The following is a 57,671-nucleotide window of genomic DNA, read 5'->3' on the forward strand; positions in this document are numbered from 1 at the left end:
GCATCTCGCCTGCTGATGACTGATTAGTAATCCTGGTAAACACGCGAGATGCTTCGGCTCCGCCTCTGCATGACCGCCTGTTAGGTTGAAACGAAAAAAGCCCCCCGGCATACTACAAGAGTATGCCGGGGGGCTTTTTTGACTCCAATACTCATTAGTTTAGGCAAACATGCCCACTGCGTTCTTGCTTGGCAGAGAAGTTTTGCCGGTCAAAAACATATCAACGCGGCGCGCTGCTTCACGGCCTTCCGAAATGGCCCAGACCACCAACGACTGCCCGCGGCGCATGTCGCCGGCCACGAATACATTGGGTAGATTAGTTTGATAGGTATTTTCCGGGGCGCGCACGTTGCCGCGCTCGTCTAAGGCCACGTTCAACTGCTCCAGAAGGCCTTCATACTGTGGAGACGCAAATCCTAAGGCCAGCAGCACCATGTCGCAAGGGATTTCGCGCTCCGAACCTTCGATTTCCTGAAAGGCGATGCGGCGGCCGAGTACATCGGTTTCCCAGGTTACGTCGGTGACGAGTACGGCCCGTAATTGTCCCTGCTCATTACCCAGAAATGCCTTAGTATGGATGCCCCAGTAACGGTGGCAGCCTTCCTCGTGGGAGGTGCTGGTGCGGAAAATGGTGGGGTAGCTGGGCCAGGGCGCGTGCGCGGGTCGGTCGGTGGAAGGCTCGTGCATGAAGGCAAATTGCGTCACCGAGCTGGCCTGCTGCCGGTTGGCCGTACCCACGCAGTCGGAGCCTGTATCGCCACTGCCAATCACAATTACCCGACAGTCAGTGGCCAAAATAAGATCATTTGTGATGGGCAACTCACTCACCCGACGGTTGTGCTGGGTCAGGTAATCCATGGCGAAGTGAATGCCAGCCAAATCTCGACCCGGAATGGGCAGGTCGCGGGGCACGAGGGCGCCGCCCGCCAGCACTACGGCATCGAACGTGCGGGTAAGCTCCGTGGCGGGCAGGTCTTTGCCGATTTCGGTGTTGCAGCGGAACACGATGCCGTCTTCCTCCAGCAGTAGAATGCGGCGGTCAATTACCCATTTGTCCAGCTTGAAATCGGGGATTCCGTAGCGTAAAAGCCCCCCAGGCCGGTCGTCGCGCTCAAACACGGTTACGGAGTGACCCGCCTTGGCTAACTGCGCCGCCGCCGCCAAGCCCGCCGGACCCGAGCCAACCACCGCTACCGTCTTGCCTGACTTCAGAATGGGTGAAGTGGGCCGCACGTAGCCTTTGCTAAACGCAATTTCAATGATGTGCTTCTCAATTTCCTCAATGGCCACCGGCTCCCGGTTGATGCTTAACACGCACGCTGATTCGCAGGGCGCCGGGCAAATGCGGCCCGTAAACTCGGGGAAGTTATTGGTCGAAGACAGAATCTGATACGCCTGCTCCCAGTCGTGCTGGTACACCGCGTCGTTGAACTCGGGGATGATGTTGCCCAGCGGACAGCCCGCGTGGCAAAACGGAATGCCGCAGTCCATGCACCGCGCCGCCTGATGATTCAACTGCTCCTCAGAGTACTTGCCGACGAATTCCTGGTTGTGCGCCACCCGTTCCTGGGGCGCGGCCTTGGGGGGCAATTCTCGCTCAAATTCCTTGAATCCTGTGATGTGCGCCATCGGAAGAGAGTTATGTAGAGACGCGACACGTCGCGTCTCCTCGTTGAACGACTGGTTTTGAGCAGTTAATTAATTTCGCCCGTCATGCAGAGCGCAGCGAAGCATCTCGCGTGTTTGGTTGAGTTACTATTGCAACATCAGCACGCGAGATGCTTCGCTGCGCTCTGCATGACAGTTACGCGAGGAGACGCGACGTGTCGCGTCTCTACACCGTTGCGTACCGCGCCTTTTGCAGCACCTTTTTGTATTCGGAAGGAAAGACCTTGACAAACTTGCCCGCTTCTTCGGCCCAGCTATCCAGCAGATAAGCCGCAAGCTGACTTTGGGTAAGCTGGACGTGCTTGCGCAGGAGCGCCCGAATCTGATCCTCATCGTCCGAGTCCAGCGGGTCCAACTCTACCATTTCGGTGTTGCAGTTATCGGGGAAGCTGCCGTCGGGGTCGTATATCCAGGCTAGGCCACCGCTCATGCCAGCGGCGAAGTTGCGGCCGGTTTTGCCCAGAATAAGGGCGCGGCCGCCCGTCATGTACTCGCAGCCGTGGTCGCCTACGCCTTCCACTACGGCCGTAGCGCCAGAATTGCGCACCGCAAACCGCTCCCCGGCCTGGCCCCGCACAAACAGCTCACCAGAAGTCGCGCCATACAAGGCTACATTGCCGATGATGATATTTTGCTCGGGCACAAATTGGCTATTGGGCGAAGGAAAAATGACCAGTTGGGCCCCCGACAAGCCTTTACCGACATAGTCGTTGGCCTCGCCTTCCAGCGTAAGCGACAAGCCTTTGACGCTGAATGCGCCGAAGCTCTGCCCCGCCGAGCCACTAAACCGGAAGTTGATGGTATTGTGCGGCAGCCCCACCGCGTGGTAGCGCTTGGTTATCTCGTTAGAAAGCAGCGTGCCGATGGTACGGTCGATGTTACGCACCTTGAAGGAAGCAAAAACCGGTACGCCTTCTTCCAACGCGGGTTGAGCATGTTGAAGCAGCTGCCAGTCGAGAATCTCGTCCAGGCCGTGGTCCTGGGTTTCGCTGTTATATAAAGTGCCCCCGAGGGGTTGGCGGCTGGGTGAAGCAACCCACTGAGGTCCAGGGTGCGAGCCTTCCAGTGGGTTATTTCGCGCACCTTCAAAAACTGCGTCCGGCCAACCATCTCGTTCACGGTGCGGAAGCCCAACTCCGCCATGATTTCGCGCAACTCTTCGGCCAGGAAGCGGAATAGGTTCACAATGTGCTCCGGCTGACCTGTGAACAGCTTACGCAACTCTGGGTCTTGGGTAGCTACACCTACGGGGCAGGTATTAAGGTGGCATTTGCGCATCATCACGCAGCCGCCCGCAATGAGCGCAGCAGTGGCTACGCCCCATTCTTCGGCGCCGAGCAGGGCGGCAATGGCCAGGTCGCGCCCGGTTTTGAGCTGGCCATCGGCTTGCAGCACCACGCGGCTGCGGAGCTGGTTGCGCAGCAAAGTTTGGTGCGCTTCCGCTAGGCCCAGTTCCCAGGGTAAACCGGCGTGCTTAATGGAGCTCATGGGCGAAGCACCCGTGCCGCCGTCGTAGCCGGCAATGAGAATCACGTCGGCGTGCGCTTTGGCCACGCCCGCCGCAATGGTACCGACGCCCGCCTTCGACACCAGCTTCACGTTGATGCGGGCGGCGCGGTTGGCATTTTTTAGGTCGAAAATCAGCTGGGCTAAATCCTCGATGGAGTAAATGTCGTGGTGAGGTGGGGGCGAAATCAGGCCTACGCCGGGCGTGGCGTGGCGCACTCGTGCTATCCACTCATCGACCTTATGGCCAGGGAGTTGGCCGCCTTCGCCGGGTTTTGCCCCCTGGGCCATTTTGATTTGCAGCTCGTCGGCGTTGGTGAGGTAATGGGCCGTGACGCCGAAGCGAGCTGAGGCAATCTGCTTGATACCGGAGCGCATAGAGTCGCCATTGGGCAGGGCCTCGTAGCGCATCGGATCTTCGCCGCCCTCGCCCGTATTGCTCTTGGCCCCAATGCGGTTCATGGCAATAGCCAGGGTGCTGTGCGCCTCGTGCGAGATGGAGCCAAACGACATGGCTCCCGTCGCAAAGCGCCGCATGATGTCCTCGACGGGCTCCACCTCATTGAGGGAAATTGGCTCGCGGTGGTGGGCAAAATCCAGCAGGCTCCGGATGCTGAACAACCGATCAGTTTGCTCATTGAGCAGACGGGCATAGCGCTGATAGGTTGCGTAGTTGTTGGTGCGAGTGGCGTGCTGAAGCAGGTGCACCGTTTCAGGGTTAAACATGTGCGCCTCGCCCCGGCGCCGCCACTGGTACACGCCCCCGTCGGGTAGCAGTTGTTGCTCCTCGGGGGTAGTGCTTTTGAAGCCCTGAAAGTGCTTATACAGCGTCTCCCGGGCTATTTCATCGAAGCCTAACCCGCCAATGCGCGTAACGGCCCCAGTGAAACAGTGGTCTACAACTTCCTGGTTGAGGCCCAGAATCTCAAACACCTGCGCGCCGTGATACGATTGCAACGTTGAGATTCCCATTTTAGAGAAAATCTTGAGCAAGCCATCGCACACGGCCTTGACGTAGTTTTTGACCAGTTGCGGATGAGCTTCCGGCGAGTCAAATTGCCCCCCAGCCTGCATGGTTTGGATGGTAGACAGGGCCAGATACGGATTGATGGCCGTAGCTCCAAACGCCAGCAGACAAGCAAAGTGATGCACTTCCCACACGTCGCCGGCTTCGACCACCAGTCCCACCGACCCTCGATACCCCTTGCGGATAAGGTGGTGATGCACAGCCGATACCGCCAGCAGCGACGGAATAGGCGCATGCTCCGAATCCAAAGCGCGGTCGGAGAGAATAAGCACCTCAAACCCATCGCTCACCGCATCCTCCGCGTAGCGACACAGCCTGTCGACGCCATTTTGCAAAGAGCCAGGTTTGCCATCCGCCTTGAAGTAGCTCATCAATGTTTTTGCGTGAAACAGGCCAGTATCGATGCTGCGCAGCTTTTCCAACTCGTGGTTAGTCAGGATGGGCTGATGCAATGCCACGCAGTGACAGTGCATTTTGTCCTCGTCGAGGATGTTGCCGTTGTTGCCTATGAACGTGGCCAAACTCATCACCAGTCGCTCCCGAATCGGGTCGATGGGCGGGTTAGTGACCTGGGCAAAAAACTGCTTGAAGTAGCTGGAAAGGTGCTGGGGCTGGTCGGAGAGCACCGCTAGCGGCACATCTACGCCCATGGACCCAATGGGCTCTTTGCCCTCCACGGCCATGGGCGTGATGATGCTGTCAATATCCTCGCGGGTGTAGCCAAATACTTGGTGGTATTTGAACACCGATTCGGCCGATAAATCGGTGAACATCTGGCGTGGTTCGGGCAACTCTTCTAACCGAATCTGGTACTCGTTTAGCCACTGCCCGTACGGCTGCTGGCTGGCGGCTTGGGCTTTCAGCTCCTCATCGGTGATAATTTGCCCCCCAACAGTATCCACGAGCAGCATTTTGCCGGGCTGCAAGCGGCCTTTCTGCACAATCTTGGAATCGGGAATAGGTAAGACGCCCGCCTCCGAAGCCACCAGCACGCGCCCATCATTAGTAACCACGTAGCGCAGGGGCCGCAATCCATTGCGGTCGAGCATGGCCCCGATCATCTTGCCATCGGTAAAGAGCAAGGCCGCCGGACCGTCCCAGGGGCCCATAAATGTGGCGTGAAATTCGTAGAACGCCTTTTTCAGCGGGTCCATCTGGGTGTTGCCGTCCCAGGCTTCGGGCACGAGCATCATCATCACATGGGGCAAGGAGCGGCCCGAGTGCAGCAGAATCTCAGCAATGTTGTCGAGGCAAGCGGAGTCCGACTGATTGTTGTCGATTACGGGCAGCAGCATGTCCATTTCCTCGGCCGAGAAATAAGGAGAGACGTAGGAGCGAAGGCCGGCATAAAACCAGTTCAGATTGCCCCGCAGTGTGTTTATCTCGCCATTATGGGCCAGTAACCGGAACGGATGCGCCAGCTTCCAGGATGGAAACGTATTCGTGGAAAAGCGTGAATGCACCATCCCAAACCCCGACGTCACGCGCGAATCGGACAGGTCGGGGAAGTAATGGCGCACTTGATAGGTGGTCAGCTGGCCTTTGTACACAATAACACGGCAGGAAAGCGAGGCGAAGTAGAAATCATCTGCCGCTTCCGGCACCGCTTCTATAACCGTTTTCGTAATCAGCCGCCGCAGCACAAATAGCTTACGCTCAAAGTCTTCACTAGTGGTAATGCCGGTTGGCCGCGCCACAAACACTTGCTCCATGACGGGCTCCGCTGCTAAGGCCGTCTGCCCAATACCAGTTGGGTTCACCGGGACCGGCCGATACCCCAGCAGCTGGAAGCCCAGCTTTTCAGCAGCGGCATTAATAATAGAGCGGCAGGATTCGCGCTGGGGGGCATTTTTGGGCAAAAACACCATGCCCACCCCATAGCAGCCCGGCTCAGGCAACCGAATGTTGAGGGCCGTGCACTCTTCCAGAAAAAACCAGTGCGGCACTTGCAACAGCAAACCGGCTCCATCGCCCGAATCGGAGTCGCAGCCACAGGCGCCGCGATGCTCCATGTTTTCCAGCATGGTCAGCGCATCCGCAATCGTTTGGTGCGACTTATGGCCGGTGAGAGAAGTGATAAAACCGGTACCACATGCATCATGCTCAAATTCGGGGCGGTACAGGCCTTGCGGGTCAGTAGATTTCATCACCAGAAGTAGGGCGTTAGGGTTCTATCGTGCTGAGCATGGAGCAGCAGCACAGGGTTATAAGTGAGGCAGTACCAAAAAAGAAATAGGTACCGACTGAGGAAAAAACATCTTCAGTCGGTACCTATTCGGTTACCACAATCTGGTGTCGCTTACGCCAGGCGGCAGCGGCCGCAACTCGGTTAAGCCCAAGATGCACCAGCCAGCTTGCAGGCCAAAAGCGCCGCCCTGCAGCACGTAGCTGATCCAGCGGGCCGTGGAGCGGCCACTGTAGGTCTCGCTTTCTGGTTCGTATTCGCACAACTGCACGGCGTCGCCCACTTGATAATTGCGGTCGTTTTCGCGCACGTCAAACGTCTTGGCCCCCGACAATGTAGCTTCGAAGCAGGCGGGCCAGATTTTGAGCTCGTGGGTGCGGGTGTGCGACAGGGAAGTAGGTTGATCTAGGGTTGCTATATGGGTAATCATGCTGATGGTCATTAGAAGTTGATGTAGGGCCGGGCAGACAAGCACAGCCCATCACGCAGATGTGGGGTCGCAGACCTGCTAGCAGGTTGTCATTTTCAACAAATACAAGTGCCCACACCTGTCACCCGACGTATACCCCAGGCCTGGGTAAATGCCTGGAAGTCAAGGTTAAAAAATGGTTGCCTTTTAAATGGAAGGCTGAAAAAGAAAAATGATGGTACAGTTACCCAGCACCGTGGCAAAAGGCCGAGCCTTTCTGGTAAGCTGGTTCGCCTGCTCCCTGTTGCAGGCGGAATATTGAGCGGGCCGGGTGGGAGGGCGGCAGCAGCTCCAGAGCGTACGTTGGCTGAATATAAGAAATAAATGATTTAAAACTTCAATACTCTTACTTCAGTGCTGTTTAAATAATGAGTGAATTAAAAAACTAAAAGCCAACAACACAGACAAGTAGCAAAGCGTGCCATCAAATAACAGATACGCGGTCCAAAACAAAAAGAACGGGCCCTGGGGGCAAAACGAGCGCCACGGCCGAGTATTCGGCCGTGGCGCTCGTTTTGCCCCCCAGGGCGGTTTCTCTTACTTCAACCTTAAAAAAGGAGGTGCGAACATAGCAGTAACTATTTGGACTTGGAGCGCCTGTACAGTTGAAATCCGCCTTCCAGCACTAGCTGTTGCATCCTGCGCGTCAGAAAGGGGAACTCGCCGGGTGCGGGAAAAGACTGCTTATAAGGAGAGAGGCCCCACTCATACCGAACATTCAGATCCAGGCGGCCCAGCGTAACGCCCGCTCCGGCCTGCACTGAAGCCTGCCACCGCTTGGGGTTTGCGTCCAAGGCGCTCATAGCAGCCTGTAATTCCGGATCCGGGGAAGTAAAATTTCGCGAATTATAGAGATAGTAACCGATGCTAGGGCCCGCAAACAGGCGCAGCGGCCCAGATTGATAGCCTCCCAGCAGTCGGGCATCAAGGCGCCGGATGCGGCTATTAGAATAGGGAAGGCGCTGCTAGCGTTTGATAGTAAAATCGGAGTCTCTAGGGCCGACATATACCCCAACTCAGGTTGCAGATACCAGCCTGTTTGCCCAATCTTCCAGCGGCCAAACAACGTAATGCTGTTGCCTGTCTCGTCGTTTGATTGATCGGCCAGTGGATCAATCAGAATGGAATTGTACCGAAAGGCATAGCGATCTGCCTTCAAGCGTGCAATATTAAACCCTGCGCTAATGCCGGCAGCTTGTAGCTGTTGTGCGTAAGTGGGCGTTGCAAAGCAATACAAGCCTAGTGCTGCAAGGCTGCTAAATGCCATTCTTCTCATTGGAATGTGGGTATGGATAGATATCAAAAAATAATGGTCCTAAAAGCTAGCCTCGAAATAAGCCCCCCGGTGGCACTAGTTGAGCGAGTATACTGGGCGGTACCATAGTGAAGAGCTTACGTGGCGATGTAATGGTTGCAGCCTAATGGCAAAATCGTTATCATCTAACATACTGCTTGCCTTTGCGGTAATGACACAAAAAAGCCCATTCGATTACCGAATGGGCTTTTATAAGGCGATTAATCAGGCTTACTTACCCAACTTCGCTTTCAGATTTTCATCCAACGCTTCTAGGAACTCCTCGGTGTAGAGGTAATCCTTGCCGTGCGACACCTTATTGCCGTGAATACAAACGGCCAAGTCCTTCGTCATCTTACCACTTTCTACCGTTTCGATGCAAACGGCTTCCAATGTTTTGCAGAAGTCAATTAACTCCTGATTGTTGTCCAGAATTCCGCGGAACTCTAGGCCACGGGTCCAAGCAAAAATGGACGCGATAGGGTTCGTAGAAGTTGGCTTGCCCGCCTGATGGTCGCGGTAGTGACGCGTTACGGTGCCGTGCGCAGCTTCGGCCTCCATGACTGTGCCATCTGGGGTAACTAGGGTAGAAGTCATCAAACCCAGCGACCCAAAGCCCTGCGCTACGGTGTCGCTTTGCACATCGCCATCGTAGTTTTTGCAGGCCCACACAAAGTTGCCGTTCCACTTTAGAGCGGAGGCCACCATGTCATCAATCAGGCGATGCTCATAAGTGATGCCCGCCGCCGTGAACTTGGCGCTGTAATCCTGCTCGTAGATCTCCTGGAAAATGTCCTTGAAACGACCATCGTATTTTTTCAAAATGGTGTTTTTGGTCGACAAGTACAGCGGCCAGCCTTTCATCAGGGCTTGGTTGAAGCAGGCGTGAGCAAATCCCCGGATTGACTCATCCGTGTTGTACATGGCCAGCGCAACCCCATCGCTCTTGAAGTTGAATACCTCGAAAGACTGGGTCTCGCCGCCGTCTTCTGGGGTGAAGGTGATGGTAAGCTTGCCTTTTCCTTTGGTCACGAAATCAGTAGCCCGATACTGGTCGCCGAACGCGTGGCGGCCAATGCAGATGGGAGCCGTCCAGTTGGGAACCAGGCGGGGCACATTGCTCATCACAATGGGCTCACGAAAAACAGTACCGTCCAAGATGTTGCGGATTGTGCCGTTTGGCGACTTCCACATCTGCTTTAGGTTAAACTCTTTTACCCGCTCCTCATCGGGTGTGATGGTGGCGCACTTAATACCTACTCCGTACTGCCGGATGGCGTTGGCGGCATCGATGGTAACTTGGTCGCCGGTCGCATCGCGGTACTCAATGCCCAGGTCATAGTACTTAATGTCGAGGTCGAGATAAGGCGTGATCAACTTGTCCTTAATGAACTTCCAGATGATGCGCGTCATTTCGTCGCCATCAAGCTCCACTACCGGGTTTGCTACTTTGATTTTTGTCATTTCCTCAGGGAAAAGTTGGTTGATATTTTCCGCTTAATGTGTTGCCCGAAGATACGGGCCCAATCTTATCTTGTTCAAGAGGCGCTGACAAAATCAATTAATGCGAGTAGGAGTGTCTCATTCACTATGACTTAGTATTGCACCGATAACCCTCTCATTAGGATAAGTCGGCGTAAAAAAGCCCCCTAGCGGTTTTTGTGGCACAACTGGTCGTTGATTTCAGCAAAGAGTCAGCCTATAAATTCAACGCGCTGCTAACACCAGAGTCGGGTGGCTGATAGGGCTAAAATATGCTCTCACAACGCATAGAACTCTTTACTAGGGCGCAGTGTGGTTTCGAAGCCAATAGGTACCTAGCCAATTCAAATCTTTTCGAAAGCTCACTAAGGCCTGATTGCTAATAAAAAAGCCCCCTAGGTAGCCTGAGGTGAAAGTGGGTGTTGCTAGGATTTGTTGATATATCAACTATATTTGTGTCAAGCAAAAATGTATGATCGTCGATACCCCAACCCAAACTGTACTTTATACCCTCGAGCAAGCCATTAAGGTGTATCGAAAGCTTTGTCAGCAGAACATTGATAAAGTCATGGATAAGCTCACCGTGGATCAAGCCCTGATTCTGATTGTACTGGATAAGCACCCGGCCCTTAACCAGCAACAGATTGCCGATCTGGTATTTAAAGACAAAGCATCGCTGACTCGCATCATTGAGCTGTTGGTCCAAAAGGACTTACTCACGCGAGAGATTCACGCCACCGACCGTCGGAAATTTGAGCTGCACCTTACAGTTCAGGGGCGGCACACCTTGGCCCAGTTAACTGATACCATTCTGCTCAATCAAAGAACAGCGCTGGCGGGCCTGAGTGAAGCAGAACTCGCCCAGTTCCACACAACACTGCAGAAAATTATTGCTAACTGCACCACTCCAGCCCTATGCGCATAACACTTATTGCGTTCCTGTTTTGCCTGGGCATCATTAGCTCTAGTGTAGGTCAACTGCCCGTGCGGCAACAATTAGCGGCCTATATGCAGACGCAACACGATGTGAACCACTTCGCCGGAGTGGTGCTTATTACGCGTCACGATTCGGTGCTGCTGCGCCAAGCCTACGGGCTGGCTGATGCAGAATGGGCTGTGCCCAGCACCCCAGATACCAAGTTTGCCCTGGCTTCCATTACCAAGCACATTACGGCGCTGGCTATTCTGCAGCTAGCCGAACGCGGCCAACTCCGACTCACAGATAAGCTCAGCAAGTTCCTGCCAGGGTTTCCCAATGGCGACGCCATATCCTTGCACCAACTGCTGACCCACACGGCTGGCCTGTCACTTGACTTTGAAGAACTGTACCTGAATCACACGGCTATTTCAAAAGATTCCGCTTTGGCATTTATCAAAAAGCAACCTGTTCAATTTGCCCCCGGCACTCAGATGGGGTACAGCAACGTCGGGTACTTTTTGCTGGGCCAGATCATTGAGAAAGCTTCGGGAATGTCGTACGGCGAGTATCTGCAAAAATACATCTTCGATGTGGCTGGGATGACAAATACTGGCCTGCATAGCAACACCGCACTCGTGCCCAGACTGGCTCGCTCGTATTGCCGAGAAGGCGATTCATTCGTCAAAAATCCTTACATCAACTGGGACCTAAATGTGGGACACGACGGGCTATATTCCACGGCCGGCGACCTAGCCAAACTAGACCATGCAATGAAGGGCACCGCACTGCTTTCAAACGCCTCCAAAGCGCTCATGGCTACCCAGCACAATAAGCGGTTTCCGGGCAAAGGCTTTATCGACCATTACGGCTACGGTGTATTCGTGGATCCCTATTATAACCATGGCCACTACCTTTTAACCCACAGTGGGGGCTATTTCGGCGCCATGACGACCATGGACCGCTACCCTCAAGATGATATTTTTGTCACTGTATTGTCGAACAATCAAGCTGAATCGCACTGGATCAGCTATGGGCTTGCTGGCATCCTGTTCGGTAAAACTGTGGAAGTGCCATATATTCATCGTCCCGTAGCCGCCACGCCGTCCAAATTGCCCGACTATGCAGGACACTACGAGGAAATTCACATTCTCTATACCAACAGCCACCTGTATCTACAGGACGAGGAGGCGCCCTTAGTGCCGGAATCTGCCCGAAGGTTTTTCAACCGCAACAATCCTGACCGGACGGTAGAGTTTCTGACTACCAAAGCGGGACGCGTATATGCCCTGACTTTAACGAAAGGAGGTGTGAAAGACCCACCCCGCAAAAAAAGCGCATCTGCCAAGCGCTAGCAATACCTGTTGCCTAAGCATGTGCTTCATGTGCTATTATTTCCAAACTGTACTTCCAAGTGAAGACAGCCTAAATGCAAAAGGCCGCTCTACGAGGTGTAGAGCGGCCTTTTTTTGCTTAAAACAAGTGGCTTAGAGTAGTCCGTAGGGGAATCTAACCTATATGTTTAGGTGTGTAATCATATTACCGCAAAACCTCTTTAAGGCGTAATTACGGAATTTATCAGTCATCTACTTAAAAATAGGGTCAAAGTAGTGTCCCCTTTGATGTCCCCTTTAACAGGAGTTGTGTACCTTGTATGCGGCAACGCATCTACGGTATGGCAAAAATTACTCTCTATCTAAAGGAGCCTGGTGCCTTGACGCCTACCCCTCTATTCTTTATGGTCAGTTCGCACGGGACGCGGGCGAAAGTATATACTGGGGTTTCTGTCCTGCCTGCTCACTGGTTGCAAGGAGAGCAACGGCTAAGAACCAACTTTGCCCCGGCTGAGGTAAAGGATAAGCAGGAGCGGAAGCAGTTGAGCAGTGACAATGAGGCGAAGAACGTCCAGCTCTCTTCAATGCGCGAGCGCCTATCAGCTTATCATCGAGACCAGTTAGCCTTAGGAATACTGCCCACTGCTGAAGACTTAAGAACTATAGTTGAGCCGCAGGTTGCCCAGCCGCAAGCCGTGGATACTCCGTTGCCGTTATCGGATTTTGCTGCTTATATCGCTCGGATGCACCAGACAAAAGCGGCGGCCACGATCAAGTCATTGAAAACAACCTGTGGCCACCTGACTCACTTTTGGGAGCAATCGCCTGAAGGTCGCCGGGGAGCCCCATTACTATTTGATCACTTTACCGCTGATTTTAGCCACCTCTTCACGGGCTATTTGATAAATGTAGAAGGTTTACTTGATGGGAGTATTCACAAACATCTTTCTATTTTAAAACGGTTTTTAAATGACGCTACCCTACGTGGGCGTTCAGTAAACCAGGCTTACACTCGCTGGCGGTGGGAACATCGGGAGCCGGATGTTCTGGCCCTCACCACGGCAGAACTGCGCAGTATAGAAGCCTTGGATTTACCCAATGGGCACCACCTAAACAACGCCCGTGCCCTGTTCCTTATAGGGTGCTATACCGGCTTGCGATTCAGTGACGTTGCTGTCCTGAAACAGGAGCATGACAAAGGGGAATACCTTCGGCTGACGACCAAGAAGACTCGCGACACCTTAACGATTCCCATACACCCCAAAGCGCGGCCTCTATTGGATGCCATGTGGATTGGGGGAGTGCATCCAATCAGTAATCAGCGCCTTAACGCTTATATAAAGGAGCTGGCAAAGCGTGCAGGAGTAGATGAGCCTACTGAGCATATCCGCTATCAAGGTGGCAAACGACAAGCGGAAACGCTGCCTAAATACGAGTTAATAAGTTCGCACACTGCCCGCCGCACCTTCGTCAGTCTGTCACTTGAAGGAGGGCTGCCTTTCAATTTAATTATGAAAGCTACGGGTCACCGTGACATGAAGAGCTTTCAACGGTACGTTCAAACAACTGACACCCATCAGCTAGCGGGCTTTCGCAAGCTGTGGGATGGGGAAAATGAAGTAAACAATAAAACGAAATAACGCAGTTCAAGACATATAAAGATGCCACGGTATAAAGGAGCCACACAAGCTGAGCGCGAGGAATACGGCCGACGTCACTATGAGTTTATGGCACACAAATACGGCTGTAACGAGCCCTTCACATGGCAGGGAGAGCAAATACAGGTATTCGAGCAACAGGATTGTTATCCTAAATGGCATAGACAAATTACTAAAATCGATGCTACCGGTAAGTCATATACCTATTGGCATAGGGATTCCCCGACTCCCTATTGTGGTAAAAAGCTCGTTGAAATGCGCGAATTTTTAATACTGCTTAACTCGTGGCCTATGGATATTAAGGGCCGACTGGACTATGAATACTACGGCGATGCTTATGACAGAGAGCATATTAGAGGATTAATAAGGGTAGTAGATATTCATGATTATTTTGCAGATGGTGCCGCCATCATTATTCCTGGGGATGGCATGTTTATTCAATCGTTACCTCCACCACCGCCCAATACTAAATATGTAGTGGAAGATATGCTTCGTGATCACGGCCAAGAGAATATATTTTGGGGAGTGCCAAAAATCGAATAAGGGTTGATTTTGTTCAGGAATGGCTTAGAGATAAAGAGAAAGAAGAAGAAAAGGTAATTAACCTTTATAATGAAAGTCTATACTATGACGATACCGACGGCCAGCTTTTCAGCACCATTGATAACATAACAGAGGAAGATACTGGAAGCAATCATCCACTGCTAAGTTTTGCTTTTGGATACAGTCAGGAGGATTGTAATTTACTGTTTTTCAATTTGGGCCTTATTGATAATTCAGACAATCCAAAGCCTGGAGTTACCGCAGCTGCCTTTCATGGCGTGGTTGAGGTGTTGAAGTACTACGGTAAGTTGAAAATGGGGCGAGATAAGGCAGTGGTGGCTCTATCTCTTTTTTATGGATTTCCTTGGGCGAAGTCCGGCAGAATGAGCCTTGATCGCCTAGCTAATAAGCAGTATCCGCCCGAGTATTTTAGCAGCGCGGCCAGCGCTGAACTTGCACTATTAGGCGGTAAACGAGACACTTTAGGTGATGGCGGATACTTTAAACCTAATGGCTGGTGGTGGCAAAGTAAACGAAAGAGCTAAAAATGAGAAGGGCTATATTTAGACAAAGACAAGACAGTGTTTTTAGCATCTGTGAGTAAATATTAGGGTATAGCCGGACACTCACCGGACAACGATCCAACAGACAACAGACAAGGGATGAAGCGCCACCAGTAAAGCATAGAATTGTAGAGTTAGCCACAAGGCAACGCCACAACTCTATGCATGCTTACCCCTATTACCAAGCCCCGGCCCACAGCCCCGGTACCATTACGCCTCCTGACCTTGCTACCCTTCTGGCGTCAGCTTTACCTCCATTAAGAGAGGCCATAGCTCAATGGGTCGCTGAAGATCTACACAGGTGGAAGGCTATCCAGCAGGACGAACCGCGCCAGGATGAAACAATGACACGCAAGGCACTACAAGCCGAGTTTGCCATTTGCACGCAGACCGTGAGGAATTGGGAGCGTACTGGCCTCCTTAAGCCCTATACAGTGGGCCGCCGGGTATTCTACTACCGTCGGGAAGTATTGGAGGCTATGCAGGGCCAAACCAAGCCAGACGGTACGCGGTTGTACGCCCGCCGCAGGTCCACCACAAAAAAAACGGCCTAATCGTATGATGATTAGACCGTTAGATAATTTCGTTGCTGTTGCTGGGGAGCCACGTAACGAAGATACAAAAAGCTGGGCGCTTTTAACAGAGAAGCCCGCACTTTATTCTTTGCTGCAATCGGTGCCCGTGCTGGCGTTCAGCCAGACCGGAGTCGTCAACCTGTCACGCCGATTCCACATCACGGCAGCGGAGTTGGAAGGCTGCATTGTTGCCGTGCTAGGAGAGAACCTGCGGCAGTCCCGCCCGGAGTGGAACGCGCAGGATCTGGCACAAGTAACAAAGCCCACGCCTGAGCTGCTAGAAACCATTCGCAAGGCTGTTACACCAAAGCCGCGCCGCAAGTCCATCACAAAAGCCAAGAAAGCAGGGGAGGGCTATCAACGTGCATAGCCAACCACAAGGTATCCTTGCCGGGTTGCAGGCCCACGCTGCTCAACTGGTCGCGCAGGCTGTGCCGCCATCCCACGTTTCACCGTCTCAACCCCTAATAAATGAAATGGTGAAACGCCCTGTTGCTGAGCGTACATCCTACACCTTGACGGAGTTGTTATCCCGACCTGCGACTGAGATACCTCAACTGGTGGAAGGATTATTGCCAACTCAGGGAATGGCTATGTTGGCTGGGGCAAGTGATACCGGCAAATCATCGATCCTTCGCCAACTTGGCTTGGCCATAGCGTTAGGTGACTCTACTTTTCTCGGCTTCAAAATTAACGCCGTGCATCGTCGGGCTATCTGCGTCAGTACAGAGGATGGAGATGGCGCAGTGGGACCAATACTAAAGCGTCAGTTAGCTGGTCAGCATATTGCTCCTGAGTGTAGCGACCGCTTACGCTTTGAATTTGACCCAGAAGGGTTGACTACTCGACTTGATCAAATGCTGACTGAGCAGCCAGCCGATTTAGTCGTGATAGACGCTTTTGGCGACTTGTACGAGGGCAATCTGAATGCTTCCAATGAAGTTAGAGGGTTTTTAAATAAGTATCAGGCTTTAGCGGTTCGCCACAACTGTCTGATTCTATTCATGCACCATACAGGGAAGCGTACGGAGGAGCGAGAGCCATCCAAAAACAACCTACTAGGTAGCCAGGGCTTAGAAGCCAAGATGAGAGTGGTTTTTGAGTTACGGCCCGACCCAATAGACCCAGACCTGCGGCATTTGTGTATTCTCAAAGGAAACTACCTGCCCCGCGAGGCAAAGTCCCAGAGTTATGCCCTACACTTTGACGAAAACCTCCTCTTTCACAATACGGGAGCACGGGCAGCTTTCGGCGATCTAATCAAAGGTCCAGCCGAATCAGAGGAAGAGCGAGAAATGTGGGAGCAAGCCTTGCAGATGCAGCTTAATGGCTTCCCTCTTTCTAAAATTACTACGCAACTCAGCCCCATTGCTCAAGGCTTGGGCATGAAGCCTCCATCCCGTAGCACGGTCGATCGCCGCCTGAAAGTGATGCAGCGTACCGTTTCACCATCTCAAACTATAGGGGTTGAAACGGTGAAACGTGAAATGGCAGCTGCCTAAGCTGTTCGGAAGCCCTCCCAAAATCTTTCTTACCAAGGTCGGTCTACAAGTGGACCGGCCTTATGGTAGCCCACGCCCTCATAAATTCAGATGGCTCCCACCTCAGAATACCGCTACGCGCTAGAGCGCTACCAAGGGCGGAGAACTCGCTACACCTGCCCCGGCTGTGGCTCCCGACATTCCTTCACCCGTTTTACTGACGGCCGCACCAGTAAGCACTTACCCGAAGCCTTCGGTATCTGCAACAGAACCGATAAATGCGGCTATAAGCTTTCCCCTTACGATAAAGGCGCCAGTGGCCAAAGCTACGCTGACCAGATACGTTCGCAGGAGAGAGGTGGGGAGAGCTTCAATTCCTTGGTCGTTTCTTACAAGCCCCCGCCCCGCTCAATAGTTGATCAACCTATCTATGATCTACCTCAGGAGCTACGGCACCAGACATTAGGCCAGTACGACCGCAATCAGTTTGCTCGACTACTGCAAAGCCATTTCGGTGGGGGAGAGGCAGACGAGTTATTAGCTCAATTTCAGGTGGGCACTTCTTCCTATTGGCCTGGTGCAACGGTATTCTGGTTTGTTGATGAGCAAGGTCGCACTAGAGGGGGGCAGGTCGTGCTATTTGAGGCGGATGGTCACACAGCCAAGCGTCCCGGATGGGATGGGAGCATAGAACGCTGTACGCGGTGGGTGCATACTGCCCTATTGGAACGGTATCAACAGCAAGGCAAACCACGGCCCGAGTGGTTACTGCAGTATGCTCAAAAAGGTCAGAAAGCCCCTTGCCTATTTGGGCTACCCCAACTCAGGAATGTACCGTCAACAAAGCCCATAATGCTGGTAGAAGCTCCTAAAACAGCCATTCTTTGTTCGCATTATTTCCCTGGCTTCGTCTGCTTGGCCGTCGGAGCTAAGAGCTGGCTGAACGCAGAGCGACTAGCGCCCATCAAAGAGCGATCTATCACCGCATTTCCTGACGGTGGTGCTTGCGAAGAGTGGAGCAAGAAGGCGACTGAGCTTCAGGCTCAAGGATTTTGCATACAAGTATCAGATTTTCTAGAGTCTCACGCTACGGTTGAGCAATTGCAAGCTGGCTATGACTTAGCCGATGTGATCCTAAGTGGATGGGTGGGCTACCCACCAAGTTGGAATGCTACTTTTTAACTCCTCTACCCTCAACTTTTCTTCTATACTATGCCCCGAACCCCTTCTCTTAGCTGCTCCGCTCAGTTCGTAGATGATGCGTTATACACCCACTACAGGCAGTTGCTCCAGCAATACCGCGCTGCCCCGCCCGCTACTCGACAAGCCCTTCTACCTGCTATTGGGTGGGTGCAGGTATTAAGCGACGAAATAGCCCGCATCGTGATAGCGCTTGAGGAACTGGAAGACACAATCTGCTCCCGGCCCGACAAAGGGAAGGACGAGTACCAAGTGTTGGGTAAATCCTTGATTGAACGCTCTGAGGCACTGCGGGTAAGTCCAGAACTTGCCGCTTATCTGCAAGACTTACCCCAGCGAGAGAGGGAGCGCGGGTTATCGCAGGCTCAGGAGCTATGTCAACAGCCCAAGTTTCAAAAGAAGAAAGCCAACGTCCAACGGAGGGTACGAGAGTACCTGGAGAGTATCCCGGAACGCTACGAGGCGTCGTCCCGGCTTTCGCTGGCGCTCCTAACGCTCGAACACGCGGTGAGTACTGCACACCAAATTATTAAGCAACGCGGAAAGCTAGGCCAAATCAGCAATCTCTTTGGACTGCATGGGGAGGTGTTTTTCTATGACATTACCCCGCCTAGGATGAACCGGTCAGCAGATAAGCATGGCCGTGTACGTGTCGCCAAATAGGTCAGGTAGCCACTACGAGCGATACACTTTATACCCCACCCGGCCTGTTTTGGCGACCGGGTGGCCTTAAGTGGCGACCCCACCCCCAAGTGGATGATGGTTTAGCTGTGGGTCTGACCGAGGACTAAGTCCCCACCATCAAAATCAGTCTGCCCATCGTGGCTACCTGCTACCTATTCCTGCCAGTAGACTTGCCCAATAATGTACCAATACGTCCTTTAAACAAACTTTATTGCTTCTATGGCTTTTCTTTCTCCTACCGGTATTCCTTCGGCCATTTCCCTAGTTGTTCACCCCTTCGTCATGCGCAAAATAGGGCAGGAAGCGGGTATGGAATCGGCTAAGCTTGACCTGCTCTTGCTAATTGATGCCTTTTCACGCCAGGCCATTATCCCCACAGCAGCCAGTTTGAGTACTGGCTGGCTCAGTCCCAGCCTGCTACGCCGCTATGTGCGGGAACTGATTGCCAGTGGTCACATAACCCGCTACCAACCACGGGGCAAGTCAGGACGCCGCCTGCACCTTACCGCTAGCGGTCACGAGACTATAGCGCAAGTAAGCCGTGAGTTGCAGCAAGCAATTCGAGCATTGTGGCCTAGCACTAGGACTAGGTAAGGTAATAATTGGGGTAAGAGTATACAGCTATCGCAAAGAATTGATCGACTGTCAAAACATTGATTTAAATGTATCGTGAAATAGCTGGCAACTATTTATGCATAATTTCCTGATCTCGAAGCAAGCCGCAGGCGCTGAGGAGATTTTAATGAATTTATATTATATGACAAAATTTCTTAACTAAATATATCAAGCAAAAAAAGCTATTGTTTAACTGTAAAGAGAGAATAGTTTTAGCAGTACATGATTTAAGCGACCTATTGATGATTGAAGCAATAATGGCGTTAGCTACCTAGTGCGACGAATTGAATCAACAATAAATTCAAACCGATTTTGGTGCTTTATATAGCAATAACGGCATAGCCTTCTTGGATCATGTAAAATTAATTTATTATAAACATAATTTACCATTAATTTATCCGAATTGAATTCATATGGGGTAGTCTTTGATAGTATATCAAAAGCTTCATGGGCATCTTTGCCAAACTCTTTGTGAATCTTATCAGTATAGTAATCAGCTGTTTGAAGACATAATAAATTTTCTCTAATTAGATAGACTCTAGTCGAATCAGGTAATGTGATGCTTGAATAGAAATCCAAAACCTTTCTTTTTTCAACTTCTTTACTGAGCTCTTTACTAACAGCTAATACTGTTTGTTCTAGCTTACCTACTTCACGTTTGGCATAGAACAAAGTAATAGCAGTAGCTAAAGCAATTAGTATTGATGAAATTAATGAAATTGAATAAATCTTAGAAGTCATTTCGATTAATATATAAATTCATAGTCAATCGCTTTCTTGAACACCCTTATTTGTGGATTTAAAGGCTAAGGCGATTTGTCCCTCCAATGTTGCATTCTGAACTTGGATTTTCACAAGATCAGCGGTGATATTATCAGCTTTAGTGGATAATTTTTCAATGTCACCAATCAATTTTATATACCCACCGAATGCAATTCCTATGCTAAGTAAGAACATGCATATTCCCAAGAATTCTTTTATAGAGAATACCAGTCTTTGGTCGGAAGTATTTATGATTGTCGTTTGAACCTCGTGTTTATCTCCCGGCTGAGTTACCATATTATATCTAAATTAAAAGAGTTAAGATAATTAACGGAGTTACCCTCATTTATGAAGCTTATTAAAGATAAAGAGATTTAATATGAATGTAAAGCTCAACTGTTACTGCCCGTATGTTTAAATTTAATCATAGCAGCGTCGATCATTTGGTAATGCCTCTTAATATTGTATAATATACAGTTGCCTATAGATAAGATAGCGATTATGGTAGAATATTATAAAACTAATTGTGTTATCTTCTGATGGACTTATGGCTGTGTTGTAATGGGTAGTTGTGTGGATGGAACGAAAGACCAACCATGGTATTCTTCAAACAAGTGGTCAATCCAAAAATGCATTTAACTGTACCGGGTAGGATCAGAGCGCGACCCATACCCCAACTCGATAGCTTTTTCGATACCTCGCTCTTTGCTGGTGCTGATTGGAGGGGTAATTAATTTACCCAGAGTGGTTCTGAACTTTCTGATACTGCAGCCTAGCTGTTCGGTACTACAAAACCCGACTGTGTGGTAAAAGCTGTAATGCCAGAGACAGTTTCAAGTTACGTATCAATTCTGTAGACACCGATCTTTACTCAAACCAGTATTTTAAAAGTCCTGTGGCTCATTGCTTCAGAACTTTTTTACTTGCTTTATGAACGCGAATGCAGAGTCTGCAATGAGTCTTTTAAGAGAAGAGCATAGTTTGTTATCTCTAAGCTAATTAGCCTAGCTACCGAAGCAAATGGGAACGAAGCGAGTACATTTTTAAGAATAGGGGATAGGATAACACTCCACATATTGACCACCCTAGTTTGTGCTGGTGACCTTGTCAGTCTGAGCAGTATAAGCTTATTCCTGAAAATACACTTATAGGAAAACGACAACCGGTTTACAGGACGGTTTTGTTGAAATAACGCTTAAGGTAACACCTGATGTCCGTTACCAACTTGCCGCTCCCGGCACTAAGTTAAAGAGGCTCTGTAAAAAGGGAAGAGCAGAGATTTGCCGTTGCATTTCACGCCATACAGTAATATGTTGCTTTCGTAGTAACTCAGCACGCATGTGATTAAGTTGACTTAATGACCCATTATTTTGTTGAGCCATATAGTAACTTTTAAGACGTCCAGCAAAATCCTGAAATGCTTCCTTACGAGCTTGTTGTAATGGGTCCTTGTTTATACGTAATATTCGAATAGTGTAAAGTGCACGCTCCCTTTGTTGGGCATTTAGCGTTCGTCGAGGCTTAAATTCGAATGTATCTGTTAAGTCTAAAAAAAAGAACTCAGCAGGATTATCGTGTCGCGGATGTAATAATGCCTCTTGTCCGGCGGGGGGCGGAGTAGCTAAAGCATTCCTCAGGCGCTGAGCCTCATTTATTACACCAGATGTATCAACTACCGCATAATTATTGTGTTTAGGGCCATTACAGGGACCACAAGCGAAAAGGTAATTATTTGGGTCAAACGTTTGGTCAGGAAACCAACTTTTAGGGCGAATGTGCTCAACCTCATCAGCTAGCGAGTCTTCACAATAGCCACACCGACGAGCTCCTGGACAGGTGCTTTCAAGAGCACTTCGAACACGTGAAAAGAGTGTAGCAGACTTGCTATTCCATTTTTGATCTGCTAGGATAACTTGGCTGTGATAATTAGCACCATTATTCACTAGTTGTTGAAGGGCTGCTAATTGTAGTCGGTCGGATGAACTGAGGGGCAAGGGAATAGCCAGCCGAATCATAGGTTACCTAGCAACTTTTTGACAAATGCTTCGGAGTCACTAATAGGCAGAGTTGCGCGTAGTGTATTACGCTCCTGTTGCTCATCAGCAGTTAGTTCAGCACTTAGCGCTTGTTCATTCAAATCTGTTAAGCGAGATGTCTTTGCTTGACCTGCTTCGGATTGAGTGTGTACCAATCCAAAAACCTCAGTACCATAAGCTTCAAGCACATTGCCGTATATCAAACGATTAAGTTCGGTGCCTGCTACCATTCTTCCTAAACCTTCGGTTCCAGGACGTGGTAGGTGAAAGACAGAGCCGTGTTCAGCTGCTTGACAGACCAACGGACTATGAGTGGTGACGAAAAACTGAATATGGGGAAAATGTTTGGTCAGCCAGTAACCAATACGCTTTTGCCATATGGGGTGCAGATGTGCATCGATTTCATCGATTAAGACCACACCTGAAATACTGACTCTTATCACTCCACTTTGATCAACTTCTTCAAATATACCCTCTCCATACTGGTTTTCAAGTTGACGTAGCAGTTCAAAAGCTAGGCTTAAGACTGACCTGAAACCATCACTTAATTCATCAAGGTCAATTAAGTTATCACTACTATCACGAAAATAGATGCCTTCTGAGGATACTTCAGCTAAACGGGTACCGTGTGGTAAAAAATCAGGTTGATTTATAAAGCTTTTTAGGCGCAGTAAAAAGTCTAAGCCATGTGACTCTAAACTGCGGAACTTTAATTGTCTTAACCAATTTAGAGCTTCAGTTAAAGCTACATTCTCCTTAAATAAGGATAAGTGGGCTGCGAGCCGTTTATGTTGTGGTGCATCGAATAACTTATGATATTCTGGGTCTCCACCTGTAAAGCGACGGAAGGGGCCAAAACCTGCTGAAAACCAGCCCTTGGTCTCGCTCCATAATGCATTGTAAGAAGAGTTACGGCCATTTTCAGTCGCTCGTGTTGTTAGTTTTCCAGTCTTTTTATCAATGGAGAACCCTATTTTCAACTGGTAATGCTCGCTATTTGCGTATTGCTCTAAGTCATCAGATTCAAAACTTGATACAGAATTTAAATTTTCTGGAGTTATTAAAAATGAATCTTCAGAATAAGGTAAGATGCTCTGATTTTTCTCAGAGGATAGGCTCTCATTCTCTAACGGGACAAATTCCTCATTAGGAAACCCTGAAGCAATCAGTGTTAAACGAATGCCTTGACCTAATGTAGAGTCAATGCCATGACCAAATATAACTTCGGCATCCTGACCAACTTGATCCTGAAGGCGTTCCGTCATTTCTGTGAGTTCCTCCAGTTCTAATTCGGCCTGATTACCAGACATGACAGAAAGCAAAACCTTTTGGGCTCCAAGAAGACTAGTTCTACTTAGTAATGGGAGCATCAACGCTTCATCTACAGCACGGCGTGCTCTATCTTCACCTTCAGTATTACTCGACCCTATTACGGCCATACCAGAATCCCTTAGCACAGCTTTTATGTCTTCAAAGTCTATGTGAACTTCACCAGTAGTAGTAAGGATTTGTGTGATACTCTGAACAGCTAGAAGTATAATATCATCAGCTTGAGTGAATAGATCTCTGATGAACTTTCTTCCAGATATTTCACGCAAACTATCGTAGGGAATGACTACTGTTGCGTCACAGTTCTTTCTTAACTCATCAATTCCGCGTGTAGCCTGTTCAAGTCTCCTCTTCCCTTCAAAACGAAAGGGAACTGTAACAATACCTATTGTTAATATTCCTAACTCTTTAGCTATCTTAGCTATTACTGAGGCCGCTCCACTTCCGGTTCCACCGCCCATCCCGGCGGTTATAAATAGCATCTTAACCCCGTGTTTAAGTAATTCACGGATTTGCTCTTGGCTTTCAATAGCTGCCATCCTACCCTTCTGCATGCTAGAGCCAGTACTTAGCCCTTCTGTCAAAGCAGCCCCTAGTTGCAACTTATTAGGCACCATGTTACTATTCAATGCCTCCCTATCTGTGTTACAAACGACTAACTCAACATCCTTGAGACCTTGGCTTAACATATAGTTCACTGCATTAGAACCTCCGTTGCCTACGCCCATAGCCATTAGGGCTGTGTTACTGCCTTTTGTGGATAACTCGTCCCCGATTTCTGGTTGTATTGTAAGTGAAATACTTCCCTCACTAGTACCCTGACGAAGCCAGGTAGTGTAATCGACCCATAAGGCGGATGAGCGCTCTAACCCTAGTAGCCCAGCAGCTAGGGCTCGTAGTAGTGAGGACTTTCCCGACCCATTATCACCTAATATAACGTGCCATCCTGCTGGGTCCTGATTTTTGGGTAGCTGCCAGCAAAATGACTCAATGGCTCGAATATTCTCAAGTTTTACTCCAAGTAATTTCATCAATGTGGCTTCAGGAATGTTAACTTGTGAAAATGCTCAACGCCTAAATGGGGATAATTTGTAGATATATTAAGCATCTAACAAAGGTAGTATCATGAATATAGTGAGGCTTGCCTTCATTTAACTAACGGTGCATAATTTGAACACTGTTTCTAGAGACAAGTTGAAGTGAGCGGTGCTTGAAGCCTGATTCACTTTAATCTACCTAATGCTATCTGAGTTTCTAATATTTTAATTTACTCATTAAAAGAAAAGCCCCAGCAATGCCGGGGCCCCTTATCGCACTTTATTGCTTATTCTTTAATGTTTAGTTGTACATATTACTAGTAGTCCTCGTTAGGGTCAAGGCTTTCATGAAAGTTATACCCAAACCGAGACTTCTCTTTACCCCCCTCAATTCTCACATCATCGTTGTTAAAAGCGCCTGTCGGATACTCGTAAACTGAGTATTCAATGCTGATTTCATTCTCGCACTCATCGCACTCAATGGTTTCCTTCCATAAATAGCCATTTTCTTCACCCATTGATCTCTCGCTTCCTGATACAGAATCAAAATCCACATCCTCGGGACTAAAATTGTGGTGTTTACCACACGTTGAACAAGAAAACGAGAATATTCCAGTCACTATCATATAGCTACGTTATAAAGAGATGGTTTGAAGGCCCAACATTAATCAATACTTTCTAATAAATAATATGGACCATAGTTATGGACTGGAAGCCAATTTATTAGAATTGTATGGTAAGGGCCGCGCATAACACAGCCCTTTAGCACTAGAGCCAATGGGTGTTGCATGGTAAGCGGCAGCATTTTTAACCTATGCTTTTCAATAGGGCTCCATCCATGTTTATTCGCCAGAGTTCTTCCAAATTAGTAGTGTAAGCTGGCGTCCGCATCTCCTTTTTCCCTGCCCATGAGGTTCTGTTGCTACTCTTGTATCGTTGAGCAACTGCGAAGCCCACCGCCCCCGTGCCATAGCGGGTGTTAAGCTCGTCTAAGTCAGCCATGAGCCTCTTCCGTTGCGGGGTCTGGGTAGTAAGCTCAAACAAGCTAAGTTGCTGCTGACCGGCTGCTTCCAATCCGGCAAAGACTACTCCGGCCTTCTTGTACGTTGTGTTTGACTGCCACAATCTCTTCAGGGCTGCACGGGCATAACGAATCAGTTCTGCTGTGTCACTAGTAGCGACGGGAAGTGTCAGCGTGGCTGAAGCTGTGTAGGGTGGGGGCTCCGTACCATACCGATTCTTGCTGATAAACACTGTCAATAGCTGCACAGCGGAGTCTTGTCGCCGTAGCTTTTCTGCTGCCCGCGTGGTGAAGGCCGCGACCGCGCCCTGCACGTCTTGGTACGCGGTCAGGGGCTGGCCAAATGTGCGGGTGCAGGCAATACTTTGGCGGGATAGCGTGCCGTCCTCACTTGGGGCCATAGCCAAACACGGGACACCTTGTAGCTCGCGTACTAAGCGCGCCCCAACTACACCCCCTAGATGTTTACGTGCCCATGCATCCGAGACATTTGCCAGCCCAGCAGCTGTTGTAATACCGTGGGCTTGGAGCTTAGTGGCATACTGGTGACCAACGCCCCACACGTCCTCTACAGCGACCTGTTCCAACGCCCACTGTCTTTTCTGCTCAGAGTCCAGATACAGCACTCCCTCTAAGACTGGAGTCTTCTTGGCTATACGATTGGCTAACTTGGCTAGTGTTTTTGTGGGCGCAATACCTACGCAGGTAGGGATGTGGGTCCATTGCTTGACCTCACGGCGAATACGACGACCATAAGCTTCAAGCCCTCCCAGCCAGCGCTCCATACCCGTCAGGTTCAGAAAGGCTTCGTCAATGGAGTATATTTCTACCTCAGGCGCTTCGTTAGCCAAGTAACCCATCACGCGCCGCGACATATCCCCGTAGAGGGCATAGTTGCTGGATAGTACCCGAATGCCGTGCTGTGCCACTAAGGGCTTGATCTTGAAGTACGGTTCCCCCATGGGAATGCCAAGTGCTTTGGCCTCAGCTGAGCGTGATACCACACAGCCATCATTGTTGCTGAGTACCACGACGGGTACGCCCTCCAGTTGGGGCTGAAAGGCCCGCTCGCAACTCACGTAAAAGTTATTGCCATCAACTAACGCGAACATAGCGCGACAGCCTCCCGGGCCGGGTTTCAGTAAGTACGTGCGTCACGACGCCCCAGCAGTCAAACAAGTCCGGCTCCTCCCCAATCGGGATAGACGGATACATCGGATTGTCCGGCACCAGCCACCAAGAGCCCGGGCTACGCTCTACCAACCGCTTGACCGTATGTTGCCCTTCCACGACGGCAATGATCACGTCATTCGATCGAGGCTTGAGGCGACAATCTACTGCGAGTAACGCCCCGTCCCGGATGCCCGACTCGCCCCCTGTCATACTGTGCCCTTCTACCATCACTAGGTACGTCGCGTGGGGATGCGAGAGGAGCATGGCGTTTAAATCCAGTTTGACGCCCAAATGATCTTCGGCTGGAGAGGGAAACCCCGCCGGAACATAAGACTGAAAGAAGGGAAGCAGCAAAGGCTTCCGTAAAATGTCGAGAACAACGACGCGGCTCATAGCAACAACACAGGTGGGTTTGTCGCAATGATACGTATTACTAACTTAGTTAGTATAAAATATGCCAATAATTTTAGTTAAATCCCTTCTTGATCTAAGCTTAATTCTTTTAAATTGATGGAAACGGCGTAATCCTCTAAGCAATTGATACTGGTGAACGTGCGGGTGCGGACGAGGGTGTTGGCGAATTGATCGTAGTAGAGCTCCACGAAAAAGCCTCCGGAGAAGTGGTATAGGTTTATGGCATCCTCTTCTTCGTAGCGGCAGGCTAGAAACACCCCCTCCTGCCAGATAGCTGACAGTTGATCGGCAAAGGGCAAGGCCCGAAAGGAATAGTGGGTGTACTTCATGCGGTTGAGCTGCGCAGGTTGGTCGCAAGTTTGAGTTAGAGATATATGCCTGTATCACTACACCCTTACTCCGGCTCCATGATCCGATAACTACCCCAAGATATGAAAGTACTTCTCTTAGGCTTCCTGCTAGCCTTCCTACTGGCGGGGCTGCCCCTATCTCTACTTTATACTCCCTTCTTCGCCTCCAAGGCTTCCTTACTGGTGATTGTAGGCGTACTACTGCTCACGGTCTACCTGATTAGCAGTATCGTTGAGGGAGAGAAGAACCCCTAAGCTATACTAAGTATATGTTTTCCCTACGCCATTTCCTTTCTAGCTTCCTACTACTGGCGTTGCTGACCACTGCCTGTTCGGAGGAGGAAGCAACGCCCAAATCACCAGTAACCCCAGCCTTGGAGGGGCATCTAACGATGGGCAATCCCAGTGGGGCGGTAGCAGATGTAGCTTCTCCTACGAACTACCTGCTCAGCAAACCCCAGTATGTACTCTCATATCACCGCGATAAGGGCATTCCGAACTGGGTGAGCTGGCACCTGGCTTCTTCCTGGTTAGGTAGCGCTGCCCGGCAAGATGACTTTAGGGCTGATAACACATTGCCTACGGGCTGGTACCAAGTGACGGCCGCCAGCTACACCAGCTCAGGCTTTGACCGGGGCCACAACTGCCCCTCAGCCGACCGCACGGCCACCGAGGCCGACAATTCCGCTACGTTCCTAATGATCAACATGCTGCCCCAAGCGCCGCGCAATAATCAGCAGACTTGGGCTAGCTTGGAGGAATATTGCCGTACGCTCGTGGGGCAAGGCAATGAACTATATATTGTCATGGGGCAGTATGGCACAGGCGGCATCGGTTCCAGCGGCGCCAAGATTACACTAGATAATGGACGGGTGACTGTGCCCCAACGAATCTGGAAAGTCATTGTGGTGCTACCTGAGGGGGCCAATGATGCCAGCCGCGTTAGTGCCAACACGCGGATTATTGCCGTGGATACGCCAAATGAGAACAATCTGAATACGGCATGGGGTAGTTACCGAACGACGGTAGATAGCATTGAAGGGGCGACTGGCTATGACTTGCTGTCGGCAGTTCCAGCTTCAGTCCAAAGTGTTATTGAAGGCCGTGCGGATGTGGGGCCAACGCAATAGCTGTATTTCTCTTTTGTTAGCCATAGGTCCGTCAGGAACAGGCAGCTCAGCAGCCAACTTAGAATTTTCTCGCCTCAGTTAGGCTTTCAATTTGGATCGTAGCAACTTATTGAAAAAAATGTTATCCCTCCTCTGCTATTTTTATTGGCCTGACACAAGCATCTAAAAAAGCTATTCCATACTCAGTAAAACTCAGGTACCCTTTTCTTAGAATAAATTCCAGTTTCCAATTATCATTATCTTCATTATTGAATTCCTTTGCTGTTTCCTTTATCTGGTCAATTCTATCCATATAAATTTTTTCAAGCTCTTCATACACAAGCTCATCCTCCTTATTATATTGATTTTTAGTAAGTTTCAAGAGCCCCAGTCTCGTCATATTTTCTATATAAATATCGATATTATTTTTAAAAGTTAGATTGATTGAATGTTCTAGTCCAGATAAATTTTTATCAACCTCTATTTCTAATTCTAAAATATCCTGAAGTTCATATTTAATTTGCGCCTTTATTTGTTCTTTTGTTTTTGGTATATTGGAATTTGTTATTTCTGGCGGTGGTATCAATTTCTTGTATTTGCTAACGCTTATTTCAATGATGGGGATATTAGAGCCATCTTTTAAATGATATAATATCGATGCTTCATCCGCGCTCAGGTTCTCTAAAGTTTGAATAAACGCAGGATGTACCATTCCAAGAGTAGAATATGTAGATCCTTTTGCTAGTAAATTAACGAAGGCATCTGATAATTTGTTTTGCTCTAGCGTTAGCAACTTATTAACTATTGGGAGGCCAATAGACGCCGGTATCTCACATATATCAGCCTGCTTTGTGTCAGCAAGTTTTTCCTCAGCGTTAAGGAAGTGCTGCCTCAACCGCTCTCTAGTATCCTCATTTGATAACTTGGCAGATAAAAGACTAGCTGATTCGTATTTAAACACATCCGCGAGAGCTACACCGATCTTTGTAAAACCTCTGACTAAGGCACTGATTTTTTTAGGTTCGTGACCCTCATTGTGAAACGAAAGGAGGTCTTGGCTCATAAAATATTTAAATTAAACATGAGAAATATTTAATAGCTACTTCTTTTTCCCCCAAGTCGCTATAACCATAAATACAAGTACCGCCACACCAAAATTTAATAAATAATTATATATAGGCTGTTTAAAGGTTGGGATCAAGAATAAAAGAGAGTTTAAAATCACTACTATAAAAAATAAACCAATAAAAAAAGCTTGGCTTTCTGATTTATCTTTTGCTGTAAAAATATCAATAATTGCTAATAAAAAAAATAATACCGATGTAGATAAAAATCTTAATAAAATGACATCTCTATTATTGATGAATCGATTCATAGCTGCACTGTTGTATAAATTTCTTACTTCTGTCACCCAAGGTTTTCTTGTTCTAATTTGATTCGCAATATCATCTAGATCTTTTTTTAAAATAACTGTATCTTGCATTCCCTTAGGATACAGTTCGTTAAGTGATTTAATTTGTTCTATACGTTTATTAGTTCTATAGTTGAATGTAAAATTAAACGTGTCGTTTGTGAAGTAGATAGTTGTTATAATAAATAAAAAAAACAATGTCTTTCGTGATAAGGAAAGCGTGCTATCAGTAACTAAATTGAGAAAATGTTTTATCAATTCTTCCATAAAAAATATTTTGCAATATAGCTTAAACTTGAAATACTTTGGGTTCAAGAAAACTTAGCAATTCTATAACAAAATTTATAGATAAAGCCGCCTCATCTTCATTACTATGTTTTCCATTGTGAATTACTACATTCCTTACCGGCTTTAGGCAGTAACAAGCGGAGAAGCATGACATTAAAGCATGCATAAGCCCTGACTTGAATAAGTTGGGGCTTCTGTTCTCCAGCTTATAGAGTGGGAGTATTGGCTCGGCCTAGAAGGGAGCGCTGATTGCGGTAGAGTATCTTGCTCTCGCAGAAGGCAATGCAGGAGGCGCGGGAGTAGCGAATGGCGCGGCCCAGGCCCGTAGTCTTAAGCAGGCTGTCCTTGCGTTCCCGTTCGCTGCGTAGCGTGGTCAGGCTTTTAATGCCGGTCAGCTTTAAGGCAGTCTTGGAGGGTACGTACTCGTCGGTGCAGGCTTCGAGTTGTTCAATCCGTTTGAGTAGGGGAGAGGTAGATTTGTCTATTTGCTCTTGAATGGCAGTGGAGAGCCACTGACCGAACGAGGTAAATCCTTCTTTTAGCTCAGTCATAAGGGAAGTGAGAGTGCTATAGCGAAATGGTATCAAGGTGGCACTATTGCCAGCCGATACAAAGGTGAAAGATCTTTGTGTAATACGCAAAACAAAGATAATCAATTAGTTACGCACTTAATATGTGCATAAATGGTAAGTGTTACGTGCGTCAAAAGGTTTGTTTTTATCCGTTACAATCTGATTTTTACTACCTCCCGACTCTTGCATGAAATCGAAACAGGTCAATTTTTACCACAATTGGCAATAGGTATATTATAATCTATATAATTATATGAAAATTTGAAGTATATCAATCTTATGAAAACTCTATTAGGCACCTTGGCTTTGGTAATGGCTCTAGCCGCTGCCGCCCCAGTGTGGGTCCCCCTCACTGTCACTATTGCAAAAGCTATTACAGTCGAAGCCGCTGTCTACGTGTGCGTAAGTAAGTCGTTGGTAACTTACCATAGTTCTGATCATTGCAGTGGACTCAACCGCTGCACCCACGAGGTAAATGTCATGTCAATTGGCAGACGCTCAACAGATGGGCAAAAGAGCGTGCCTGAACTGCTATTAAGCGTATGAAAAGTCTTATTAATCTCCTCGCAGTATCTACCACATTATGGGTATTGAATTCATCTTGCAACTCGCCTACTCAAAAGCCAGCAGATGAGGCACAGAATACAAAGCCTAATTCGCAAGAGATTATGAGAGTTCAAGAATCAATTTTGAACACGTATGGGGAGCTAGATGCTGTAGCAGCTAAGTATAATATAGGGCGGGATACCATACAGGCTATAATAGCAGAGCATGTTGGACAAGGTGATTCCTCTAGAGTAATACTTGGGCTACTAAATTTTAGCGGTAAACAGCGTAGGCCAGCCAACGCTGTTGCCAAGGAACTAGCTATGCGCTATCATCTGCCATATTCAACTGTTGGCGGTATTATCTATGACACTCACGCCTTGCTCATCAAAGGGGCAGCCGCAGAGTAAGTGGTTTTTAATAACTCACACCATAATGGATTACACACTTTTTTTCTGTTTACGCGTGAACAGGCACCGTGATACAGAGTGAACGTGAACAATGAAAGTGGAATTCTATTGCTCGATAAATAAGTTAACGGATACACATACACATACTCGTTAGCTAAAAATCTTTAAAGGCAGTGAGATCGAAAGTAGATAAGGGGAATGAATTACAAACTGTCCCCCTGAGTGTACCCTAAACTTGGTCTATAAATGCAAAAAACCCGCTCTGCGTTATGCATAGCGGGTTTTTTACTGCCTAAAACGAGTGGTTAAGTAGTCCGTAGGGGAATCGAACCCCTGTTGGTAGAATGAAAATCTACTGTCCTAACCCCTAGACGAACGGACCAGATGATGTGCCTTACTCGTTTTTAGTGGTGCAAAGATAAGGCAGAGATAATTCAGCGCAATACGTACGGTCAAAAAAAAAGCCCCCCAGTCGCAAATAGGCTGACTTTCAGGAAGAAATTCTTTTTGTGGGGGGCAAATTTAGAGTTTATAAGCCGTCGGGAGTGGCAAAAAACCGTAAGAGGGGAAGCATTGCAGAAGGCTTAGTAGTTGATTTGGCTATATTCCCTTAGCCCTGTACCTTCGCTGCGCGTTTCCACCAGGGGCCCTCGTGGTCTTCTTAATTCCCAAACCCCAAACTTTTCATCATGGCTAAAATTAAAGTCGCCATCAACGGCTTCGGTCGCATTGGTCGCCTCACGTTCAAGTCTCTGCTCGGCCGCGACAACGTGGAAGTCGTGGCCATCAACGACCTGACTGATAATAAGACGCTGGCTCACCTGCTCAAATATGACTCTGTACATGGTCGCTTCAACGGCACAGTAGAGTTCGATGACAACAGCCTGACAGTAAACGGCCAACGCATTCAAGCGCTAGCCGAGCGCGATCCGAAGCTATTGCCTTGGGGCGAACTGGGCGTCGACGTAGTGTTGGAGTCTACCGGCCGCTTCGTAGATGAGGCTGGCGCTGGCCAACACCTTACTGCTGGCTGCAAAAAAGTTGTGATTTCGGCTCCTGCTACGGGCAATATTCCAACCGTAGTACTGGGTGTAAACGAAGACATCCTGACTGGCGACGAAACCATTCTGTCTAACGCCAGCTGCACTACCAACTGCCTAGCCCCCATGGCGAAGGTGTTGGATGAGGCTTTCGGCATTGAGAAAGGCTACATCACCACGGTGCACGCTTATACTTCTGACCAAAATCTGCAGGACGCACCGCACAAAGATTTGCGTCGGGCCCGCGCTGCTGCTTTGAGCATTATTCCGACCAGCACTGGCGCCGCGAAGGCCGTAGGGTTGGTATTGCCCCAGCTAAAAGGCAAGCTCGATGGTATCGCTATGCGCGTGCCCGTGCCGGATGGCTCGACCACTGACCTGACCGTAATTCTGAAGCAGGAAGTAACGAAGGAGCAAATCAACGACGCCGTACGTAAGGCTGCTGAAGGCCCTATGAAAGGCATCATTGAGTACTCCACCGACCCGTTGGTGAGCATCGACATCGTAGGCAATCCTCACTCTTGCATCTTCGACTCGCAGCTGACGGCCGCCAATGGCACGCTGGTGAAAGTGGTAGGCTGGTACGATAACGAGTTTGGCTACAGCACGCGCACCGCTGATTTGATTCAGCAGTTGGGCGAGAAAATGGCTAAGTAGGGCCTGCTATATTGCCTTTTAATAAAAAAGCCCGCCCACTTTGGGTGGGCTTTTCTATTAGTGATTTGACGCGGCTGGGGGGCTTTTTTGCTTGTTTTGACTATTGTCGAGACGCGACCTTTCACAGTTCATACTTCAACTTACGCCGCTACTCAACCTTGGGCTTCGCGCCGCGTTTCTATCCATCTATGCCCGCTAAGCCGCGTATCTGTTTTATTCTGAATCCTGCTTCTGGTACTAACCGTGCGCAAGATGTGCCAGCCCTGATTGAGCGTTACCTCGATCATACGGCCGTTGACCATGCCCTGCGCCTAACGGCCTATGCCGGGCACGCGGAAGAAATAGCCCGCACCGCTGCTGCTGAGGGGTTTCGCACGGTAGTAGCCGTAGGCGGCGATGGCACAGTAAACGAAGTGGGTCGCGGCTTACTGGGTACGAATGCTGCGATGGGTATCCTACCGCGCGGCTCCGGCAACGGCTTGGCCCGCCATCTGGAGGTGCCATTGGCTTTGCCCGCTGCCATCCGCCGAATGAGCCAGCCTGAGTTTCAGCGTATGGATGTGGGTCGGATTAATGGTCGTCCATTTTTCTGCACGGCCGGGCTGGGTTTTGATGCCCACGTAAGCAAGTGCTTTGCCACGGCTGGTACGCGCGGCCTTGGCACCTATGTACGCGTGGCGCTTCGTGAGTACCGAACTTTCCAGCCGAAGCCCATTACGGTTACGCTCAATAACCGCACACTAACCACCGATTGCTACGTGCTGGCCTTTGCGAATGCTGGGCAGTATGGCAACAACGCCTATATCGCTCCCCGCGCCGATATTCGCGACGGATTATTGGACGTGTGCCTGATTGATGCGCTGCCGCTACGTCGGGCCGTGCGCGTAGCTATTGGCTTAGCCCTAGGCGATTTGCCCCAGTCGGGGGCTGCAGTGTATCATACCTCGCGGCACGTATTGGTAGAAGCCGCGACACCCATGGGGTTTCATGTGGATGGCGACTATGCCGGCGAGGCGACTAGCTTTGAAATTGAATTGTTGCCTCTAGCTTTGGAGGTAGCCGTATAACCCAAAACTGATTTCCGCTTTACATTTTGCTATGAAAGCCGACAAAAACCGCCGCAGCCGCGAAGGCGTGGTGTACTCTACCAACTCCGATTTTTCTTATCAGCACGCCGATGAGGAATCGGTGGTAACCTTCCCGCCCCAGCAGCAAAATCTGCGCGTGCACCTCGACCGCAAAAGCGGGGGTAAACAGGTAACGCTCATCACCGGCTTCGTAGGTCAAGATGCGGATCTACAAACCCTAGCTAAGCTGCTGAAAACCAAATGTGGAGTGGGCGGTAACGCCAAAGACGGCGACATCCTCATTCAGGGCGATTTTCGCGATAAAGTGATGGGCGTCCTGCTAGATCAGGGCTACAAAGCGAAGAAAGCCGGCGGCTAATCCGGCAGCAGGGGCGTATGCAGCGGTAGCTGGCTTAGCACACACTTTTCAATTACGCAGTCACTTTGACCACTTAGATGGAAGCCGTCAACCCACGCGAAATAGCCGAAAGCGGCATTATAAACGCCGTACAGTGGCTAAAGCTGGGTGTCGAAACTGTTGGGGCGTTCATTATTGCCCTAGGCATACTCGTAGCGGCCTGGTTGCTGATAAAAGCATTAATACAGCGTCGAACGGCCAATTTTACGGCCATCCGCCTGACACTGGCCCGCTACTTGGCCCTGGCGCTGGAGTTTCAACTAGGCGCCGATATTCTCTCCACAGCAATTGCCCCAAGTTGGGAGCAAATTGGGCAGCTCGGCGCCATTGCCGTCATCCGAACGGGTCTCAACTATTTCTTAACTAAGGAAATGCAGCAGGAAGAGCGTCAGAGCGCCGAACAAGCTGTGACGGAGCGTGCACATCAAACTCCTAGTAGCTAAGAGGAAAAATTACCCTTGGCTCTGTAAATGAATTAAGTGCCTTTTAGCCCGCTCCACATCCTCCGGCGTGTCAATACCGATAGTTTCTAGCTCTGTTTCAGCAGTTAAGATGCGGTAGCCATTTTCCAGCCACCGCAGTTGCTCCAGGCTTTCGGCCTGTTCTAGTGAGGAAGGCGGCAGTTTCGTAATTGCGGCTAGCACATCAGGCCGGTAAGCATACAGACCGATGTGGCGTAGATAGCGATGATGCGCAAGCCACTGGGCAGGTTCAGTTTGCCGCTGATAGGGCAGGGGGTGACGACTGAAATATAAGGCGTGCCCTGCAGCATCGAGCACCACTTTAGGCAAGTGAGGACTAAATAATTCTTCCTCGCTAAGCACTGGTTTGACCAATGTAGCGAGCTGGGGGGCTTTTTCAACGTCAAAAAGCGCTACGAGAGCATCAATTTGAGCGGGATGAATAAATGGCTCGTCGCCCTGAATATTAATAATACAATCGGCGGACACGCCGAGTTGCTGGTAAGCATCAAACACGCGGTCAGTGCCACTCGGATGATCGGGAGACGTGAGCACCGCCTCGCCGCTGAAACTGTGCACGTGCTCCAAAATGCGTGCATCATCCGTAGCTACCACCACACGCCGGAGTTGCGCCCGCTTAGCCTGCTCTACCACTCGTTGAATCATAGATTTGCCCCCCAGATCAACTAATGGCTTGCCGGGTAAGCGAGTGGAGGCATAGCGAGCGGGAATAATCCCAATGGCGTGGATCATACAAAGAAGTTTAGGGAAGCTGAATACGAGCGGGTGGCTTTTTTGCAAAGAACAATGAAAACCCCGAATTGACCGACGCTTATATAAGGTGTGTGGCGTGGCAGGCCAATAAATGACACCCAGCCACGTTAGTTGTAAGTAGTTTATCAATGGCCTTTGAGCCTCGCAGAAATGGCATTTTTGGGACTCAGCTGGGATTATTTTTTATCTTTCGGCGCTTTTAAATTTCCCCCTAAGCTGCCCCGCCCTGATTTTGGGGCCACTCGTTTTTCGCGAACTGCTCGTATGACCCGTTTTTTGTTGCTGCTGCCTGCGTTTGTTCTCGCTGGTTTTGCCGCTACCGCCGCGCCCCGGCTCGCTCTCCCACCCGATTCTATTGGGGTTGAATACCGCAATAATAAGATGTTTATCAAGCACCGTGTGGCGGCTGGTGAGACCCTCTACGGCCTCTCGCGGCGCTATTCAGTGCCCGTTGAGCAAATTGTGGAAACCAACTCTTCGCTCAAAGGTGCCCTCGTAACGGGCCAGGTAGTACTGGTGCCCCGCATACGGGTAGTGCTCACAACGCCCGCCCCCACAAGCACCTCCGCTCGCCCATCAGCACCCGCCAATACGGTTGCCGCAGCCCGCTCTCTGCCCACCGATAGCAACGGAAACCGCGTATATACAGTGCAAAAAGGGCAGACACTGTACGCCGTGGCGCGTCTATTTCAGCTTGCACCCGCCGACCTGGCGCGCTTTAATAACCTGCCTGCAACTACTGGAGTAAAAGTAGGGCAGCGCCTGATTATTGTGCCAGCCGGTGCCAAGGCGCCTGCAACGGCGGCAGCTACTCCGCCATCTGCACCTGTAGAGGCACCTGCTACTGCCGCACCTGCCTCGGCGCCAGCGCCTGCAACGCCTAAACCAGTCGTGTCGGCCCCGGTGCCTGCTCGAACGGCTCCTGTTACGGCTAACACCAAAGATTCAGTGCGTACTCCGGCCCAAATTGCTGAGGAACGTGCGCCGGAGCGAGCCAGCGAAGTAGTGCGTCGTGTAACCGAAAGCGGCTTGGCCACCAAAATTGAAGGCACCGGCACCGATAAATACCTGGCCTTGCACAAAACGGCTGCTGTTGGTACCATCATGCAGGTTCGCAACATCATGAATGGACAGTCGGTGTACGTGCGTGTCATTGGGCAACTGCCCGATACAGGCGAAAACAGCAATATTCTGGTGCGCCTCTCGCCCCGCGCCGTGCAGCGCCTCTCTACACCCGACAGCCGCTTCCGGGTCGAAACTTCATACGTGCCATAAGCAAGAGCCTGAGACTTAAGATCCAGGAGTCAGGAGTGGAGGCGAAAAGTAATGCCTCGCAACTCTTGACTCCTGGTTTTGTTTTATGGATAACCGCTTCTAAATCCTTCAGTTGAATCACGCGCAGCTCCGAGAGTTTCTCGACGACCACCACGACCGCTACAACCGGCCGGCCTTCATTACCAATGACCCAATTAGTATTCCGCACCGGTTTCCTCAGCGTCAGGATGTGGAAATAAGCGGGCTTTTTGCGGCCCTGCTAGCCTGGGGGCGCCGTCCAACCATCATCAGTAAGTGCCACGAGCTAATGCGTCGCATGGACGACGCGCCCTATCAGTTCATCACCCAGCACTCCGATGATGATCTGAAGAAGCTGCTGGGCTTCTGCCACCGCACCTTTTGCGACACCGACCTGCTGTACTTTGTGCATTGGCTGCGCTGGTACTACGCTAACCATGACACATTGGAAGACGCGTTTCTGCAGGGCAACACTCAGCGCCAGCGGCTCGAAAACTTTCATACCCTGTTGTTTAGCCTGCCCGATGCGCCCCAGCGCACCCGCAAACACGTGGCTACGCCGGTCCGCGGCTCAGCCTGCAAACGGGTGAATATGTACTTGCGTTGGCTCGTGCGCCGCGACGACCGAGGCGTAGATTTCGGCCTTTGGACGCGCCTGCCCATGGCTGATCTGGTCTGCCCCTGCGATGTGCACGTAGAGCGCGTTGCTCGTCGCTTGGGCCTGCTTACGCGCCGTATCGTTGACTGGTCAGCAGCCGAGGAACTGACCGCTCACCTCCGCGATTTTGCCCCCCAAGACCCCGTGAAGTACGATTTCGCATTGTTTGGGCTGGGTGTTGAGGAGAAGTTGTAGGCTTCAAATTCCATTATGGCTGTGCGTATAGCGCGCCACCTTTCATCACCAGTTTTACCTGTCGCAACGCCGTTACATCGCGGGTGGGGTCGCCGGCTACGGCTACTAAGTCGGCAAGCAAGCCGGCGCGAACGCTGCCACGATCGGCGAGATGAAAAATGCGGGCATTGCCGCTGGTAGCAGCGCGCAATACCTCAAGCGGCTGCATGCCATGGTCTTGCACGAGCTGTTCCATTTCGCGCACATTGTCGCCGTGCGTGAATACGCCTACATCGCCGCCTATCACCAAATCGACGCCAGCTTTGCGGGCTGCCTTCATACTGGTGCGCTTTTGCTGAACTCGTTCGGGTAGAGGCGCGGTACCTCTGCGCCAACCTTGATACTGGGAAATAGCGTCGCCGGCCGCTACGGTAGGGCAGAGCGCTACCCCGCGTTGCTTCATCAGCTTGAATATTTCCGGGGTTCCATTGTCGCCGTGCTCAATAGTTTCCACGCCGGCTAAAGTAGCCCGCCGCATACCTTCAGGCGTGCTGGCGTGGGCTACAACGGGGCGGCCCGCGGCCCGCGCGGTTTGCACAATCAGGTTCAGCTCGTCCTGCGAAAACGTTGGTCGGGAAGGCTCGCCCTGGCCCCAGCGGTAGTCGGCGTAGACTTTAATAATATCGGCGCCCTTCCCAATTTGCTCCCGCACGGCTCGCACAATACCGTCTACGCCATCAGCTTCCTGCGCACCTTGGGGGGCATTTACATCCACAGAAAGCTTGGGCCCATAGCTGCCAGTTGCCACCAGCGCCAGCGTAGCCACAAGTAGGCGTGGCCCAGGTATAATACCTTGGTTTATAGCTTGTTTTAAGCCAACATCAGCGTAGCCTGCTCCCTCGCTGCCTAAGTCGCGGGCAGTGGTAAAACCAGCCAAAAGCGTTTTCTGGGCGTGGGCAGTGGCGCGAGCTACCCGCAGCGCGTGCGATTCCAGCAGCACTTGATCATTCCAGCTCGTCTCGTTGTAGGGGTGAAGCAGCATGTGCGAATGCCCCTCAATAAGCCCCGGCAGCAGCGTAAGCCCGGGCAGCTCCAGCGTACGTGCCCCTGCTGGTGCTGTCACTTGGCTGGCCGGACCAGCCGCCGTAATCTTGTCGCCGGTTACCACTACCACCCAGCCCGAATGTAGGCTTTCCCCATCGAAAACTGCCGCTGGACGAAGCAGTGTGGTAACAACTGGCGCAACAGAAGAAGCTTGAGCCAGAAGCGCAACGGGCTGCCCCAACCCAAACGCAGACAGCAAAAAACCTAAGCAGCTAAACGAAACACGATTCATACAGAGGAGAGAAAGCTAATACAAAGCCAATGGCTGGAACCAGCTTAAAGAGTAAGCTGTGTCAATCAACCGAAAGTAAGGCCAATTAGCTTAGAATAGGCGTATTATAAAGAAGACCACGTCAACCCCGTCTTTACTTGGCCTTCTTCAATCGTTTACCTTTCTTCTTGTCTTTGCTCTCCGGTGGTGCGGCAGCAGACCCGCTTACGATTGTCATTTCATCGACTAAGTGTTTGGCTCCGGCATACTTATCTACCACGAACAACATGTAGCGCACATCAAGCGTGATATTGCGGACGCGGTCGGGGTCAAACATGATGTCGCTCATGGTGCCTTCCCAGTTACGGTCGAAGTTGACACCGATCAGCTCGCCCCGCCCATTGATAACCGGTGAGCCAGAATTGCCCCCCGTCGTATGATTGGTAGCAATAAAAGCTACGGGCACCGTGCCATTCACGGCATATTGCCCATAATCTTTCTTCTGATACAAATCGGAGAGGCGGGCCGGAACTTCAAAATCCGGATTGGTAGAATCAGCTTTGGCCATGAGACCATCCAGAGTAGTATAATAGGCGTAGCGCACGCCATCAGCGGGTTCATAGCCAGCCACTTGCCCATAAGCTACCCGTAAGGTAGAGTTGGCATCAGGGTAGAATTTGCGGTCGGTCTGCATCTGGCGCAAACCGGCCAAATAGGTGCGGGCCAGGACAGCTACGTTATCGGTGGCAATAGTAAAAGGCGGCAAAATATTCGCCCGATAGTTCGTGACAATAGCATTTACCAACTGATAAGCCGGATCATTTAGCAACGCACGGGCATTTCCCTGGGCCACTTCATCAAGCACCGCGTACGCATCGGCTTGGGTAGTAAGGCGCGATTTTGAATACAGCGAAGAGGCAAAGGTAGCCCAGCCTGTGGGGCCGGGATATTGCTTGCGCAGTGTCTTTACGTAGTCGGGGAGGAAAGCTGCGGGAGTGCCGTCGGCGTAGAGGGCAAGTAGGGCCGCCGCCACTTTCTGGTCAGTCGGCTTGTTATAGTTCTTAAAGAAGCCGACGGCGCCTTTCTTTAGCTTTTCTACCGCAGCTGCGAGGTCGGCGGGGGACGTTTTGGCAGCGGCCATGTCGCCTAACGCGGTAAGGCTATTGGCGTAGAGCAATAGTTCCACGCCCAAGGCAGCTTCGGTTACATAGTCGCGGGCTACGGTTAGGTCGCGCAGACTGGCGTAGTTTTTCTCAAATTCAGGAAGTAATGCGCCGTAGGTGGCTTTGCGGGCAGCATCGCCGGAGTTGACCCACTGCGTGAAACGGGCTTCCTGCTCGCGCTTGCGGGCAACGGCATCCAGCTTTTTAAGGCCCCGATTTTCACCTATCCACTTCTTCCAATAATTAGCCAGACTCGCATATTTGGCCGCATACTGGATGCGCACTTTATCCGAGGCCTTCATATCCTGATCCAGAAGGCGAAGCTTGGCGTCGCGCACTTTGATTTTGGCGGGGTTGGAGAGCGAGTACAACTCGTCGACGCCCCACGAGGTCAGGTATTCGTTGGTCCTGCCGGGAAAGCCGAAAACCAGGGTAAAGTCGCCGGGCTTAACGCCATTTAGGGAAATGGGCAGATGATGACGCGGCTTAAACGGTTTGTTGTCAGGAGAATAAGTGGCAGGCTTATTATCAGGGCCGGCGTAGATACGGAACAAGGAGAAGTCGCCGGTGTGGCGGGGCCACATCCAGTTATCGGTGTCGCCGCCAAACTTGCCAATGGCAGAAGGCGGAGCGCCCACCAGACGTACATCCTGAAAAACCTCCGTGACAAACATATAATACTCGTTGCCATTGAAAAAGGGGCGTACAAATGCCTGGTAATGCGTGCCTTGCACGGCGGCCTGCGCCACGCGCTGCCCGTTCTGCTGCACCAGCCGCTCGCGCTCAGCCTCCGCGATACCCGTGGTAGGCACACCAGCCAATACCTGACTGGTTACATCCTCCATGCGCACGATAAACGTAGCCGTCAGGCCCGGATTGGGCAATTCCTGGTCGCGGCTCATCGCCCAATAGCCGTTGGTAAGGTAATCTTTATCGACGGAGGAATGGCTTTGAATCTGGCTATAGCCGCAGTGGTGATTGGTGAGCAAGAGGCCTTGGTCGGAGATAATCTCACCTGTGCAGCCACCGCCAAACTGCACGACGGCGTCTTTCAGGCTGCCTTTATTTACGCTGTAAATCTGCTCGGCGGTGAGCTGAAGGCCCTGTTTCTGCATATCTGCCTCGTTCAGCTGCTTGAGTAGCATTGGCAGCCACATGCCCTCATCGGCGCGGGCGGCAGGCAGAAAGGAAATCAGCGTGAGTACCAGTAGAAACAGGCGGGTAACGAATGGGTGTGTAGACATCAGTAAGTAATGGCGAAAGGGTAGAGCAAGCTCATTTTAAGCACTTTGCCGATGGGTTAAAGTTTCGAAGTGTTCTCCAGAATACTTGAAGGGGAGCTTTGCACGCAAGAAAAAGCCCCCGCTAGCCGTTACGTCAAACGGCCAGCAGAGGGCTACGTTTCGTTTAAGGTGTTATGAATGACCTAGTTCAGCTACGGCAGGCTGCGACTTATCCGATATAGCGGGCGTCGAAGGGGGGGTGAGAACACCGTTGTTTGGCGCCGCCGATTTGCTTTCCCAAGCTTGAAAACGAGCAATCTCACCCTGAAACTTGCTGATAAACCAGCTAATCAGACTCAAATCGTCCAGAAAACCAACGACGGGAATAAAATCGGGCACCAAGTCGATGGGCGACAACACATACAGGAGCACGGCGAGGCCAGAGATGATTGTCGTCGTCTCAATTTGCCGATACGAGCCGCTGGCAAAGGCGCCTATCAAGCGAATCAGCGTGCGCCCCATATCGATAACTTGCTGTAGGGGGCCTTTTTTGCTGTCTTTCGCGTCGAGCTTAGAGGCTACTTCGCGCAGAATGAGGGCAATGCGGAACGGTCGCCCCAGCAGTTTGCTGGCGCGCCCCAGAAAGACGTTGAAAAGTGCGTTTTTCGAAATTGCGAGGCCTTTTTCGTACAATGAGGACATGAGTAATCAGTTAGGTAAGAGGTTGGTAAATGGGGTACGGTTGAGAACGGGCTGGCGTTGTAGAAGTCTTATATGGTAAATGATTTTTGAGGGTGAGTTGAGGCGTAAGTGGGATTTGTGTGATCAGCTTAAAGTTCTAAAATCTGCGGGGGCTTTTTTGATGACCAACTACATTAGAATAGGTAAACAACTAGGTTTGGGTACAAAAAAAGCCCCCCAGTTAGTACTCATCCCACAAAAAAGGTCCCACTTACCAAGTGGGACCTTTTTTGTGGGGTAGATTCTATCCGATGTTTATCTATTGCTTCACAAAACGCTTCACATACGTCTGGCTTGGGCTGGTGATGCGTAGGATATACACACCATCACTGAGGGTAGACATCTGCTGGTTAAGCTGTTGGTTTACTTGCTCCAAGGAACCTGCCGCCTGCGCTACGGCTCGGCCATCGGCGCTCATCACCTGCATACGCACCTGCTGACCCGCAGAAGCTGGCAAGCGCAACTGCACCTTACTGGTAGCCGGGTTAGGGTAAATATCAAGCTGAGCATTCGCCTTTTGTGCACTGCTGCTGGCCGTTACATAGCCAAAAGCAAAGCGCGTCAAGACAGGATAATGGTCGGAGGTGGTGTTGGCGTAGTTGGGAATTTGGGCTGCCAAATCGGTGCGGAGCTGCGCTGTGGAAGGCAGATAAAACGCATTCAGCTCGCTTGACACCACGACGTGGTCGATAACATCGCCAAAATCCACGGTTGAGCGCTGGCCGGTCTGGCTCAGGGGCAAAGTAAGCGCAATGTAGTTAGCTACATCAGCGGTAAAGGCGCTATATGAGGTGGCAGTGGTGTTCACGCCGGAGGCTACGGTCTGGTCAAGGTCATCGTTGAAGTCACCCAAAATAATGACGTTACCAGTGCCGAAGCGCGTGTCCAGCTCAACTTTCAGCGCATCGGCTCCCACTTTACGGCGGTCATATGCCTCCTGAGCATCAGCTACGGAAGTGTTTTCGTTGGCTTTGGCGTGAATAAGCACAAAGTTTATACGCTGCGTTTGCCCATTGATGCTCACGTCGGCTTCCATTAAATAAGGGAAGCGGCCCGACGACCAGGCGTTGTATTGGGGGCAAGTAGTGGCATTGCCAGGGCAGCGCAACAGCCCGGAGAACGTAGGATTGCTCACAACATTCGTGCGATACACAAAAATCAACTTCTGGGCCGAAGCGTAATCAGGGTCATTATTGTCGGGCGCATTCGAGCCGAAATCCGCTACCTTATACTTGTAATTGCCAGGCAATTGGCGCACCACAGCACCCAATCGGGCGGTATCTACTACTTCCACCAAGCCGTACACATCAGCATCGAGCTTGGTGAGCATGGCTAACGCATTGGCTTGCTGCAAGTCGTCATCGGTGGGCGCCTGCGCTGTAGAGCCAAACCACTCAATATTCCAGTTGACGATGTTGAGCGTGTTCTCAGGCGCATACGTGTTGCCCGACACAGCTACCGTTACATTCGAAGCACCTGTGGTACTGGCGGTTAAGGTTGCAGTGTAGGAGCGTGCCTCCAGAGTAGGCGTGAAGCGTACAGTAACGGGAGTGGAAGTGAAGTTGGCCTCTTCTACGGTGTAAGTCAGGGAGTTGGAGAAAGCAGTAGTACCAGTCTTGGAAAGCTGAAAGGCTGGATCAGAGGACGTTATCGTTACGGGACCAGTCAGGTTGCGGAAGGTGGCCGTCAGCGTTTGCTGAGCCGATGCATTAATAGCCTGATAGCCAAAGGCCAAACTAGCGGGATTGAGCAGCAAAACCGGCGCTGCGGGCGTACTAGCATTTTGCAGGCGCAAATCATCCAACGTCCAACGGGCAGCTCCCAAGTCCGGGCCACTTGTATACACAAAAGCTATGTAAACAGCAGATGCCTTGAAGCGAGTGAGATCCACGTCTGGTGTCAACGTCCAAACGTCAGAGCCACTGCCGGGGAAGTCAGCGTTTAGGTCGGTCCAGGTTACGCCGGCAGCGGTTGGGCTGCCCGTACCGGAATAGTTGGTTGAAACCCGCAGCCGCAAACTTGGACCGGAGAAGGCTACCCGGCTCCAGAAAGAGAAACGGGGGAACTGGAAAGAACTTAAATCAAATGCTGGCGAAATGAGCCAGTCTTCATTGGGTACACCAGCACCCGAAGCAAATCCGTTGATCTGCAATCCATTAGGAGCGGATGCCCTGTTAGTTGGATCATTGCCCGCGCGACCGAAGGTAGTGCAGCCCCAGGTTTGAGGCCCCGTCACGCTGATGGCCGTCCAGGTGTCAAAGCTAGTAGAGCCGCTGGGGCACACATCAAACGAAAACAGGTTGTTATTCGGATCGATGCCGGTACCAGAAACGGCCACACTCTTGGCCTCCGCTCCCGTGCTGGTATGCACGATGGCACCGCTAGTAGCGCCGCCGGTAGTGGGGGTAAAGCGCACATACACCGTTTGGGCCGTAGCTAACTCAGCGGGCGTAAAGGTAAGCGTAGAAGTGAAGGCGGCGGCAGGGGCGTTGCTTTTAGATAAGGCGAAACCAGCTGGGGCCGTGGCTGTTACGTCGGCCGTCAGGCTGCTGCCGGTAATAGTATAGGATTTGAGTGCAGAGCTAGTGTTAATGGCTTGGCGGTCGAAGGCAAGACTGGCCGGGGTTACACTCAGAAGTGGGGAAGGAGTGCCCGCATTGAAAGACAAAGAAAAGTCGTCAATAGCCATTCCGTCATCAGCCCCAGCGGCATTGAAATCGGTCCAGCGAATCCAGAAAGTGGCATTTGGAGCAATGTTCAGGTTGCTGATGGTGGCAGTGAGCGTAGCCGTATGAATAGGGGTAGCCACTCCACCAACAACCGTAACGGCACTGGATGGATTGCTGTAATCAAGCTCGTTCACATCCAGCCAACCATCGGCCGTGGTAAGCGAAGTAGCTGAAGTACTGTATTGAAAATCAAGCCGATCGGAGCGAGTAGTGCCACCCACGCGCCAGGTCTCGCCTTGGTAGGTCAGAGTTAGGCTAGTGATGGTAGCGCTGGTGTTGTTGGTGAAGGAAGCTCCCAGCGTAGGAGTTACGCTGCCGCTTAATAAGCCCCCAGGGCTCGGTCCGTCGATCCATCGGCACCGTAGCTGTAGGTGTTGCCGCTATTCAGGGCGCCATTATTGGCAGTATAGGTATCATTAGCCCCTGTTCCCACCTCCACAAAATTCCACCCCGTAGGTAGCGTCGACTTCTCATTGGTACCGGTAGTGGGCAGCAAGTCAAAGTTTTGCGTGTAAGGGCTAGTAGTAAGGGGCGCCTGCGCCCATGCACCGGCCCCCGGTGCGAGTAAAAGGCAGCAAAGCAGCCGAAAAAGTAAAGTCTGTTTCATGAGACAGGTGTTTGATGACGGATAGGCTAATCTACGTTCTTGTATTAAGAATAGATATTATTTTAATACTACCAATTTATCATGATATCTCACTCGGTATTCCTTTCAGATTTACTATAGAGAACAATTCTCGTGTGCCCACAAACGAAAAAAGCCCCCTGGGGGGCTTTTTTGCTAGCAATATGTAAATGGGGTGGACAAGTCTATTCGAACAGGCACACTGTGCCGCCCACCCAATCTTTATTTTTATTAAAATCGACCCCAATCATTTCGCCCCGACTCAAGCGGCCCAAGTTGGTGAGCAAGAGTGGCCGCGGCGCGTGCTCCGGCCAGCCATACAACATCCTGATTTCGCATTTCACCAATCCATCCGTCGACTGCACTACCGGCTCGTACTGCACCTTGCGTTGGAGCAGGAAGTTATGCTTGTCGGTGATGGCATCGAGGTCGGCAGCGGTTATGTGCAGGCGCACGCCGCTACCCGCGAAGGAAAACAGTGGTTTGAGCACATAATTCTCCAGATCAGCGGGATAAGTAGTAAGGGTGTGGAGATAGTGGCTTTCGGGCACAAAAGGACTGTGCAGCAAAGGCATCGTGTACTTGCTGATGCGGAAAAACCAGTTGGGGTGTCCTACCCAAGTTACGTCCACGTCGTCGGTAAGCTGAAATTCCGTTTGTAGGTCGGGGTGCTGGTCTAGCTCGTCAAAAATCAAGCGGTTATAAATACGCTTTATCGGTATCTGCCGCCCATCTTTCTTATAAAATAGCTGCCGCCCGTGCTTGCGTACTTTCGTCAGGCACACCACCTCAATTCCTAGGGCCCGGCGCGTCAGCTCAAAGTCGAGGCGGGTTTTCTGCTTCTCCGGAAACAGCTCCAGTAAGATCACCTGCTCCGGGTTCTCATCAGCTACAATCAGTTGGCGCAAATGCTCTATGTAGGCAGCACTACCACCCGGCTGAAACACGTGCGTAACCGAATCAGGCACCGGAAAATGCTCTCGGAACACTCGCGGCAGATAATCCTGAAAAGCATATAACGAAGGAAAACCTTGTAACTCAATTAGCTGCGGTTCCAATTCGCCTTGCTCATTTCGGCACACTGCAAAGTCAATTGCCAGGAAAGAAGTATGCTCGTTTTCGTTGGGTACTCGTTGGCGGGGCGGTACAGCCTGCTCAGTGAGCGCCTTAAAATCGGGAGCCGTAAGCACATCAATAATGCTTTCGCCGGCGCTGATAAGCTTGTCCCGCAAAGCGGCGGGTACAAAAATGGGCGTTTCGGCAATTCGAAAATCCGGCAGGCCAGGTAACTCACGCTCAATTGCTTCGAGCATTTCCTGGTAGCGCGACACGCTAAAGGCTTGGTTATACGCTTTGCGGATTTCGGGAATCATAGCTGAATGGATAGAGGCGGAGTGAAGAGTAAGGGTCTGGCAAGTGTACGCAAAATAAAAGAACGTCAGACTCCACCTGCGTGGTGCCTGACGTTCTTTCTACTAAATACCTGTACTGATGCTAACTATGCTGGCTGCAACGTAGCTTCTGGTATCGACAGAGCGGTGATGGCCTCCCGTAGAAACGTAGGAACTACCACCGATTCCGTCAATTCAATCGTATCAGGGTCCTGCAACAGACGCACCATGTCGTTATACTTGTCTTCGCCATGCTCTTGCACAATCTGCTGGCGTTTGGCATCCGTTAGGAAGTAGCGCAGCATGCCTTCCCCATCGGCCTCCGGATGAAACTGAGTACCAACTATTTCGGGCGTAAACCGGATGGCCATAATGGCCCGTTCCAGCGGTACGTGAGGACGTTCCTTTTCCAGACACAACACCTTAATGCCCAAGTCGGCCATATGGTTAGCATCCGGCTCGGTTACTTGGTAATCGCGTGAATCGACGGCGTAGAATGGGGCCGGCAGCGACGCAAATAGGGGGTCAGCATGGCCAGCATCGGTTTTGGTGATGGGAAAAATGCCGAACGACGTGGACTTGCGCTTGCTCAAGGTACCAACGCCTAAGTGCCGGCTTACCAGCTGAAAGGAGTGACAAATGAGCAATAAATGTTTTTTACGCACATGGATGCTATTCCAAGCAAAGATGCTGTCAATCAGCGCAAAATAGGGCTGCTCCCAAGCTTCATCGGAGGGAAGCGGACTGCCCGGTCCTCCCGAGGAAATGTAAATATCATAGTCCAACGTCGGTAATTCCGCATTAGCCCGGACATTAAAAATGTCGAAATACAAGGCCGCACCGTCAGTTTGGGCCTGACGGATTAACCGCAAAATACAACGCATGCCTTCGTTCGGCCGGTTGTCGTACATGTCTAAAATGGCAATCTTCAAAAACTTCATTCGCACATGCTAACTGCAGAGAGTCAGCCAATTATTGGAAAAAAGTAGACCTCAGCAGTTACCCAATGGGTCTGTGAGGTCTACACTCATTGGCAAGATACAACGTAGTTGCCTATCAGTACGTTTTTATCCTATTCGCATTGTAAAATCAAAGTCCGAAACTGGTTTCCGCAACAATAAAGTCTACTACCTGCTTCAGGTCGCCGGTTTGGCGGAATACGGCTAGCTGACGGTCGGCACCGGTGCCCATTTCCAGCATCTTCAATACGTACTCTACTTCGTGGCGGCTACCTAGCTCGTCCACCACATCATCCACAAAGTCAAGTAGTTCGAGAATGAGCGTGCGAGTCGGAATCTCTTCCTGCTTGCCAAAATCAATCATTTTGCCAGCAATGCCATAGCGGGCGGCGCGCCACTTATTCTCATTGATAAGCGCCTTGCGATACTGCCGAAAACTCAGGTTGCTTACCATAAGCTTATGGATTTTGGCCACCAACGCCTGCATTACGGCTGCCAGCGCGATGGCTTCATCGGCGCGCAGCATCATGTCGCACACGCGGTACTCAATGGTATTGAAAAAAGGATGGAGACGCAAATCCCACCATATTTTCTTGCCATTATCAATGCAGCCCGTTTTTACCAGCAGCGCGATATACTCATCGTACTCGCTGGCACTGGCAAAGTGTTCGGGAATACCCGTGCGTGGGAAACGCTCGAATACTTTGGTTCTGAATGACTTGTAGCCCGTCTCACGACCTTCCCAGAAAGGTGAGTTGGTAGATAAGGCGAAAATGTGCGGCAGAAAATACCGCAGCGAGTTCATCATGTACACGCCTAGCTCGCGGGTTTCGAGGCCCACGTGCACGTGCATACCGAATACTAGGTTGGAGCGGGCAGCGTCCTGTAGTTCTTCTACAATCTTGTCGTAGCGCACATCGGGCGTGATGGGCTGATCCTGCCAGCGCGAAAACGGATGCGTGCCCGCGGCGGCAATCTTCAATCCTACCTTGTCGGCCAGCTCTATCACCTGCTGGCGCAGATGAATAACCTGGTGACGGGCTTCCTCGATATTCTGGCAAATAGTAGTGCCAACCTCCACCACCGACTGGTGCATTTCGGCTTTCACTTGTTCCTGCAGAATCATCTGGCCTCCCTCCACAATCTGCGACATGTGGGAGCGCAAATCGCGGGTTTCCGGATCAATCGTTTGAAATTCTTCCTCTATTCCGAGCGTAAAAACAGGCTTAGCCATAACGTTACTTACTTATCAATGGGAAGAGATGCCGCGAAAAGCGTTGGGGGCTTTTTTGAAAACTGAATATCTAAAAAAGCCCCCCAAATACTATTCCTGAGCCTTTTTAGCTTTAGGGGCCGCTGCTTTCTTTGGTGCGGCTGCTTTCTTAGGAGCCGCAGCCTTGGGCGCAGCTGCTTTCGCAGCGGCGGGCTTTTTAGCAGCAACGGCTTTGCCCGCTGGAATCGAATCCTGGAAGCCGTTCTGGGCCGAGCGTTGCACAAAAGTGCCCCAAGTAAGATTGTCGCGGCCGGGCTGGTAGGCGCGGGCCTTCTCGATGGCGAGGTTGGTGGCAGCTTCCACTACCCACTCAAAATTCTGCTGACCCACGGAGTTCACATCGGCGTCGGGAGCGGGGTTGCCAAAGTCGATGGCAATTGGAATACCATCGCGCACGGCAAATTCTACGGTGTTGAAGTCGTAGCCCAAGCCTTTGTTGAGGCGCAACACATAATCCTTGATGGTAGCCAGAAGCTTTTCGCCGGCCGGGCCGGTAGTTTTCATCTGGGTAGCATAGCGCTGATGAAACTCATTGCGGGGCTCGTAAGGCATAATGAGCACCTCTTTGCCGCCGATGCAGTAGCAACGGAAATAATCGTCGAACTCAATGGCTTCCTGGAGCAGCATTACCAATTGGCCGGTTTCGGCATAGGCGCGGAAAAACTCCTCTGGGTTGTGGAGCTTGTACACACTTTTCCAGCCGCCGCCGGAGTGAGGCTTCATGAAGGCAGGGAACCCAATTTTTTCGAAGGCCGCGTCCCAATCCATCATGCGCAGATTGCGGAACGACCGCTCGCTGGTATCGTCGGGGCGCTCTTTGGAGGGCAGGAGCAGGGTGCGCGGTACGGGCACGCCAAGCTGTACGGCTAGGGCATTATTGAAAAACTTCTCGTCGGCGCTCCACCAGAAGGGGTTATTGATGACGGCAGTACCGGTCAGGGCCGCGTTTTTGAGGTACGCCCGATAAAAGGGTACATCCTGAGAAATGCGGTCGATGATAACGGCATAGTCAGTGGGCACATTCTGCTCAACTTGGTCGATGGAAACGAACTCAGCAGTGAATTCGCCACCGGCTTTTTCATTTACCCGATCGACAAAAGCCTGAGGGAAAGTGTTTTCCTGGCCAAAGAGGATTCCGATTTTTTTCATGGTGTTAAGGTCTTAGGGAGGTGTTAAATATGAAAGGACGTCAGGCTGAGCGTGACGCTGTGAAAAGGCTTGGGGGGCAATTTTACATCAGGGACAAATAATGCGGAAACATTTCGCGCCAGATGGGCCAGTCGTGGCTGCCATTGGGCCGAATGTCGAGCCAGTGCCGGATGCCTTTGTTGTGCAGGATACCCGACATTTCCTCGTTGCCTGGGCGACAGAAATCATGCTCAGCAGTGCCCAACACGATATTCATCTGATGGAAATGCTCATTCTGGGCATCGGGCATGTACTGCGGCGGGTTGTTGTAGTACACGTCCTCGTCGTAATGTCCATCCAGAAACCGCCGCATGTCGAAGGCGGCGCCCATCGTAAATAAATAAGCTACCTGCTCGGGGTGCCGAAAGGCGAAGTTGAGAGCGTGAAAGCCACCGAAGCTGCACCCGGCCACTCCAATTTTATCGACGTGGCACTCCTGCTGGAGCGCAGGCACAAATTCCTGATGGAGGAAACGGTCGTAGCGGTTATGGTTTTGGATCCGCTCGGCGGGGTGAAGGTGCTTACCGTACCAACTGTCGTGGTCGCGGCTATCGAGGCAAAATAATTTGATTTTGCCCGACTCAATAAACCAGCGTACCGATTCGACCAGCAGAAAATCCTTGGCTTCGTAGTACCGTCCGCCCGAGGTCGGAAAAATTACGATTGGGTACCCATGCGTACCAAAAACCAGCATTTCGATGGCATGGCCAAGATGCTGGGAATAAAAGGTGCGGTATTCTTCGTGCAAAATCGTAAGAACTTAGAGGGAGAGGAGAGTTGGAGAAAAGTAATGAAATATTTCATTGCACCATGTAAGCTTCAGCTAAGAACCGGAAAAAGGTACCTTGCAAGCCTAATACAGCGTCCGCCGATTTAGTTTTAGTAATGAATCAGTCACTTTTTTCGCCTTCCCAAGCTGCCACCGTACAAGTAGTACGCGATGAAGCACTCAGTTCAGCTGCTTTAGAGCGTACGGTGCGGCTTGATGTGGTGTTGCCGCCGGCCTTCGACCCCGCCAGTCACGGGCCTTATCCGGTTTTGTATCTGAATGATGGCCAGGATTTGCGGCGCCTGCGCCTAAAAGCCACCCTCGATGCGCTGTATCAACAGCAGGCGCTGCGGCCGTTTGTGCTGGTTGCCATTCATGCCGGCGACCGGATGCACGAATACGGCACCTCCGGCCGGCCCGATTACTTGGACCGCGGCAACAAAGCGCATCTTTACACTGATTTTGTGCTGGAAGAATTGCTGCCTTATGTGCAGCAGAAATACCATGTGACCACCGATCCGGAGCAAGCCGTATTTGCGGGTTTCTCTTTGGGCGGCCTCATGGCGTTCGATTTGGTGTGGCGCAACCCGGATGCGTTTACGCGGGTAGGCGTTTTTTCGGGCTCATTCTGGTGGCGGCGCAAAGCCTTCGAAGACGGCTACATCGATGCGGACCGCATCATGCATTCGCTTGTGCGCTCGGGTCGGCCGCATCCCGGTCACCGCTTTTGGCTCCAAACCGGTACGCAGGACGAAACCAATGACCGTAACCACAACGGCATTATCGACTCGATTGAGGATACACTGGATCTGATGGCAGAGCTGATCCGCCAGGGTATTCCTGATCAGCATATTCGCTACGTGGAAGTGGCTGGCGGCCGGCACAACCAGGAAACCTGGGGCCGCATTATGCCGGACTTTCTGCGTTGGGCCTTCGGCAAAACGACGCCCCGCCCCGCCGATGCCTGGCTGCCCGCCGGTGCTCTGCCTTCTAAGCGGAACTGGGGCAGCGCCCAGCGCCTAAGCCGACAACGACGCTTGGCGGTACCCAAAAAAGCCCCCCAAACCGTCGAAACCCCAGTCCCAGCGGAGCCAGTAGTTGTTAAACAACCCCTCAGTGGCGAATACCCCGCTTACTACGAAAACTACCTCCGCCACGTACCCGATAGTATCGATCCGGTGGAGCTGCTGGAAAAACAAGGTGCTCATGTTCGGGCGCTGCTCGGTGCCCTCACTGATGAGCAAGCGTTGCTGGCCTACGCCCCCGAAAAGTGGACAATAAAGGAGATGATTCTGCATATCCTGGATTCGGAGCGCATTTTTGCCTACCGCGCCCTGTGCATCGCTCGCGGCGACCAACAATCGTTGCCGGGCTTTGATGAAAATGCTTACGCCCCCGCTTCGGAAGCCAACACCCGTCCGTTGGCCGATTTGCTAGCCGAACACGCTGCCGTGCGCGCGAGCACGGTAGCACTGTACCGGTCATTTGCCCCCCACATCCTCGATAAAGTAGGCCTAGCGAACAACCATCCAATAAGTGTGCGGGCCTTGGTACACGTAGTACCTGGCCATGAGGCGCATCATTTAACAATTTTGCATGAACGGTATTTGCCGTTATTGTAGCTTTAAAGCGCACAACACAGACTAAGCAGCCTGCGTTAATACGTCCACCTCTCACCTTCATCTGTTCTAGTCATGGCTAAAGCACAAGACGCCCGCAAAGAGAAAAAGAAAGAGCCGACCAAGACGGCAAAAGAAAAGAAAGCCGCCAAAGACGAAAAGAAAAAATCGCGCGAGAGCAGCAGCGATATGTAAGCTGCTTACGCCTGAAAAAGCCCCCAAGTATTATTTGGGGGCTTTTTTGATGCTTTGTGTTTAGCGACGTTACCTCATCTTATAACGTATAATACACTTCCTTCTGCTTATCGTGGTGGCGCAGATAGCCGTGGAGTACAAGCTTAATGAGAGTGCGGTAGGCCCGGCGCTGGCCCACGTTGATAAGTTTTTGATATTGAGCCAACGTGATGCGCGGGTTGGTACGCAGGTAATCGAGCACGGCCAGCTCATCTTTGTTTAGCGGGATTTTCTCGAAAGTTGGCTCTTCGCGTTCCAGCACTTTTTCGGTGAGGCTGCTGGTTTGCACGCTTTGGTCACGCACGCGCACGTAGCCGCGCCAGTCGTCTTCGGCTACTTGGGCGCGGTGGGGCTTATGCGCGCTTTCCCGCACCGTCACAATCAGTACCGTACGGTCGTCTTCTTCTACTTCTTTAAACGTGAGTAGGATAGGTGGGTCTACGAAGTGAGTGGCCGCCTCACGAAGCACATGTATTTCCTCCGCCGCATCGCGCACACCCACAATCTGCCCATCATCGTCGACGCCGACCAGCACGTACCCACCGCGGGTGTTGGCCAGAGAAGCCAAGGTGCGCGAAATGCGTGTCGGGTGAGTAGTCTTTTTTTTGAACTCTACCTGTTCTCCCTCACCCTCCCGAATCATTTCCTGCAGCGTAGGCATGGGCTATACCGTGGTTGTGAAAGAAAACTCTGATTTGAGCCTTGAGGTTGTGATAGAGGATAAAATGCCTTGTGCTCAATTGATTCTACTTATTCTATACCCGTTTCCTCCTGCGAGAGGCGCCAGAGGCGGGCAGCTTCGGGGCGGCTCTGGGAGCGGCCGGAGGCACGGCTGGGTTTGCGATTTTTAAAATACTTGCCGCTAACACCTTCAACTTCAGGCGAAGAAGCTAGGTAAATGCTGGTTTGGGCGCCTTTTTCGGGGCTAATCATAAACGGCCGGGCCGTCCACCACATCGCTTTCATCAGGGTAGAGCTCCCGGGATTTACCAAGCCAGTGTCAACCATGCCGGGATGAAGGCAATTAGCGGTTACTTTTGTTAGGTCGAGGCGATGAGCTAACTCGCTTGTGAACATGATGTTGGCCAGCTTGGAATCGCAGTAAGCCGTAAATGAGCTGTACTTCTCGCGGGCATTGCGGGCTTCGGCCGAGAGCTCAATCTCACCCAGCCAGTGCGCCTCGGATGCTACCGTAAGAATGCGCGCCTGTGGGGCCTCCAGTAGCTGCGGCAACAGCAAATTCGTGAGTGCAAACACTGCCAGATGATTCGTGGCCCAGCTCAGCTCGTGGCCTTCCTCGGTAATGGTAAGTGGGCCCGGAAATATACCGGCGTTATTCACCAGAATATCCAGACGATCGAAGCGCCGGGTTACTTCCTCGGCCAGGGTGCGCACATTGGCTATCAACGACAGGTCGCAGAGCAGCAAATCGAGTTGAGCGTCGGAACCGATGGCTGCGCGGATGGCGGTACGAGCCTGCTCGCCGCGCTCTGGGTTGCGGCACACCATTATTACGCGAGCACCACGTCGCGCCAGTTCGCGGGCAGTTATGAGCCCGATGCCACCGGAAGCGCCGGTAACGAGGGCAATTTTACCGCGCAGGGGGGAAGAAGCAAAATCGGAGGACGCGGTCATCAGGGAAAAGCGAAATCAGTAGTGGGGGGCAAAAATTGAGATAACGTACGCTTTAGAAGGGCAGACGTTAAGGAATGGGCAGTGGTTCGGCAGTAAACGGCTTGTTAAGGCTAAAAAGTGCCTTTGATCAGAAAGGAATATAGTAAGTAGTGAAAGCGAAAAAGAACGTCATGCAGAGCAGAGCGAAGCATCTCGCGTGCTGACACAGGGTTACTAATCAGAAGACCGTACGCGAGATGCTCTGCGGTACTCTGCACAACCCAAGACCATCAGCTAAAACAAAATCTAGGTAAAAAAGCCCCCAACTGAAAAAAACAATGCCGCCCTTGGTAGAAGGCGGCATTGAGAGATTTTAGCAAAGCGGAACGCTTAGAAAGGAAGATCGTTGTCGTCGTCGCCGGCGATAGGGGCGGCGGGCTGAGCACGAAGGTTCGGATTTTGGTTCTGAGCGGGAGCTGCAGCGCGGGGAGCCGCTTGCTGCTGATTGCCATAGTTGCCGCCAGCAGCGGGAGCACCGCCACCAGCACCGGCTTCGATGCGCCAAGCTTCTAGGTTGGTGAAGTACAGCATCTGACCGTTTTTGTTGAAGCCGCGGCCACGCAGATTAAACGTCACTTTTACCTCGTCGCCGATTTTGAAAGGATCTATTAGGGCTGTCTTGTCCTGCACCAATTGGAACTTGATATGCTCGGGGTACTGGCCCTCCTGAACTTCCAGCACGAACTCGCGCTTGCGGAATTTTTCACTCACCTGCTGTTCGTCGAAAATCTCGTGCAGGCGGCCGGTAGCGTCGTAAGCCATAAAAAAGGAATAGTTGAAATGATGAAAATGGGAAGTCAAACGTACGAAAAAAAACCCGTTTCGGTTAAAAAAACGGGTCGAACTCCGGCCCGTAAGATGCGTACTTATTAGTACCAAAACAACCTGAAACTGGTTCCAGGAGCCAGTAATGCTTTGCCTTAATGTTGCGCTTTCAGGCGCCTCCACCCATTTTCTTCTTATGGAATCTACCTTTGCACTGGCCATTCACGGCGGAGCCGGCACCATCTCCCGCGACCAAATGACACCCGAAAAAGAGCAGGCTTATCATGCCGCGCTCCGGCAGGTGCTCGAAGTGGGCCACGAGGTGCTGCGCCAGGGCGGCGCTGCTCTCGATGCAGTAGAAGCGGCTGTGCGCGTGCTCGAAGATTCGCCATTATTTAATGCCGGCCGGGGAGCCGTGTTCACCCATGATGGGCGCCACGAGATGGATGCCGCTATCATGGACGGGCGCGACCGAAGCGCGGGAGCCGTGGCGGGCGTGCGCAATCTGCAAAACCCGATCAGCGCCGCGCGCATGATTATGGAAAAGTCGGACCACGTGTTGCTGGCCTGGCCGGGGGCGGAGGAGTTTGCCCGCGAGCATAACCTGCCCACCCAGCCCGACGAGTACTTTTTTACCCAGCACCGCCACGACCAGTTGCAGGAAGCATTGGAGTCGGGAGGAATTCATCTGGACCACAGCGAGTCAAAAAAAGCCCCCCAGAAAAAAATGGGAACTGTGGGTGCCGTTGCCCGTGACCGGCATGGCAACCTAGCGGCCGCCACCAGCACCGGCGGCATGACCAACAAGCGCTACTCCCGCATCGGCGACTCACCCATTATTGGGGCCGGTACTTTTGCGGATAATACAACCTGCGCTATTTCCTGCACGGGCTCGGGCGAATATTTTATGCGCGCCGTGGCCGCCTACGATGTAGCCTGCCTCATGGAATACCGCGGCCTAAGCTTAGCCGAAGCCTGCCGCATTGTAGTGCATGATAAGCTGGCGCCGGTAGGTGGCGAAGGTGGCTTGATTGCGGTGGATGGCGCCGGCAATCTAGCGCTGCCCTTCAATTCGAGTGGCATGTACCGTGGCACCTTTACTTCAGAAAGCCCGCTTTTCACCGCCATTTATGAGGACAAATAGCTGAGCTTTGGCTGCGACATATATATAAGGAGTAGCGCTCCCAGCGCGGACATCCGGCTTTCTTCACAAAAAAGGCCGCTCTTTCTTGAAAGAGCGGCCTTTTTGTGAAGAAACAGAAGGGTTTTTATAAAGCCTGTGCCTCGGGCTTGGGTGAAGCTACGGGGGGCAAAATATCTTTGCTCGGATAGAACTTGCGCTCCTTGATATTATAAATATTGCCTTTCACCATCACATGCAGCACCATGTTTTCGATGGACAGGGCCGCGCCCTTCTTCGCCAGGCTGGCGTTATTGTGCTCCAAATTGTGTCCATCCATAATTACAACCAAGTTGGAGCCGATGGTTTCAATCAGATTGCCTTCTGTGATAAGTATGCCGGTGTCCTCACCCAACCCGATGCCAATTAGCTTGGGGTATAGGGCTACACACTCAATGAGCCGGCCGAAACGGCCGCGTTTCACGAAGTGCGAGTCGATCATAACTTTCGGCATTAAGCCCAGGCCAGCGCCAATTTTGACGGCACCCTTCATCAGAGCATCGGGCACGCTGCCCCCCCGAATCATAACCTTCGACATCGCCATGGCCCCGGCGCTGGTGCCAGCAATGATAAAATTGGCGTGGTGGTGATAGCGCTCCGTCAGAACCCGCAGAAACTCAGTA

Annotated in this window: 52 protein-coding genes, 1 tRNA gene and 1 pseudogene (1 of these 54 only partly in view); 22 read left to right on the plus strand and 32 right to left on the minus strand. The window is 51.2% G+C overall.

All coding sequences use genetic code 11. The features are described from left to right. Window positions 1-159: 159 nt before the first annotated feature. The 5 genes and pseudogenes from EPD59_RS08830 to EPD59_RS08850 form a co-directional block, all read right to left on the minus strand. Window positions 160-1,629 carry a glutamate synthase subunit beta gene (locus EPD59_RS08830; RefSeq protein ID WP_133272457.1) on the minus strand — a complete coding sequence of 490 codons (1,470 nt, stop codon included), beginning with the start codon at window positions 1,627-1,629 and terminating at the stop codon, window positions 160-162. Window positions 1,630-1,834: 205 nt separating this feature from the next. After that, a pseudogene (gene gltB / locus EPD59_RS08835) lies at window positions 1,835-6,348 on the minus strand (glutamate synthase large subunit). A gap of 132 nt (window positions 6,349-6,480) precedes the next feature. Further along, the gene (locus EPD59_RS08840) at window positions 6,481-6,816 is read right to left on the minus strand and encodes an ASCH/PUA domain-containing protein (RefSeq protein WP_165963526.1); all 336 of its coding nucleotides are present in this window, start codon (window positions 6,814-6,816) and stop codon (window positions 6,481-6,483) included. A 617-nt stretch (window positions 6,817-7,433) separates the two neighbouring features. Further along, on the minus strand, window positions 7,434-7,793 hold the full coding sequence (locus tag EPD59_RS24070; protein ID WP_133272459.1) for an outer membrane beta-barrel protein: 360 nt from the start codon (window positions 7,791-7,793) through the stop codon (window positions 7,434-7,436). A gap of 587 nt (window positions 7,794-8,380) precedes the next feature. Next, window positions 8,381-9,613 carry an NADP-dependent isocitrate dehydrogenase gene (locus tag EPD59_RS08850; RefSeq protein WP_133272460.1) on the minus strand — a complete coding sequence of 411 codons (1,233 nt, stop codon included), beginning with the start codon at window positions 9,611-9,613 and terminating at the stop codon, window positions 8,381-8,383. 490 nt (window positions 9,614-10,103) lie between these two features. Between EPD59_RS08850 and EPD59_RS08855 the strand changes: the two genes are divergently transcribed. The 11 genes from EPD59_RS08855 (at window position 10,104) to EPD59_RS08905 (ending at window position 19,179) form a co-directional block, all read left to right on the plus strand. Next, window positions 10,104-10,556: a MarR family winged helix-turn-helix transcriptional regulator gene (locus EPD59_RS08855; RefSeq protein WP_133272461.1), complete on the plus strand. Its 453-nt coding sequence runs from the start codon at window positions 10,104-10,106 to the stop codon at window positions 10,554-10,556. Continuing rightward, complete coding sequence (locus EPD59_RS08860; RefSeq protein WP_133272462.1) at window positions 10,547-11,902, plus strand: serine hydrolase domain-containing protein; 1,356 nt, start codon at window positions 10,547-10,549, stop codon at window positions 11,900-11,902. The genes EPD59_RS08855 and EPD59_RS08860 overlap by 10 nt, the downstream gene beginning before the upstream one ends. A gap of 299 nt (window positions 11,903-12,201) precedes the next feature. Continuing rightward, window positions 12,202-13,521 carry a site-specific integrase gene (locus EPD59_RS08865; protein WP_133272463.1) on the plus strand — a complete coding sequence of 440 codons (1,320 nt, stop codon included), beginning with the start codon at window positions 12,202-12,204 and terminating at the stop codon, window positions 13,519-13,521. Window positions 13,522-13,608: 87 nt separating this feature from the next. Further along, window positions 13,609-14,082: a hypothetical protein gene (locus EPD59_RS08870; protein WP_133272464.1), complete on the plus strand. Its 474-nt coding sequence runs from the start codon at window positions 13,609-13,611 to the stop codon at window positions 14,080-14,082. After that, window positions 14,058-14,627, plus strand: a complete 570-nt coding sequence (locus EPD59_RS08875; RefSeq protein WP_133272465.1) for a hypothetical protein — start codon at window positions 14,058-14,060, stop codon at window positions 14,625-14,627. Before EPD59_RS08870 ends, EPD59_RS08875 begins: the two co-directional genes overlap by 25 nt. 179 nt (window positions 14,628-14,806) lie before the next feature. Continuing rightward, a complete protein-coding gene (locus EPD59_RS08880; protein WP_133272466.1) occupies window positions 14,807-15,199 on the plus strand; it encodes a DNA-binding protein in 393 nt (130 codons plus the stop codon). A gap of 4 nt (window positions 15,200-15,203) precedes the next feature. Further along, window positions 15,204-15,590 carry a hypothetical protein gene (locus EPD59_RS08885; RefSeq protein ID WP_133272467.1) on the plus strand — a complete coding sequence of 129 codons (387 nt, stop codon included), beginning with the start codon at window positions 15,204-15,206 and terminating at the stop codon, window positions 15,588-15,590. 106 nt (window positions 15,591-15,696) lie between these two features. After that, window positions 15,697-16,722, plus strand: coding sequence for an AAA family ATPase (locus EPD59_RS08890; protein ID WP_133272468.1), 1,026 nt, complete (start codon window positions 15,697-15,699; stop codon window positions 16,720-16,722). A 90-nt stretch (window positions 16,723-16,812) separates the two neighbouring features. Beyond that, window positions 16,813-17,883: a DUF6371 domain-containing protein gene (locus EPD59_RS08895; RefSeq protein ID WP_205703506.1), complete on the plus strand. Its 1,071-nt coding sequence runs from the start codon at window positions 16,813-16,815 to the stop codon at window positions 17,881-17,883. Between the two features lie 30 nt (window positions 17,884-17,913). After that, a complete protein-coding gene (locus EPD59_RS08900; RefSeq protein ID WP_133272469.1) occupies window positions 17,914-18,564 on the plus strand; it encodes a hypothetical protein in 651 nt (216 codons plus the stop codon). Window positions 18,565-18,804: 240 nt separating this feature from the next. Then, window positions 18,805-19,179: a helix-turn-helix domain-containing protein gene (locus tag EPD59_RS08905; RefSeq protein WP_133272470.1), complete on the plus strand. Its 375-nt coding sequence runs from the start codon at window positions 18,805-18,807 to the stop codon at window positions 19,177-19,179. A gap of 288 nt (window positions 19,180-19,467) precedes the next feature. Here EPD59_RS08905 and EPD59_RS08910 read toward each other — a convergent pair whose 3' ends face one another. The 8 genes from EPD59_RS08910 to EPD59_RS08950 form a co-directional block, all read right to left on the minus strand. Continuing rightward, on the minus strand, window positions 19,468-19,941 hold the full coding sequence (locus EPD59_RS08910; RefSeq protein ID WP_133272471.1) for a hypothetical protein: 474 nt from the start codon (window positions 19,939-19,941) through the stop codon (window positions 19,468-19,470). Between the two features lie 24 nt (window positions 19,942-19,965). Then, window positions 19,966-20,259, minus strand: a complete 294-nt coding sequence (locus tag EPD59_RS08915) for a hypothetical protein (RefSeq protein ID WP_133272472.1) — start codon at window positions 20,257-20,259, stop codon at window positions 19,966-19,968. 920 nt (window positions 20,260-21,179) lie between these two features. Beyond that, window positions 21,180-21,977 (minus strand): HNH endonuclease, encoded by a 798-nt coding sequence (locus EPD59_RS08920; protein WP_133272473.1) that lies wholly within the window; start codon window positions 21,975-21,977, stop codon window positions 21,180-21,182. Beyond that, window positions 21,974-24,055 (minus strand): cell division protein FtsZ, encoded by a 2,082-nt coding sequence (gene ftsZ, locus EPD59_RS21810; protein WP_240731685.1) that lies wholly within the window; start codon window positions 24,053-24,055, stop codon window positions 21,974-21,976. Before ftsZ ends, EPD59_RS08920 begins: the two co-directional genes overlap by 4 nt. A gap of 626 nt (window positions 24,056-24,681) precedes the next feature. Continuing rightward, window positions 24,682-24,918, minus strand: coding sequence for a hypothetical protein (locus EPD59_RS08935; protein ID WP_133272474.1), 237 nt, complete (start codon window positions 24,916-24,918; stop codon window positions 24,682-24,684). A 253-nt stretch (window positions 24,919-25,171) separates the two neighbouring features. Beyond that, complete coding sequence (locus tag EPD59_RS08940; protein WP_133272475.1) at window positions 25,172-26,497, minus strand: Y-family DNA polymerase; 1,326 nt, start codon at window positions 26,495-26,497, stop codon at window positions 25,172-25,174. Further along, window positions 26,481-26,951, minus strand: a complete 471-nt coding sequence (gene umuD, locus EPD59_RS08945; protein WP_133272476.1) for a translesion error-prone DNA polymerase V autoproteolytic subunit — start codon at window positions 26,949-26,951, stop codon at window positions 26,481-26,483. Before umuD ends, EPD59_RS08940 begins: the two co-directional genes overlap by 17 nt. A 77-nt stretch (window positions 26,952-27,028) precedes the next feature. Beyond that, the gene (locus EPD59_RS08950; protein WP_133272477.1) at window positions 27,029-27,301 is read right to left on the minus strand and encodes a hypothetical protein; all 273 of its coding nucleotides are present in this window, start codon (window positions 27,299-27,301) and stop codon (window positions 27,029-27,031) included. 102 nt (window positions 27,302-27,403) lie between these two features. Here EPD59_RS08950 and EPD59_RS21560 point away from each other — a divergent pair, with 102 nt between their 5' ends. Together EPD59_RS21560 and EPD59_RS08955 are read left to right on the plus strand one after the other, a co-directional pair. Next, entirely contained in the window at window positions 27,404-27,577 is a 174-nt protein-coding gene (locus EPD59_RS21560; protein WP_165963527.1) for a hypothetical protein, read from the plus strand. A gap of 14 nt (window positions 27,578-27,591) precedes the next feature. Beyond that, window positions 27,592-28,452, plus strand: coding sequence for a DNA/RNA non-specific endonuclease (locus EPD59_RS08955; protein WP_133272478.1), 861 nt, complete (start codon window positions 27,592-27,594; stop codon window positions 28,450-28,452). 121 nt (window positions 28,453-28,573) lie between these two features. Here EPD59_RS08955 and EPD59_RS08960 read toward each other — a convergent pair whose 3' ends face one another. The 3 genes from EPD59_RS08960 to EPD59_RS08970 all read right to left on the minus strand — a co-directional run bounded on the left by EPD59_RS08960 (window position 28,574) and on the right by EPD59_RS08970 (window position 30,681). After that, window positions 28,574-29,494, minus strand: a complete 921-nt coding sequence (locus EPD59_RS08960; protein WP_133272479.1) for an Abi-alpha family protein — start codon at window positions 29,492-29,494, stop codon at window positions 28,574-28,576. A 36-nt stretch (window positions 29,495-29,530) separates the two neighbouring features. After that, window positions 29,531-29,914: a hypothetical protein gene (locus tag EPD59_RS08965; protein ID WP_133272480.1), complete on the minus strand. Its 384-nt coding sequence runs from the start codon at window positions 29,912-29,914 to the stop codon at window positions 29,531-29,533. A gap of 422 nt (window positions 29,915-30,336) precedes the next feature. Beyond that, window positions 30,337-30,681, minus strand: coding sequence for a hypothetical protein (locus EPD59_RS08970; RefSeq protein ID WP_133272481.1), 345 nt, complete (start codon window positions 30,679-30,681; stop codon window positions 30,337-30,339). Between the two features lie 563 nt (window positions 30,682-31,244). Between EPD59_RS08970 and EPD59_RS08975 the strand changes: the two genes are divergently transcribed. Then, complete coding sequence (locus EPD59_RS08975) at window positions 31,245-31,658, plus strand: hypothetical protein (protein ID WP_133272482.1); 414 nt, start codon at window positions 31,245-31,247, stop codon at window positions 31,656-31,658. A gap of 310 nt (window positions 31,659-31,968) precedes the next feature. On the opposite strand, the gene EPD59_RS08980 is transcribed toward EPD59_RS08975, so the two are convergent. Next, window positions 31,969-32,040: transfer RNA gene (locus EPD59_RS08980), tRNA-Glu, on the minus strand. Window positions 32,041-32,347: 307 nt separating this feature from the next. On the opposite strand from EPD59_RS08980, the gene gap reads away from it, so the two are divergent. From gap to EPD59_RS09000, 4 genes are all read left to right on the plus strand, one after another. Continuing rightward, window positions 32,348-33,355, plus strand: a complete 1,008-nt coding sequence (gene gap, locus EPD59_RS08985) for a type I glyceraldehyde-3-phosphate dehydrogenase (protein WP_133272483.1) — start codon at window positions 32,348-32,350, stop codon at window positions 33,353-33,355. Between the two features lie 188 nt (window positions 33,356-33,543). After that, entirely contained in the window at window positions 33,544-34,422 is an 879-nt protein-coding gene (locus EPD59_RS08990) for a diacylglycerol/lipid kinase family protein (protein ID WP_133272484.1), read from the plus strand. Window positions 34,423-34,453: 31 nt separating this feature from the next. Beyond that, window positions 34,454-34,801 carry a translation initiation factor gene (locus EPD59_RS08995; protein WP_133272485.1) on the plus strand — a complete coding sequence of 116 codons (348 nt, stop codon included), beginning with the start codon at window positions 34,454-34,456 and terminating at the stop codon, window positions 34,799-34,801. A 77-nt stretch (window positions 34,802-34,878) separates the two neighbouring features. Beyond that, window positions 34,879-35,283: a DUF1622 domain-containing protein gene (locus EPD59_RS09000; RefSeq protein WP_133272486.1), complete on the plus strand. Its 405-nt coding sequence runs from the start codon at window positions 34,879-34,881 to the stop codon at window positions 35,281-35,283. Between the two features lie 9 nt (window positions 35,284-35,292). Here EPD59_RS09000 and kdsB read toward each other — a convergent pair whose 3' ends face one another. Then, complete coding sequence (gene kdsB / locus EPD59_RS09005) at window positions 35,293-36,054, minus strand: 3-deoxy-manno-octulosonate cytidylyltransferase (RefSeq protein WP_394347219.1); 762 nt, start codon at window positions 36,052-36,054, stop codon at window positions 35,293-35,295. Window positions 36,055-36,339: 285 nt separating this feature from the next. On the opposite strand from kdsB, the gene EPD59_RS09010 reads away from it, so the two are divergent. Both EPD59_RS09010 and EPD59_RS09015 read left to right on the plus strand, forming a co-directional pair. Beyond that, on the plus strand, window positions 36,340-37,350 hold the full coding sequence (locus EPD59_RS09010; protein ID WP_165963528.1) for a LysM peptidoglycan-binding domain-containing protein: 1,011 nt from the start codon (window positions 36,340-36,342) through the stop codon (window positions 37,348-37,350). 112 nt (window positions 37,351-37,462) lie between these two features. Next, on the plus strand, window positions 37,463-38,221 hold the full coding sequence (locus tag EPD59_RS09015) for a TIGR02757 family protein (protein WP_133272488.1): 759 nt from the start codon (window positions 37,463-37,465) through the stop codon (window positions 38,219-38,221). 13 nt (window positions 38,222-38,234) lie between these two features. Here EPD59_RS09015 and EPD59_RS09020 read toward each other — a convergent pair whose 3' ends face one another. The 10 genes from EPD59_RS09020 to EPD59_RS09065 all read right to left on the minus strand — a co-directional run bounded on the left by EPD59_RS09020 (window position 38,235) and on the right by EPD59_RS09065 (window position 51,555). Continuing rightward, the gene (locus EPD59_RS09020; RefSeq protein ID WP_133272489.1) at window positions 38,235-39,536 is read right to left on the minus strand and encodes a metal-dependent hydrolase family protein; all 1,302 of its coding nucleotides are present in this window, start codon (window positions 39,534-39,536) and stop codon (window positions 38,235-38,237) included. Between the two features lie 133 nt (window positions 39,537-39,669). Beyond that, window positions 39,670-41,922: a S46 family peptidase gene (locus EPD59_RS09025; protein WP_133272490.1), complete on the minus strand. Its 2,253-nt coding sequence runs from the start codon at window positions 41,920-41,922 to the stop codon at window positions 39,670-39,672. Window positions 41,923-42,093: 171 nt separating this feature from the next. Next, a complete protein-coding gene (locus tag EPD59_RS24075; protein WP_133272491.1) occupies window positions 42,094-42,603 on the minus strand; it encodes a YkvA family protein in 510 nt (169 codons plus the stop codon). Between the two features lie 298 nt (window positions 42,604-42,901). Then, window positions 42,902-45,592, minus strand: coding sequence for a T9SS type A sorting domain-containing protein (locus tag EPD59_RS09035; protein ID WP_133272492.1), 2,691 nt, complete (start codon window positions 45,590-45,592; stop codon window positions 42,902-42,904). 98 nt (window positions 45,593-45,690) lie between these two features. After that, a complete protein-coding gene (locus tag EPD59_RS09040) occupies window positions 45,691-45,978 on the minus strand; it encodes a hypothetical protein (RefSeq protein ID WP_133272493.1) in 288 nt (95 codons plus the stop codon). A 203-nt stretch (window positions 45,979-46,181) separates the two neighbouring features. Next, on the minus strand, window positions 46,182-47,369 hold the full coding sequence (locus EPD59_RS09045) for a hypothetical protein (protein WP_133272494.1): 1,188 nt from the start codon (window positions 47,367-47,369) through the stop codon (window positions 46,182-46,184). A gap of 125 nt (window positions 47,370-47,494) precedes the next feature. After that, complete coding sequence (locus tag EPD59_RS09050; protein ID WP_133272495.1) at window positions 47,495-48,328, minus strand: type 1 glutamine amidotransferase; 834 nt, start codon at window positions 48,326-48,328, stop codon at window positions 47,495-47,497. Between the two features lie 148 nt (window positions 48,329-48,476). Continuing rightward, window positions 48,477-49,580, minus strand: coding sequence for a carboxylate-amine ligase (locus tag EPD59_RS09055; RefSeq protein ID WP_133272496.1), 1,104 nt, complete (start codon window positions 49,578-49,580; stop codon window positions 48,477-48,479). Window positions 49,581-49,670: 90 nt separating this feature from the next. Further along, entirely contained in the window at window positions 49,671-50,768 is a 1,098-nt protein-coding gene (locus tag EPD59_RS09060; protein WP_133272497.1) for an ATP-grasp domain-containing protein, read from the minus strand. Window positions 50,769-50,850: 82 nt separating this feature from the next. Further along, entirely contained in the window at window positions 50,851-51,555 is a 705-nt protein-coding gene (locus EPD59_RS09065) for an esterase family protein (protein ID WP_133272498.1), read from the minus strand. 137 nt (window positions 51,556-51,692) lie between these two features. On the opposite strand from EPD59_RS09065, the gene EPD59_RS23650 reads away from it, so the two are divergent. After that, a complete protein-coding gene (locus tag EPD59_RS23650) occupies window positions 51,693-53,198 on the plus strand; it encodes an alpha/beta hydrolase-fold protein (protein WP_317128501.1) in 1,506 nt (501 codons plus the stop codon). 271 nt (window positions 53,199-53,469) lie between these two features. Here the strand turns inward: EPD59_RS23650 and EPD59_RS09075 are convergent, their stop codons facing one another. The 3 genes from EPD59_RS09075 to EPD59_RS09085 all read right to left on the minus strand — a co-directional run bounded on the left by EPD59_RS09075 (window position 53,470) and on the right by EPD59_RS09085 (window position 55,865). Continuing rightward, complete coding sequence (locus EPD59_RS09075; RefSeq protein ID WP_133272499.1) at window positions 53,470-54,090, minus strand: AlbA family DNA-binding domain-containing protein; 621 nt, start codon at window positions 54,088-54,090, stop codon at window positions 53,470-53,472. Between the two features lie 89 nt (window positions 54,091-54,179). Next, complete coding sequence (locus EPD59_RS09080; protein WP_133272500.1) at window positions 54,180-55,064, minus strand: SDR family oxidoreductase; 885 nt, start codon at window positions 55,062-55,064, stop codon at window positions 54,180-54,182. Window positions 55,065-55,433: 369 nt separating this feature from the next. After that, a complete protein-coding gene (locus tag EPD59_RS09085) occupies window positions 55,434-55,865 on the minus strand; it encodes a DUF3127 domain-containing protein (RefSeq protein WP_133272501.1) in 432 nt (143 codons plus the stop codon). Between the two features lie 199 nt (window positions 55,866-56,064). Here EPD59_RS09085 and EPD59_RS09090 point away from each other — a divergent pair, with 199 nt between their 5' ends. Beyond that, window positions 56,065-57,012, plus strand: coding sequence for an isoaspartyl peptidase/L-asparaginase family protein (locus EPD59_RS09090; protein WP_133272502.1), 948 nt, complete (start codon window positions 56,065-56,067; stop codon window positions 57,010-57,012). A 124-nt stretch (window positions 57,013-57,136) separates the two neighbouring features. Here EPD59_RS09090 and EPD59_RS09095 read toward each other — a convergent pair whose 3' ends face one another. Then, window positions 57,137-57,671, minus strand: partial view of a cyanophycinase gene (locus EPD59_RS09095; protein WP_133272503.1) — the 3' portion only. 377 nt of this gene lie beyond the right edge of the window; the window shows 535 of its 912 coding nt (coding positions 378-912); its start codon lies beyond the right edge, outside the window; the stop codon is at window positions 57,137-57,139.

Origin of the sequence: Hymenobacter radiodurans (assembly GCF_004355185.1) — a bacterium.
GTDB classification, from domain to species: domain Bacteria; phylum Bacteroidota; class Bacteroidia; order Cytophagales; family Hymenobacteraceae; genus Hymenobacter; species Hymenobacter radiodurans.

What these genes read in the sequence shown, in the direction of transcription:
- EPD59_RS08960 (WP_133272479.1), bottom strand. Translation starts at nt 29,494, where the DNA reads ATGAGCCAAGACCTCCTTTCGTTTCACAATGAGGGTCACGAACCTAAA.
- EPD59_RS08955 (WP_133272478.1), top strand. Translation starts at nt 27,592, where the DNA reads ATGTTTTCCCTACGCCATTTCCTTTCTAGCTTCCTACTACTGGCGTTG.
- EPD59_RS08895 (WP_205703506.1), top strand. Translation starts at nt 16,813, where the DNA reads ATGGCTCCCACCTCAGAATACCGCTACGCGCTAGAGCGCTACCAAGGG.
- EPD59_RS08995 (WP_133272485.1), top strand. Translation starts at nt 34,454, where the DNA reads ATGAAAGCCGACAAAAACCGCCGCAGCCGCGAAGGCGTGGTGTACTCT.
- EPD59_RS21560 (WP_165963527.1), top strand. Translation starts at nt 27,404, where the DNA reads ATGAAAGTACTTCTCTTAGGCTTCCTGCTAGCCTTCCTACTGGCGGGG.
- EPD59_RS24075 (WP_133272491.1), bottom strand. Translation starts at nt 42,603, where the DNA reads ATGTCCTCATTGTACGAAAAAGGCCTCGCAATTTCGAAAAACGCACTT.
- EPD59_RS09010 (WP_165963528.1), top strand. Translation starts at nt 36,340, where the DNA reads ATGACCCGTTTTTTGTTGCTGCTGCCTGCGTTTGTTCTCGCTGGTTTT.
- EPD59_RS08915 (WP_133272472.1), bottom strand. Translation starts at nt 20,259, where the DNA reads ATGGTAACTCAGCCGGGAGATAAACACGAGGTTCAAACGACAATCATA.
- ftsZ (WP_240731685.1), bottom strand. Translation starts at nt 24,055, where the DNA reads ATGGGCGTAGGCAACGGAGGTTCTAATGCAGTGAACTATATGTTAAGC.
- EPD59_RS09055 (WP_133272496.1), bottom strand. Translation starts at nt 49,580, where the DNA reads ATGGCTAAGCCTGTTTTTACGCTCGGAATAGAGGAAGAATTTCAAACG.
- gap (WP_133272483.1), top strand. Translation starts at nt 32,348, where the DNA reads ATGGCTAAAATTAAAGTCGCCATCAACGGCTTCGGTCGCATTGGTCGC.
- EPD59_RS08975 (WP_133272482.1), top strand. Translation starts at nt 31,245, where the DNA reads ATGAAAAGTCTTATTAATCTCCTCGCAGTATCTACCACATTATGGGTA.
- EPD59_RS08865 (WP_133272463.1), top strand. Translation starts at nt 12,202, where the DNA reads ATGCGGCAACGCATCTACGGTATGGCAAAAATTACTCTCTATCTAAAG.
- EPD59_RS08965 (WP_133272480.1), bottom strand. Translation starts at nt 29,914, where the DNA reads ATGCAAGATACAGTTATTTTAAAAAAAGATCTAGATGATATTGCGAAT.
- EPD59_RS08890 (WP_133272468.1), top strand. Translation starts at nt 15,697, where the DNA reads ATGGTGAAACGCCCTGTTGCTGAGCGTACATCCTACACCTTGACGGAG.
- EPD59_RS08860 (WP_133272462.1), top strand. Translation starts at nt 10,547, where the DNA reads ATGCGCATAACACTTATTGCGTTCCTGTTTTGCCTGGGCATCATTAGC.
- EPD59_RS08840 (WP_165963526.1), bottom strand. Translation starts at nt 6,816, where the DNA reads ATGATTACCCATATAGCAACCCTAGATCAACCTACTTCCCTGTCGCAC.
- EPD59_RS09080 (WP_133272500.1), bottom strand. Translation starts at nt 55,064, where the DNA reads ATGACCGCGTCCTCCGATTTTGCTTCTTCCCCCCTGCGCGGTAAAATT.
- EPD59_RS08900 (WP_133272469.1), top strand. Translation starts at nt 17,914, where the DNA reads ATGCCCCGAACCCCTTCTCTTAGCTGCTCCGCTCAGTTCGTAGATGAT.
- EPD59_RS09050 (WP_133272495.1), bottom strand. Translation starts at nt 48,328, where the DNA reads ATGAAGTTTTTGAAGATTGCCATTTTAGACATGTACGACAACCGGCCG.
- EPD59_RS08910 (WP_133272471.1), bottom strand. Translation starts at nt 19,941, where the DNA reads ATGACTTCTAAGATTTATTCAATTTCATTAATTTCATCAATACTAATT.
- EPD59_RS09090 (WP_133272502.1), top strand. Translation starts at nt 56,065, where the DNA reads ATGGAATCTACCTTTGCACTGGCCATTCACGGCGGAGCCGGCACCATC.
- EPD59_RS09060 (WP_133272497.1), bottom strand. Translation starts at nt 50,768, where the DNA reads ATGAAAAAAATCGGAATCCTCTTTGGCCAGGAAAACACTTTCCCTCAG.
- EPD59_RS09085 (WP_133272501.1), bottom strand. Translation starts at nt 55,865, where the DNA reads ATGGCTTACGACGCTACCGGCCGCCTGCACGAGATTTTCGACGAACAG.
- EPD59_RS09075 (WP_133272499.1), bottom strand. Translation starts at nt 54,090, where the DNA reads ATGCCTACGCTGCAGGAAATGATTCGGGAGGGTGAGGGAGAACAGGTA.
- EPD59_RS08920 (WP_133272473.1), bottom strand. Translation starts at nt 21,977, where the DNA reads ATGATTCGGCTGGCTATTCCCTTGCCCCTCAGTTCATCCGACCGACTA.
- EPD59_RS09000 (WP_133272486.1), top strand. Translation starts at nt 34,879, where the DNA reads ATGGAAGCCGTCAACCCACGCGAAATAGCCGAAAGCGGCATTATAAAC.
- EPD59_RS08855 (WP_133272461.1), top strand. Translation starts at nt 10,104, where the DNA reads ATGATCGTCGATACCCCAACCCAAACTGTACTTTATACCCTCGAGCAA.
- EPD59_RS08880 (WP_133272466.1), top strand. Translation starts at nt 14,807, where the DNA reads ATGCATGCTTACCCCTATTACCAAGCCCCGGCCCACAGCCCCGGTACC.
- EPD59_RS09040 (WP_133272493.1), bottom strand. Translation starts at nt 45,978, where the DNA reads ATGAAACAGACTTTACTTTTTCGGCTGCTTTGCTGCCTTTTACTCGCA.
- EPD59_RS08940 (WP_133272475.1), bottom strand. Translation starts at nt 26,497, where the DNA reads ATGTTCGCGTTAGTTGATGGCAATAACTTTTACGTGAGTTGCGAGCGG.
- EPD59_RS08905 (WP_133272470.1), top strand. Translation starts at nt 18,805, where the DNA reads ATGGCTTTTCTTTCTCCTACCGGTATTCCTTCGGCCATTTCCCTAGTT.
- EPD59_RS09020 (WP_133272489.1), bottom strand. Translation starts at nt 39,536, where the DNA reads ATGAATCGTGTTTCGTTTAGCTGCTTAGGTTTTTTGCTGTCTGCGTTT.
- EPD59_RS08885 (WP_133272467.1), top strand. Translation starts at nt 15,204, where the DNA reads ATGATGATTAGACCGTTAGATAATTTCGTTGCTGTTGCTGGGGAGCCA.
- EPD59_RS23650 (WP_317128501.1), top strand. Translation starts at nt 51,693, where the DNA reads ATGAATCAGTCACTTTTTTCGCCTTCCCAAGCTGCCACCGTACAAGTA.
- kdsB (WP_394347219.1), bottom strand. Translation starts at nt 36,054, where the DNA reads ATGATCCACGCCATTGGGATTATTCCCGCTCGCTATGCCTCCACTCGC.
- umuD (WP_133272476.1), bottom strand. Translation starts at nt 26,951, where the DNA reads ATGAGCCGCGTCGTTGTTCTCGACATTTTACGGAAGCCTTTGCTGCTT.
- EPD59_RS08990 (WP_133272484.1), top strand. Translation starts at nt 33,544, where the DNA reads ATGCCCGCTAAGCCGCGTATCTGTTTTATTCTGAATCCTGCTTCTGGT.
- EPD59_RS08850 (WP_133272460.1), bottom strand. Translation starts at nt 9,613, where the DNA reads ATGACAAAAATCAAAGTAGCAAACCCGGTAGTGGAGCTTGATGGCGAC.
- EPD59_RS08950 (WP_133272477.1), bottom strand. Translation starts at nt 27,301, where the DNA reads ATGAAGTACACCCACTATTCCTTTCGGGCCTTGCCCTTTGCCGATCAA.
- EPD59_RS09025 (WP_133272490.1), bottom strand. Translation starts at nt 41,922, where the DNA reads ATGTCTACACACCCATTCGTTACCCGCCTGTTTCTACTGGTACTCACG.
- EPD59_RS08830 (WP_133272457.1), bottom strand. Translation starts at nt 1,629, where the DNA reads ATGGCGCACATCACAGGATTCAAGGAATTTGAGCGAGAATTGCCCCCC.
- EPD59_RS08870 (WP_133272464.1), top strand. Translation starts at nt 13,609, where the DNA reads ATGGCACACAAATACGGCTGTAACGAGCCCTTCACATGGCAGGGAGAG.
- EPD59_RS09045 (WP_133272494.1), bottom strand. Translation starts at nt 47,369, where the DNA reads ATGATTCCCGAAATCCGCAAAGCGTATAACCAAGCCTTTAGCGTGTCG.
- EPD59_RS08970 (WP_133272481.1), bottom strand. Translation starts at nt 30,681, where the DNA reads ATGACTGAGCTAAAAGAAGGATTTACCTCGTTCGGTCAGTGGCTCTCC.